At 44.9% G+C, this 57,671-nt stretch carries 33 protein-coding genes (1 of these 33 running past the window's edge); 21 read left to right on the top strand and 12 right to left on the bottom strand.

Going from position 1 to position 57,671, the window contains the following annotated elements:
• The 11 genes from AB9P05_RS00165 to AB9P05_RS00115 form a co-directional block, all read left to right on the top strand.
• Positions 1–10,893 carry the 3' portion of an amino acid adenylation domain-containing protein gene (locus AB9P05_RS00165; protein ID WP_371906794.1) on the top strand. It extends 204 nt beyond the left edge of the window, so only the last 10,893 of its 11,097 coding nucleotides appear in the window; its start codon lies off the left edge, out of view; it ends in the stop codon at positions 10,891–10,893.
• A complete protein-coding gene (locus tag AB9P05_RS00160) occupies positions 10,893–14,273 on the top strand; it encodes an amino acid adenylation domain-containing protein (protein WP_371906793.1) in 3,381 nt (1,126 codons plus the stop codon). Before AB9P05_RS00165 ends, AB9P05_RS00160 begins: the two co-directional genes overlap by 1 nt.
• 53 nt (positions 14,274–14,326) lie before the next feature.
• Positions 14,327–15,298 carry a TauD/TfdA family dioxygenase gene (locus AB9P05_RS00155; RefSeq protein ID WP_371906792.1) on the top strand — a complete coding sequence of 324 codons (972 nt, stop codon included), beginning with the start codon at positions 14,327–14,329 and terminating at the stop codon, positions 15,296–15,298.
• 60 nt (positions 15,299–15,358) lie between these two features.
• Positions 15,359–20,008, top strand: a complete 4,650-nt coding sequence (locus AB9P05_RS00150) for an amino acid adenylation domain-containing protein (RefSeq protein WP_371906791.1) — start codon at positions 15,359–15,361, stop codon at positions 20,006–20,008.
• Positions 20,009–20,012: 4 nt separating this feature from the next.
• Complete coding sequence (locus tag AB9P05_RS00145) at positions 20,013–21,140, top strand: ankyrin repeat domain-containing protein (protein ID WP_371906790.1); 1,128 nt, start codon at positions 20,013–20,015, stop codon at positions 21,138–21,140.
• 24 nt (positions 21,141–21,164) lie between these two features.
• Positions 21,165–21,734, top strand: a complete 570-nt coding sequence (locus AB9P05_RS00140; RefSeq protein WP_371906789.1) for an ankyrin repeat domain-containing protein — start codon at positions 21,165–21,167, stop codon at positions 21,732–21,734.
• Between the two features lie 226 nt (positions 21,735–21,960).
• Positions 21,961–24,435: an ABC transporter permease gene (locus tag AB9P05_RS00135; protein ID WP_371906788.1), complete on the top strand. Its 2,475-nt coding sequence runs from the start codon at positions 21,961–21,963 to the stop codon at positions 24,433–24,435.
• Between the two features lie 51 nt (positions 24,436–24,486).
• Positions 24,487–25,233, top strand: a complete 747-nt coding sequence (locus AB9P05_RS00130) for a thioesterase II family protein (RefSeq protein ID WP_371906787.1) — start codon at positions 24,487–24,489, stop codon at positions 25,231–25,233.
• 58 nt (positions 25,234–25,291) lie between these two features.
• Positions 25,292–26,926: a cyclic peptide export ABC transporter gene (locus tag AB9P05_RS00125; protein ID WP_371906786.1), complete on the top strand. Its 1,635-nt coding sequence runs from the start codon at positions 25,292–25,294 to the stop codon at positions 26,924–26,926.
• A gap of 52 nt (positions 26,927–26,978) precedes the next feature.
• Positions 26,979–31,412: an amino acid adenylation domain-containing protein gene (locus AB9P05_RS00120; protein WP_371906785.1), complete on the top strand. Its 4,434-nt coding sequence runs from the start codon at positions 26,979–26,981 to the stop codon at positions 31,410–31,412.
• A 34-nt stretch (positions 31,413–31,446) separates the two neighbouring features.
• Entirely contained in the window at positions 31,447–33,390 is a 1,944-nt protein-coding gene (locus AB9P05_RS00115; RefSeq protein ID WP_371906784.1) for an alpha/beta fold hydrolase, read from the top strand.
• A gap of 410 nt (positions 33,391–33,800) precedes the next feature.
• Here AB9P05_RS00115 and AB9P05_RS00110 read toward each other — a convergent pair whose 3' ends face one another.
• Complete coding sequence (locus tag AB9P05_RS00110) at positions 33,801–34,661, bottom strand: TM1802 family CRISPR-associated protein (RefSeq protein WP_371906783.1); 861 nt, start codon at positions 34,659–34,661, stop codon at positions 33,801–33,803.
• Positions 34,662–34,939: 278 nt separating this feature from the next.
• On the opposite strand from AB9P05_RS00110, the gene AB9P05_RS00105 reads away from it, so the two are divergent.
• Together AB9P05_RS00105 and AB9P05_RS00100 are read left to right on the top strand one after the other, a co-directional pair.
• Complete coding sequence (locus tag AB9P05_RS00105) at positions 34,940–36,838, top strand: ATP-binding protein (RefSeq protein ID WP_371906782.1); 1,899 nt, start codon at positions 34,940–34,942, stop codon at positions 36,836–36,838.
• Between the two features lie 114 nt (positions 36,839–36,952).
• A complete protein-coding gene (locus AB9P05_RS00100) occupies positions 36,953–37,195 on the top strand; it encodes a hypothetical protein (RefSeq protein WP_371906781.1) in 243 nt (80 codons plus the stop codon).
• Between the two features lie 1,099 nt (positions 37,196–38,294).
• Here the strand turns inward: AB9P05_RS00100 and AB9P05_RS00095 are convergent.
• Positions 38,295–39,068, bottom strand: coding sequence for a multiprotein-bridging factor 1 family protein (locus AB9P05_RS00095; RefSeq protein WP_371906780.1), 774 nt, complete (start codon positions 39,066–39,068; stop codon positions 38,295–38,297).
• A 391-nt stretch (positions 39,069–39,459) separates the two neighbouring features.
• Here AB9P05_RS00095 and AB9P05_RS00090 point away from each other — a divergent pair, with 391 nt between their 5' ends.
• Complete coding sequence (locus AB9P05_RS00090; protein ID WP_371906779.1) at positions 39,460–39,873, top strand: hypothetical protein; 414 nt, start codon at positions 39,460–39,462, stop codon at positions 39,871–39,873.
• 39 nt (positions 39,874–39,912) lie between these two features.
• On the opposite strand, the gene AB9P05_RS00085 is transcribed toward AB9P05_RS00090, so the two are convergent.
• A complete protein-coding gene (locus tag AB9P05_RS00085) occupies positions 39,913–40,869 on the bottom strand; it encodes a calcium/sodium antiporter (protein WP_371906778.1) in 957 nt (318 codons plus the stop codon).
• A 90-nt stretch (positions 40,870–40,959) separates the two neighbouring features.
• Between AB9P05_RS00085 and AB9P05_RS00080 the strand changes: the two genes are divergently transcribed.
• Both AB9P05_RS00080 and AB9P05_RS00075 read left to right on the top strand, forming a co-directional pair.
• The gene (locus tag AB9P05_RS00080; protein ID WP_371906777.1) at positions 40,960–41,193 is read left to right on the top strand and encodes a hypothetical protein; all 234 of its coding nucleotides are present in this window, start codon (positions 40,960–40,962) and stop codon (positions 41,191–41,193) included.
• Positions 41,194–41,216: 23 nt separating this feature from the next.
• A complete protein-coding gene (locus tag AB9P05_RS00075) occupies positions 41,217–42,368 on the top strand; it encodes a PQQ-dependent sugar dehydrogenase (RefSeq protein ID WP_371906776.1) in 1,152 nt (383 codons plus the stop codon).
• A gap of 172 nt (positions 42,369–42,540) precedes the next feature.
• Here AB9P05_RS00075 and AB9P05_RS00070 read toward each other — a convergent pair whose 3' ends face one another.
• On the bottom strand, positions 42,541–43,341 hold the full coding sequence (locus tag AB9P05_RS00070; protein WP_371906775.1) for an SDR family oxidoreductase: 801 nt from the start codon (positions 43,339–43,341) through the stop codon (positions 42,541–42,543).
• A gap of 86 nt (positions 43,342–43,427) precedes the next feature.
• Positions 43,428–44,312, bottom strand: coding sequence for a helix-turn-helix domain-containing protein (locus tag AB9P05_RS00065; RefSeq protein WP_371906774.1), 885 nt, complete (start codon positions 44,310–44,312; stop codon positions 43,428–43,430).
• A gap of 96 nt (positions 44,313–44,408) precedes the next feature.
• On the opposite strand from AB9P05_RS00065, the gene AB9P05_RS00060 reads away from it, so the two are divergent.
• The 3 genes from AB9P05_RS00060 to AB9P05_RS00050 all read left to right on the top strand — a co-directional run bounded on the left by AB9P05_RS00060 (position 44,409) and on the right by AB9P05_RS00050 (position 46,133).
• Positions 44,409–45,101, top strand: coding sequence for a hypothetical protein (locus tag AB9P05_RS00060; protein WP_371906773.1), 693 nt, complete (start codon positions 44,409–44,411; stop codon positions 45,099–45,101).
• Between the two features lie 46 nt (positions 45,102–45,147).
• Positions 45,148–45,477, top strand: coding sequence for a hypothetical protein (locus tag AB9P05_RS00055; RefSeq protein WP_371906772.1), 330 nt, complete (start codon positions 45,148–45,150; stop codon positions 45,475–45,477).
• A 62-nt stretch (positions 45,478–45,539) separates the two neighbouring features.
• On the top strand, positions 45,540–46,133 hold the full coding sequence (locus AB9P05_RS00050; RefSeq protein WP_371906771.1) for a hypothetical protein: 594 nt from the start codon (positions 45,540–45,542) through the stop codon (positions 46,131–46,133).
• Positions 46,134–46,169: 36 nt separating this feature from the next.
• Here the strand turns inward: AB9P05_RS00050 and AB9P05_RS00045 are convergent, their stop codons facing one another.
• Complete coding sequence (locus tag AB9P05_RS00045; protein WP_371906770.1) at positions 46,170–46,847, bottom strand: hypothetical protein; 678 nt, start codon at positions 46,845–46,847, stop codon at positions 46,170–46,172.
• A 565-nt stretch (positions 46,848–47,412) separates the two neighbouring features.
• On the opposite strand from AB9P05_RS00045, the gene AB9P05_RS00040 reads away from it, so the two are divergent.
• Positions 47,413–48,639, top strand: coding sequence for a M57 family metalloprotease (locus AB9P05_RS00040; RefSeq protein ID WP_371906769.1), 1,227 nt, complete (start codon positions 47,413–47,415; stop codon positions 48,637–48,639).
• A gap of 213 nt (positions 48,640–48,852) precedes the next feature.
• Here the strand turns inward: AB9P05_RS00040 and AB9P05_RS00035 are convergent, their stop codons facing one another.
• From AB9P05_RS00035 to AB9P05_RS00015, 5 genes are all read right to left on the bottom strand, one after another.
• Positions 48,853–50,814, bottom strand: a complete 1,962-nt coding sequence (locus tag AB9P05_RS00035; protein WP_371906768.1) for a T9SS type A sorting domain-containing protein — start codon at positions 50,812–50,814, stop codon at positions 48,853–48,855.
• Between the two features lie 1,098 nt (positions 50,815–51,912).
• Complete coding sequence (locus AB9P05_RS00030) at positions 51,913–52,485, bottom strand: hypothetical protein (RefSeq protein WP_371906767.1); 573 nt, start codon at positions 52,483–52,485, stop codon at positions 51,913–51,915.
• Between the two features lie 773 nt (positions 52,486–53,258).
• Positions 53,259–54,398 carry a carboxynorspermidine decarboxylase gene (gene nspC, locus AB9P05_RS00025; protein WP_371906766.1) on the bottom strand — a complete coding sequence of 380 codons (1,140 nt, stop codon included), beginning with the start codon at positions 54,396–54,398 and terminating at the stop codon, positions 53,259–53,261.
• 45 nt (positions 54,399–54,443) lie between these two features.
• Complete coding sequence (locus AB9P05_RS00020; RefSeq protein WP_371906765.1) at positions 54,444–55,649, bottom strand: saccharopine dehydrogenase family protein; 1,206 nt, start codon at positions 55,647–55,649, stop codon at positions 54,444–54,446.
• 298 nt (positions 55,650–55,947) lie between these two features.
• On the bottom strand, positions 55,948–56,487 hold the full coding sequence (locus AB9P05_RS00015) for a hypothetical protein (RefSeq protein ID WP_371906764.1): 540 nt from the start codon (positions 56,485–56,487) through the stop codon (positions 55,948–55,950).
• Positions 56,488–56,656: 169 nt separating this feature from the next.
• Between AB9P05_RS00015 and AB9P05_RS00010 the strand changes: the two genes are divergently transcribed.
• Positions 56,657–57,115 (top strand): hypothetical protein, encoded by a 459-nt coding sequence (locus AB9P05_RS00010; protein ID WP_371906763.1) that lies wholly within the window; start codon positions 56,657–56,659, stop codon positions 57,113–57,115.
• A gap of 374 nt (positions 57,116–57,489) precedes the next feature.
• Here AB9P05_RS00010 and AB9P05_RS00005 read toward each other — a convergent pair.
• Positions 57,490–57,671: hypothetical protein (locus AB9P05_RS00005; RefSeq protein WP_371906762.1), on the bottom strand; the 182-nt coding region annotated here is incomplete at its 5' end.

Below are 57,671 nucleotides of genomic sequence, written 5' to 3'. Positions count from 1 at the left end.
GCTGAAAAACAGGAAAGCTATGTGCTTTCAAATGCACAGTTGAGGCTTTGGCTCGCCAGTCAGTCAGAGGAGTCGTCTGCTGCCAATAATGTGCCTAACTCTATCGTGCTGGATGGAAGCTATGATGTAAATAGTTTTGTTAAAGCCGTGCATGCTGTTATCAAGCGCCATGAGATACTGCGTACTGTATTTAAGCAGAATAAAAAAAGTGAGATAAGACAACATATTCTATCACCCGAAGCCCTGAACTTTACCGTAGATTACGCCGACCTGAGAGAGGCTGAAAATGCTAAGGAGGAGGTAAACGGCTTCATCCGGACAGATTCGGTAAAGCCTTTTGACCTTGTAAACGGGCCTTTACTCAGGGCATGCCTTATGCAGGTTTCGGATGACCAATACGTCTTTTACTACAACATGCACCATATCATCAGCGATGGGTGGTCTATGGGTGTACTTACCAGGGACATCATGGCCTTCTACAATGCCTATATTGCTAAACAGGATCCGGATGTAGCCCCTCTGAGAATACAATATAAGGATTATGCCGTATGGCAGGTGAATCAGTTGGAAAGTGAAGCTTCTAATGAGCACAAAGCTTACTGGGAGAATAAATTAAGTGGTTCCATACCCAAACTGACCCTGCCTTCCACTATAAGCAGGCCCAGGTTAAAAACATTTAATGGTAAACGTATAGGAACGGGTATATCTTCAGAGACCGTTACCAGGTTAAAAAAGTTTACCACCAAAAGAGGGGGGAGCCTTTTTTCAGGACTACTCACCGCTATGAATGTCCTTTTGTACAGGTATACCCGTGAGAAAGACATCATCCTGGGTAATGCCGCAGCCGGTCGTGACCATGCCGACCTGGAAGACCAGATTGGTTTTTATATCAACACGCTTGCCCTGAGAAACAGCGTAGAGGAAGCACTGAGTTTTGAAAAATTATACGAGCAAACAAAGAAAGGCATAGCAGAAGCTTATGCTCATCAAATGTATCCCTTTGATAAGCTTCTGGAAGATTTGAATATCAAAAGAGACCCGGACAGAAGCCCCTTATTTGATATTTTACTGGACTATAACGGTACGTCAGAAAAGGGCATTACATATGAAAGTGATAGAAGCTTCCAGGACTTTGGTGAAGGTAACCTGAAGTTTGACCTCGAAATAGATTTTACTGAAGTTGCTGGTGGAGTAAACCTGAAGATCGGCTTCAATACAGACGTATATGAGCAGTCAGTTATAGAGCGCTTCATTCTGCACTATAAGCAACTGCTGGAGGCTGTGTTGCTTGAGCCTGGAAAGGCTGTGGGTATGGTAGACTTCCTGGCCGAAGATGAGCGTGAGAAGCTGCTGAACACCTTCAGCACCGGTGAAAGTGTGGCCACAGAACATCAGGACCTGGTGACCATGTTTGCCGCACAGGCCAAAGCCGTCCCTCAGTCTACGGCGATCATCTGCGAAGGCGAGGAGCTCACCTACCAGCAACTTGATGAGCGCAGCAACCGGCTGGCTCACCTGTTGGCAGAGCGCGGGGTAGAGACCGATACCCTGGTGCCCCTGTGTATGGATCGCTCCCTGGATATGTTTGTCGCCATCCTGGGTATACTCAAAGCCGGGGGCGCTTACGTACCCGTAGACCCCAGCTACCCGCAGCAGCGTCTGGACTTCATCTTCGAAGATACCGAATGCGCGTACATGCTCAGTGATAGTGATCTGTCTCACATCTATGAGGACTACGAGGATGAGATAGACGTGATCTGCCTGGATGAACTTGCAGAAGAACTGGAATCCTATCCGTCATCCGCTCCTGAGGTAAGCATCGATGGTGATCAGCTCGCCTACCTTATTTACACCTCCGGTACCACGGGTACTCCCAAGGGCGTGATGATCGAGCACCGCAGCATCGCCGGCTACCTGACCACTCAGAGTGCCTATTTTGGTGTAGACCGTGCCGATACCTTCATTCTGTTCGCCAACATAGCCTTTGATGCCTCGGTAGAGCAGGTATTCCTGGGCCTTGTGAACGGTGCCAGGCTGGTAGTGCCCAGGAAAGCGGATCTTCTGGACAGTCAGAAGTTTACCCGTCTGCTGGCCGACTACCGGGTGACCCACCTGCATGCGGTCCCCTCTTTCCTGCGTGCGCTGGTGATCGATTCCGCCTTCAGCCTGAAGCGGATTGTATCGGCCGGAGAGTCCTTTGACCGGGAGTTGTATAAAGAATGGGAAGGCAAAGTAGCCATCTATAACAAGTATGGTCCTACTGAAGCGACTGTGTCAGCCACTGAATATAAAGTAACGGCCGACAGCTACCTGCCTCTTTCCATAGGGAAGCCTATAGGGGACACAAGAGTGTACATTTTGAATGAGATGGATGCCCTGCAGCCGGAAGGAGCGATAGGGGAGATATGCATCGGTGGCCCCGGCCTGAGCAGGGGCTACCTGAACCGTGAAGAACTCACGGCCGATCGTTTTATCGACAATCCGTTTGCCGAAGGTAAGAAGCTGTACCGGTCAGGTGACCTGGGGAGCTGGCTGGCAGATGGTAGCATAGCCTTCCACGGGCGTAAGGACCACCAGGTAAAGGTACGGGGCTACCGCATAGAGCTGGAAGAGATCGAGTCGGTGCTAAATGAGTTATACAACATAGACCAGGCGGCGGTGCTGGCCGTAGATGACCACACGGGCTCCAGGCAACTGGTAGCCTATGTGGTATCAAACGAACTGGTGGATGCCAATAGCATTAAGGAAGGGCTTACGGTGGTACTGGAAGAGAATCTTCCGGAGTACATGATCCCGGACTTGTTCATCAAACTGGAAGAGATGCCGCTGACCGCCAGTGGCAAGATTGACCGCAAGGCGCTGCCGGTACCTCAGACCCTGTACCGGCAGAAGGACTACGTAGCCCCGTCTACCGAAACAGAAGAAAAACTCGCCGGTATATGGCAGGAATTACTGGGAGTAGATAAGATCGGCGTCAATGACAACTTCTTCGAACTGGGAGGAAATAGTCTTAATACGCTTAGGCTTATTGGCTTGTATAATAAGGCTTTTAACAAGGAAATTACTTTCCAGGATGTATTTGAAAATCCCGTACTTAGTCGTCATGTAAACTTACTGGAGGATTCCCGGGAAAAAGATTTTGTTGGGATTCCAGCTGTTGCAGAGGCTTTAAGCTACCCCTTGAGCAACTCACAAACCCGCCTGTGGCTGGCCAGCCAGATTGAAGAAGCTTCAGTAGCTTACAACATGCCTAAAACCATCACCCTGGATGGGCTGGAAGACCGGCAGAGCTTTGAAAAAGCCATTCATGCTACTATTGAGCGCCATGAAATACTGAGAACGGTATTTAGGTTGAATGAAAATGATGAAATCAGGCAACATATCCTTTCTCCTGAAGAGCTGAATATTGATATTCTCTATAAAGACCTGCGTGGCACGGAAGACCCGCGCACCAGCCAGGTGCAGTTTATTTCTGCAGATGCGGTAAAGTCGTTTGACCTTGCTGAAGGCCCACTTCTTCGTGCGGCCCTGCTTCAGGTAGATGAACAACGCTACGTCTTCTATTACAATATGCACCACATCATCAGTGACGGCTGGAGTATGGATATACTCGGCCGTGATGTAATGGAATACTACCAGGCATTTATTAGTGGAAGAGAGCCTAATCTGAATCCACTTTGTATCCAGTATAAGGATTACGCTGCCTGGCAACTGGAGCAAATTGAAAGCGGAAGTTATGAGGCTCATCGCGCCTATTGGGTAGAAAAATTCAATACGACTGCACCTGTGATAGACCTTCCTGCCTATCGTCAGCGTCCGGCTATGAAAACCTACAACGGCCATAGCCTTGGCTTCCATGTGCCTTCTGAGCTTACCACCGGTCTTCGAGGTTTTACTACAGAAAAAGGAGGAAGTCTCTTTACCGGATTATTGTCTGTATGGAACGTATTGCTCTATCGCTTCACTGGTACTACCGATATTACTATAGGCAACCCGGTAGCAGGGCGTGAGCATATAGACCTGGAAGACCAGATCGGTTTTTATGTTAACCCACTTCCACTTCGCCATACAATCAACCCTGAAGCAAGTTTTACAGAAGTATATGAGGCGATTAAATCTAATACCCTGAAGGCATACGAATACCAGGCCTATCCGTTTGACCGCCTGGTTGACGAGCTAAACCTGCAGCGTGATACCAGCCGAAGCCCCCTCTTCGATGTGCTCATTGACTTTCATGGGCATACTGCCGGGTCCGTAAGCTTCGGCAGCGATAGCGTAAGAGACCTCGGCCCTGTAAAAGTAAAGTTTGATCTCGAACTACATATGACCGAAGTGGAGGGGGGGCTGAATATCAGTGCGGTATATAATGCCGATTTGTACGAAAAGCACACCATTGAAAGCCTTCTGCTGCATTATAAAGAACTGCTCGGAAGCCTGCTTGCCGATCCTTCGCAAGCGGTAGGGGTGGCCGGTATCCTGCTGGCAGAAGAGAAACGGCAACTGGCTGAGTGGAATGCTACGGAAAAGCAATATCCGCAGAAAACGGTGCTCGACATGTTTGAAGAGCAGGCAGCCTTAACGCCTAATACTCCTGCCGTTACCTATGATGATCGGCAACTGAGCTACCTCGAGTTGAGTGTGCGATCCGGGCAGTTAGCTGATTGCCTGCAAAGGGAGCATAATATTGCAACCGGAGACCTTATCGGGGTTCACCTGAACAGGAATATAGATTACATAGTATCCGTATTAGGTATACTAAAAGCCGGCGCCAGTTACGTACCCATAGATGTAGCCTACCCTTCGGAACGGAAGCAATATATAAGCGAGGATAGTGGCATTAGCTTAATGGTTACCGATACGAACTACATGTTCGAAATGGACTACTACAAGGGGGGTATATTTGCCATAGATGTTGAGTTTGAGGCCGACCAGTATAATAGTGTAGTTTCACGGGCATCTATTCCTGATCTGGCTTATGTTATTTATACCTCCGGTTCTACCGGCAAGCCAAAAGGTGTACAGATCAGTCATAATAGCTTTGCTAACTATATAATGTGGGGTAAAGACCATTATCTGACTGAGGGGCTGTCAAATACCAGCTTCGGTCTGTTTACCTCACCATCTTTTGACCTGACCATTACCAGCATGTTTCTGCCTCTCATAAGTGGGGGTACACTGCAGATATTCGAAGAAGAGCAGGATACTTTTTACATTCTGGAACAGTATGTAAAAGAGGGTATGTCCTGTATCAAGTTGACACCTTCTCACATTACCCTATTAAAAGATGCAGATGTCAGCCAGGTAAGCCTGCAAATGGCCATAGTAGGAGGAGAAGAGCTTAAACCCTCACATGTTTCTATCCTGCGAAGTCTGAATCCCCACATGCGAATATACAACGAATACGGGCCTACCGAAGCTACTGTGGGATGCGTGGTATACGAAGTGGACCAGGCGGGAGAAAATATCTATATCGGAAAACCTATAGCGAATACAGCTATCCGGGTTCTGAGCAATGAAGGACAACAGGTGCCTTTAGAAGTTACGGGAGAAATATGCATAGGTGGCGCAGGTCTATCCAAAGGATATATTAATCGCCCTGAACTGACGGAAGAAAAATTCATAGAAAATGCTGTCAGCGAGCGGCTGTATAAAACCGGCGACATGGGGCGCTGGCTACCTGAGGGTGAACTGGACTACCAAGGTAGAAAAGATGCCCAGGTAAAAGTAAGAGGCTATAGGATAGAGCTTGGAGAGATAGAAACCGTACTATCTGCTATACCCGGGGTAGGTGATGCAGTAGTGGAAGCACCTGGCGATAGCAATGGTACCAGACAACTGGTCGCTTACATAGTTGCCGAAGGAGAAGCTGACGAAGAGCAGATTCAGCGAGACCTTGGCAGGCAACTTCCCGAATATATGGTGCCGAAACGCTACCTGTTTATGGACAAGCTGCCACTTACAACCAATGGTAAGGTGGATCGCAAAGCACTGCCACATCCTGACGAAGCAGCCATCAGCAACCATCAGTACGTGGAGCCTGAAACTGATGAAGAAAAAGCCCTTGTGGCCGCCTGGAAGGCTGTATTGAAGCAGGAAGTGATAGGAGCGGGCGATAACTTCTACAACCTAGGAGGCGATTCCATTAAATCTATTCAGATTGTCACAAAACTGAGGGAAAGCGGTTTCACCCTCAAAGTAGGGGATATCCTCTCAAACCCTGATTTGTCAAAAATGGCCCTTTTGATGAAGAAGGTGAGCAGAACCATCGATCAGGCTGAAGTTGAAGGAAACGTTCCCCTCACACCTATACAGCATTATTTCTTTCATAATGAAGGAATTAAAAATAAGAAGCACTACAACCAGTCTGTTCTGCTTAAGTCCAGCGGCAAACTTGATACGGAAATGCTGGATGAATGTATGGCAAAATTGGTACAGCACCATGACGCCCTGAGAATGCGATACAGGCAAGACGCTGATGGCTGGGAACAGTACAATGAGAAGTTTTTGGAAAACAGCTACCGGATTGACTTCCATGACATGACTGAGGAAACTCATGGGCTGAAGAAGATGAGTGAAATGGCCGGGGCTCTCCAGCAAGGATTTGACCTGGAAAATGGTCCTCTGATGGTGGCGGGACATTTCAGGTTGAAGGACGGAGACCGCCTTGCGCTTATATGCCATCATCTGGTAACAGACGGTGTATCGTGGAGGATACTTCTGGAAGACCTGTCTACACTATTCTCTCAGAAACTAAATAACGAGCCTCTTGCTCTGCCGCTGAAAACAGACTCTTTCAAGAAATGGTCAGAAGGATTATCCAGGTATGCCCAAACCGAAGCTTCTAGTCGTGAGCGGCACTACTGGACTACATTGCTGGCGAAAAAAGTACCGCCCTTCCCTACTGATAATATGGTAGAAGGGGGGTCTCTCAAACATGATAAGCAATCCTCATTTGTCCTGGATAAGACGCTTACCAAACTTATGCAGACAAAGACCTACGAGGTGTATCATACAGAGATCAATGACCTGCTGCTGACCGGCCTGGGGCTAGCCATAAAAGAGGTTTTTGGCATCACCAGATGTGTGCTGGAAATGGAGGGCCACGGGCGTGAGGATATCCTCAACAATATGGACATAAGCCGTACCGTAGGGTGGTTCACATCTTTATATCCTGTAGTACTGGAGGTATCTGAAAACGAGGATATAGCTCCTAGCCTTGTGGCTGTTAAGGACAACCTGCGTAAAATACCGAACAAAGGTATTGGCTATGGCATAACCAAGTATTTGTCCGATGACTTTACCTCAGACCTTAAGCCTGCCATACAGTTTAACTACCTCGGAGACATAGGAGGGGAGAGCCAGAACAGCGGAGACGGCCATGAAGCTTTGTTTAAACTGAGTTCAGAATACATCGGTAGTGCTACTTCCGAAGACATTTCAAGAAAAACCCCTCTCAGTATTAGTGGTATGTTGGTGGGGGGAGAGTTAAAAATGACCCTGGACTATAGTTCAGCATTATTTAGCGATGTAACGATTGAAAAGCTGAATGAGGCTTACAAAGAAAAACTCAGTGCCGTCATCTGTGAACTGGCCAGGGAGGAAGGTTCATTTAAAACCCCGTCGGACCTGACGTTTAAAGAGCTGACCTTTGAAGAAGTTCAGAAACTGGATGCTGATGGTAATTTGTCAGATGTATACGAGTTATCTCCTACTCAGCAGGGTATGTACTTCCATTGGCTTAGCTCCAATGAAGCCTATTTTGAGCAAATAGCCTACAGGATAAAAGGGGAAGGTATAAATATAGCTTCATTCCAAAAGGCTTACGGAAAACTCCTAGACCGGTACGGCATTCTTCGCACTTACTTTACCGATGAGTATAGCAACCGGATTCTCCAGGTTATTGAAAAGTCAGTAGAGCCAAAGTTTGAACACAAATTACTGCCTGCGGGGAGTACTGAGCAGGAACTTGAAGCATGGGTGGCTGAGCAAAAGCGACAGGATGTATCTGCAGGCTTTAATCTAAGTGATCCATCTCAGATGCGCCTGACCATTTTGGAATTAGGGGATCAGCGCTATGAATTTATATGGAGCCACCACCATATTCTTATGGACGGATGGTGTACCAGTATCCTGCTGAATGACTTCCATAGGATACTGCAGGCCGTGGATAACAATGTGTCCATATCGCTACCCGAGCCTGCGCCGTATGTAAACTACATTGAGTGGCTGCAAAATATCAATGAGCAGCAATCACTATTATATTGGAAGGAATTTCTGTCAGGCTATGATAGCGTAGCCAAAGTGCCATTTGCCAAAAGCAAACGAACAAACCAGGAGTACAATAATACCAAAGAGCATATACAGGTTACTGGTGAAGTGTTTGAAAAAGTAAATAAACTGTGTCACGACACCGCCGTCACCCTGAATACCTTTGTACAGGCAGCGTGGGGCGTGCTGATTGCTAAATACAATGACACCAAAGATGTAGTGTTTGGTTCTGTTGTTTCCGGCAGGCCTGCAGAACTGGAGGGCATTGAAGATATGGTAGGTCTGTTCCTGAATACCATACCCGTTAGAGTGCAGTATAATGAGAGCGACGCTGCTGAAGACCTGCTTAAAAAGTGTCAGGAAGATGCCATTGCCAGTCTTCCCCACCACTACACAAGCCTGGCTTCCGTACAGGGGCAAAGCGAACTGGGATCAGCTCTGCTGGATCACATCCTGATCTTTGAAAACTATCCGGTACAGGAGATGGTCGAGGAGCAACTGGATGAAAAAGAAAAAGGTAGTCCAATAGTGCTCGAGTCGGTAGATGTAAGAGAGCAAACGAACTATGGGTTCAATATATCCGTAGGGGCTTCTGATACTATTCTCAAAGTGCAGTTTGAGTATGATAAAAACCAGTATGATCAGGCTCTTATCCGCCATATGTTCGTCCACCTGGAGAATATTATTAAAGGATTTGTGAATGATCCTGCTCAGACCATCGATCAGATAGAGTACCTGACAGAAGGTGAAAAACTTCAGTTGACTGAATCTTTCAACCCTGTAGTAACAGACTTTTCGGCTGAAAACTCCGTCTTGGAGTTATTCGCCCGCCAGGCCCAGTCTACGCCTGAAAATATCGCATTGGTGTATGAGGAGAGCACCATGACCTACCGGGAACTGGAACGGCGGTCAAGCCAACTGGCCCGCTACCTGATAGGCAAAGAAGTAGGACAAGGTAAACTTGTAGCCATATGCATGGAGAAATCCATAGAGACTGTAGTCGCAATAGTGGCAGTGATGAAGACTGGCGCAGGGTACATACCTGTAGATATTCAGTCTCCTGAAAATCATATCCGACATATTATTCAGGATAGCGGCGCATTCTGTTGCCTTATCTCAGAGCGGATTAACAGCGAGGTTTTCCGCGACATGATCGGGGAAGATAAGACGCTGAAAATCGACGTCGGCCTTTCTATTGCCTCAGAAGAATCATATGAAGCTGTCGATGTTCAGGTTTCGCCTGTTGATACTGCTTATGTTATTTTCACCTCCGGGTCTACCGGCAAGCCTAAAGGTGTAGAAGTAACCCATGGCAACCTGCTGAACATCTCGCTTAGCTGGAAAGAGGATTACGGACTTAATAGTGAGGTCAGCCTGCTTCAGATGGCTAACATCAGCTTCGACGTATTTACAGGTGACCTTATGAGAGGGTTGCTCTTTGGGGGTAAAGTTATCTTATGCCCATTAGCCATCAGGCTGGATTTTATGAAGCTTTATGAACTTATAGCCAGGTGGAAAGTGAATATGCTCGAAACCACCCCCGCACTGGCCGTGGCACTCTTTGATTATATCTATGAAAATGAGTTGGACATTAGTTATATGGATCTCCTTATACTTGGTTCAGATATCTGTCCGGCTACCGATTACCAAAGACTAATAAGAAGGTACGGTACTATGATGCGGATTATCAATAGCTACGGTACTACCGAGACCACTATTGACTCATCCTACTTCGAAACAAAAGATGCTGAGGTGCTGGAAGAAATGGCCTATGTGCCTATCGGAAAGCCCATGCATAATACCACCTACTACGTACTGGACAATAACCGCCGGCTACTACCGGCAGGCGTGGCTGGTGAGTTGTACATAGGGGGAGCAGGTGTGGCAAAGCGATACCTCAACCGTCCCGAACTTACCGCCGAAAAGTTCGTTGCCCACCCGTTTAGCAATGGTGATATCCTCTACAAAACAGGAGACCTTGCCAAATGGCTTCCGGATGGAAACATGGACTTTATCGGACGGAAAGACTTCCAGGTAAAGATAAGAGGATACAGGGTAGAATTGGGAGAAGTGGAAGCTACTCTTGATGAAATAGCAGGTATACAGCAGGCTGTAGTAATTGCCCACAAAGACAATACGGGCAATATGCACCTGGTGGCCTACCTGGTAAACGAAGGAGTAGAAGACCAAAACTCTATTCAGAAGATACTTGAAAGTAAGCTGCCGGAGTATATGGTGCCCCGACTGTATATGTTCCTGGAAAAAATGCCTATATCGCTAAACGGTAAGATTGACCGCAAGGCACTTCCCGCGCCCGTCATAGAGTATTCTTCAGAGAAATATGTAGCGCCTACTACCGATACTGAAGCTAAAATGGCTTCAATTTGGAGTGAAATACTGGGTATCGAAAAGATCGGCATTCATGATGATTTCTTTACCCTGGGCGGAAATAGTCTCAATGCGATAAAAGTTATTCTCCGCATACGTAAAGAAATGAATATTGAGGTAGCTGTGCAAAATATGTTCAACATGAGAACCATCAGCGATATAGCTACCCATGTAGACTTTACCCTAAGACAAAAAGAGCTGAAGTCCAAGGGCAAAATCGTGAAGCAGATACTGTAATGAAAGAGCTACTTAATCGTATTACCCAAGCCGGCATCATCGTGGAGGTGAAGGAGGGCAATCTTCAGATGTTTGCCACAACAGACGAGGTGGATGCAGACCTGATAGGAGAGATTAAAGGCAGGAAAGATGAGATTCTGTCATACCTTCTTCAAAGCCAGCATATGGCAGTAGAAGAAAAGCAGTATGAGCCAATATCCTTGGCAGAGTCTGCTGAAAGCTATCCGCTCTCCAGGGCTCAATTAAGGCTTTGGCTAGCCAGCCAGACCGAAGAAGGGTCTGCGGCCTATAATATACCAAATTCCGTGACACTGAATGAAGGTATAGAGCTCGATAGTTTTAAAGAAGCTGTTCTGGACACCGTTGAGAGGCACGAAATCCTGCGTACCGTATTCAAAATGAATAAAGATGGCGAAGTGCGCCAGTATGTCCGTTCCCTGGAGGAAACCGGTCTGCTGGTAGGGTTTAAGGACTATAGAAATAAAGCCAACCCCAAAGAAGCTGCTGATGCTTATATTGCCGCCGATAGCTTTGCCCCTTTTGATCTGGAAAAAGGCCCGCTGATCAGGGCAGAATTACTGCAGTACGCTGAAAAAGGTTATATATTCTATTATAACCTTCATCATATCATTGCTGATGGCCGCTCTATGGACGTACTGGCTAATGATGTTGTGGCTTTGTATGCAGCCATTAAATCAAGTCAGTCGTCCAAGTTGGAACCTTTAGAATTTCAATACAAAGACTTTGCTGTCTGGCAGAATCAAAAGCTGGATGGCGACCAACTTGAGAAACATAAAAGCTATTGGCAAGAGCGATTGCAGGGAGATATACCCGTCATAGAATTTCCATTTGCAAAGAAGCGCCCCCAAATTAAAACCTATAATGGAAGAGGGCTTGGTTTCGTGCTTAATCCTGAGGTGGTCACTGCCCTCAAGGACTATACATCGCAAAAAGGTGGAAGTCTCATGATGAGCCTTATGGCCGCATGGAAGGTGCTTTTTCGTAACTACACCGGCGAGAGTGATATACTGGTGGGCAGTATGCTTACCGGTAGGGACCATGTGGAGCTTGAAAACCAAATAGGCTTTTATATTAATGTATTACCTGTAAGAAGCCATGTAGATACCTCAACCTCATTTGATGATTTTTACAACTCCTTTAAAAACGAACTGATTAAATCATACGAATACCAGGAGTATCCTTTCGATCAGATTATTACCGATGTAGGAGCAAAAGGTAGTCAGAGCAGAGGACCACTTATTGATATCTTCTTTAACTATTACGAAGCGCCCGACCTGGGAAACAGATTTGATAGCCGGAATTATAAAGATTTGGGTGACAGGCTGGTAAGGTCTGATATGGAGTTTCATATCACTACTGATGGAAACAATGTCAATATTATCATCAACTACAACCAGGACATTTACGAAAGTGCTTCCATAGAGAATATGGCGATTCACTATAATGCCATCGTCGGGGCACTGCTTTCTGACAGCAACCAGGTCATGGGTGAAGTAGACTTTATCTCAGGTGCAGAGAAATATGAACTGCTGAATTCTTACAATAGTCATACGGCCCCTATTCCTTCCGGCTCTACCCTTATCGGCCTGTTTGAAGAACAGACAAGTAAAACACCTGACCAAATCGCCCTTATAGGGGGCGAGGTGAGCTTATCCTATGGCGAACTCAATGAAAAAGCTAACCGGCTTGCAGCTTATATGTCATCCGAAAGCGGAGTTCAAAAAGGAGACTTTGTAGGGGTTCACCTGAACAGGAATACCAACTGTATAGTATCTATCCTGGCAATTATGAAGCTGGGAGCTGTTTACCTGCCAGTAGACCATACTTATCCTGCCGATAGAAAAAAACTTATAATAGAGGATGCCGGCGTACAGTTGCTTTTGCATGAAAACAGTACCGAAGAACTGAAAGACTTTTATTATGGAAAGGTTCTGGATCCCCGGGAGGCCGAAGGTTACACTGCTGATAAGGTATTTAATGCCCCGGTGGAGGGTGATCTCGCCTATGTCATCTATACCTCAGGCTCCACGGGTAAACCCAAGGGCGTACTTATACAGCATAAAGCCATTGTAAACACCATCATTTCCCAGATAGATATATTTAAAATGTCTGCCGAAAGCCGGGTGCTGCAGTTTGCCTCCTTTTCCTTCGATGCATCCGTATCTGAGATATTTACGGCTCTGGGCTCAGGTGCAAGGTTATATATTGCCGGAGATGATGTTCGGAATGATGCAAACCGGTTTAAAGATTATGTGATTCAGCATGATATAGACACCGTTACCCTGCCTCCGTCTTATTTCCAGACAATAGATAGTGCAGCTTTTGCAAAATTCAATATGCTGGTTACTGCAGGCGAGGCACCGGAGTATGCAAAAGTGGCGGAATACCTGACAGTAGGAAAGTATTACTGTAATGCATATGGCCCTACGGAAACCAGTATTTGTGGTTCTGCTTTTACAGTGTCATCCGCCGGCGAGCTCCCTTCACAAAATATTCCTATCGGCAAGCCTATACACAATGCAGAAATTTATATTCTGAATGAGTATAATAAACTGGTGCCCAAAGGAGCCATAGGTGAAATCTGCATCGGAGGTCCGGGGCTGGCCAAAGGCTACCATAACAGGCCGGAACTAACTGACGAAAAGTTTATGTCCCATCCTTTCAAAGCAGGGGAGAGGTTGTATAAAACCGGTGATCTGGGCAGGTGGCTGGATAGTGGAGACGTTGAATTTAAGGGGCGGATCGATCAACAGGTAAAAATCCGTGGCTATCGTATAGAGCCCGGCGAGGTCGAATATGCTATCGGCAGGATTAATGGAGTCGAACAGGCATCGGTCATTGCCCTAGAGGACTGCGAAGGGTTTAAAAACCTGGTAGCCTACATCGTGGCGGCTGATAAAGCTTTGAAGCCAGTACATATAAAAGATACCCTTAAAATGGCTCTGCCAGCCTACATGGTTCCAGGGGCCTATGTGTTTATAGATCAGATTCCTCTAACCCACAATGGAAAGATCGACCGGAACAAACTCCCCCTTCCTGATGATAGTGCCTTTACCAAACAGGAGTATGTAGCCCCCGGCACCGAAGTAGAGAAGCATCTTGCCAATGCCTGGAAGCAGATTCTTGGCCCTGAAAAAGTAGGTGTTAACGATAACTTCTTCGACCTCGGCGGACACTCACTGTTGGCAGCCAAGTTGGCATTTGCTGTTTCCAGAAGTTTGAAAATGGAGTTTAGCATGAACAACCTGTTCAAATACCCGACTATACGGTCACTGGGGCAATACATAGAACTTCTTATCTCTCAAAAGGATGATACGTCTGCCAGTGAGGTAGATGATGAAGAGGTCATGTTCTTATAACAGACTTATCTCCTTATAATCAAAACTTGGTTTAACCGCTAGTAAAAAATATTATGGATACTACTAATACAATATCTGCTGCGGCAGAACTGGAGGGGTTTTATTACCCCTCTCCCGGCACTCCTCCTGATTTTTTATTGATCAAAAAGCCTGAAGGTGAGAAAGACCTGGTAAAGTGGATCAATGATAATAAGGAAGAGTTTGACAATATGCTTCATACTAACGGAGCCATATTATTTCGTGGTTTTAGAGTAAATACCGTCTCCAAATTTGAAAAGGTGAGCGATATTTTCAAGTCTGAAACCCGTGAGTATAAATTCAGATCCTCACCCCGGTTCACCGTAGGTAAAAACGTATATACTAGTACCTCTTACCCAAAAGAATCGGTAATTAATATGCACAGCGAGGCGTCATATACACCTTACCGCGATGTGCAGTGTGTGATTTTCTGCTGTATTCAGCCCCCGTCAGTAGGTGGTGAAACGCCTATTGCTGATAATAGAATGATCTTACAGAACCTGAGCGAAGAAACCCGCAAAAAATTCCAGGAAAAGGGGGTCATGTACATGAGAAACCTGGATAAAAATGCAGGGTTACCCTGGCAGGAGGTATTTCAAACTACTGATCGTAAGGTAGTGGAGGCTGAATGTGAAGAAACCGGTATGACCTATACCTGGAAGGACGATGATAACCTTCAGATGACATGGGTAAAAAAAGCCATTTGGGAACATCCCTTCAAAAAGGAGCAGACCTGGTACAACCACGCCTTCTTCTACAACAAATATACCTTTGAGAGTGAGTTCGGGGCCACCGAATTATCGGATCGTCTTCCCTACAACTCCTATTTTGGTGACGGTAGTGAAATATCCAAAGAAGAAATGGAAGAGCTGACCATGGCCTATAAAAAAGCCACCATTCAGTTTACCTGGAAAAAAGGCGATGTTCTTTTTCTTGACAACCTACTCGTTTCACATGGACGGAATGCCTACGACGGTAAACGTAAAATACTCGCCTCACTTTTCTGAAAAGCGTTTCAGGTTCATTTAACCCACTATTGAAAAAGGTAAACCCTACTGAATAAAGAGATGCAGGATACTATTACGGTTTTAGATATTATTCAAAGTGCAAAGGCAAATGGGGTAAAACTGTTTGTAGAACAGGGAAAATTGGGAGTCAGGAAGGAAAAGAATGCGACTATTCCTGCTGACCTCATGAGCCTGATCAGGGACTACAAGGCAGAGCTTATTGATTTTATAGAAAACGACCTGAAAGCCGTTTCAGAGGCTGGTATAAGTGAAATCAGGCAGATTCCCTCAGCTTCCAGCTACCCCCTGAGTAATGCTCAGACCCGCCTCTACGTCGCAAGCCAGGTAGAAGAGGCCTCTGTCGCTTATAATATGCCTAAAACCATAACTATGGACGGGCTTGAAGACCGTGAAAGCTTCGAAAAAGCCGTTCATTACACTATTGCCCGGCATGAGATCCTGCGGACCGTCTTCAGGATAAATAATGAAGGGGAAATAAGACAGTACGTTCTTACCACTGAAGAACTTGGATTTACTATTACGTATGAAGATCTGCGGGGAAAAAGTGATAGTCAGGCAAGATTGTCTGCCTTTGTCTCAGCAGATGTAACCAGGCCTTTTAACCTCGCCGAAGGCCCACTGCTTCGTGCAGCCTTACTTCGTCTGGATGAACACCGCTATACGTTCTACTACAATATGCACCACATCATCAGTGATGGCTGGAGCATGGATATTCTTAGCCGTGACGTCATGCAGTGCTATCAGGCCTTTAGTAACGGTCAGGAGCCTGTACTCCAACCCCTTGCTATTCAATACAAAGATTACACTGCATGGCAGAGCAAGCAACTCGAAAGTGACCACTACAAACAGCACCGTGATTATTGGAATAACCAATTTAAAGAGCCTGGACCCACACTGGACCTTCCGGCCTATACTCAGCGCCCTGCCATAAAAACTTATAATGGCCGGAACCTGGGATATCATATACCTGCCGGGCTTATTTCAGGACTCCGTAGTATGACTTCTGAACATGGCGGTAGTCTGTTTACCGGCCTGCTGGCTGTATGGAACATATTGCTGTACCGGTATACCGGCCATACCGATATTACTATCGGAAATCCGGTAGCGGGACGCAATCACATAGACCTGGAAGACCAGATCGGCTTTTATATTAATCCGCTTCCCCTTCGCCATAATCTCAACCCGGCCGAAAGTTTTGCTGAAGTGTATAAAAGTGTGAAAGCATCTGCACTTCGAGCCTATGACCATCAGGTTTATCCTTTTGACCGCCTTGTAGAAGACTTGGACCTTCAGCGTGACAACAGCCGGAGTGCGCTATTTGATATTCTGATCGACTATCATGGAGTGTCCGGCGGTAACAAAAGGTTTGAATCAGACGAAGTGAGCGACCTCGGAACTGGCTATATCAAATTCGATATAGAGCTTCACCTGACCGAAGTGAGCGGGGGTGTGGATATATTGGCTGTTTATAATACCGATGTTTATGAGCTACATATAATAGAAGCATTCCTGCGACATTATAGGGAGCTACTCGACAGCCTTATGGCAGATACTTCTGCTCCGGTAGCCGAAGCAGATCTGTTGCTGGATGAAGAAAAAGAGCAGCTTACAGCATTAAACAAAACAGAAAAAGCTTATCCTGATAAAACAGTGATTGATCTGTTTGCAGAGCAGGCTGTTTTGCATCCCGATGCAGTGGCCGTTAGTTTTGATGGTAAGCAGCTTACTTATAAAGAACTGGAGCAACAGTCAGGTCAGTTGGCAAACTGCCTTCAGAAAGAACATAATATAGCGGCTGGACATTTTATAGGCATACACCTGAATCGCAGTCCTGATTATATCATTGCCGTATTAGGTATACTTAAAGCCGGAGCAGGATATGTGCCAGTAGATGTAGCGTACCCCGCCGACCGTAAGCAGTATATTTGTGAAGATGCCAACATAAGCCTGGTAATAACAGATACCAGCTTTATGTTTGAGATGGACTATTATAGCGGTACCATCTTTGCCATAGATGTCGAATTCGATGCCAGCCAGTATGAAACCCGGGTATCCTTACCCCACGCTCCGGATCTAGCTTATGTAATTTACACATCTGGCTCTACAGGTAAACCTAAAGGAGTACAGATCGGGCATACCTCATTTGCCAACTACATAGTATGGGCTCGGGACCACTATCTGACCCCTGATCTGGATAATACAAATTTTGGGATGTTTACCTCTCCCTCATTTGACCTCACTATCACCAGTATGTTCCTGCCACTGATAAGCGGTGGTACCCTGAAGGTGCTCGAAGAAAACAGTGATATCTATGCAACCCTAAGCCAGTACTTATCCGGAGGCCTAGCGTGTATAAAGTTGACCCCTTCTCATATCACCATGATGAAGGGTATGGATGGCGAAAATATCTATCTGCAAATAGCCATAGTAGGAGGGGAGGAACTCAAACCTTCGCATGTGAAGATACTCCGAAGCCTAAATCCGTTTATTAAAATATACAATGAGTACGGTCCTACCGAAGCCACCATAGGATGCGCCGTGTATGAAGTAGGGCAAAACGAAAAAGAGATTTATATCGGCAAACCTATTGCCAATACCCGCATTTATATTCTTAATGATGAGGACCGGCTGGCACCTTTCGGGGTCACCGGTGAAATCTGTATAGGCGGGGAGGGTCTGTCCAAAGGCTACTTGAACCGGGCCGATCTCACTGCTGAAAAATTTGTCAAAAGCCCTTGGGGCGAACGCCTTTACAAAACGGGTGATACAGGACGCTGGCTACCTTTAGGCCAACTAGACTACCAGGGCAGAGAAGACACCCAGGTCAAAGTGAGAGGCTATAGAATTGAACTTGGTGAGATAGAAACAGTGCTATCTGCGGAACCCGGTATAAATGACGTAGCTGTGGAAGCCCGGATCGATAAGCAAGGGGGCAGACAACTTGTGGCATATCTTGTGACCAGTAATGAAACTGATATAGAGCTACTTCAGCAATCAATCGCGAGGAAGCTACCGGAATACATGATGCCCAGGGTCTATGTAGTGATGGAAAAGCTCCCACTAACCCCTAACGGTAAAATAGACCGCAAAGCATTACCCGATCCGGAAAAAGCTGGTAGTAATAGACCGGGATACGTAGCTCCTGAAAGCCAAGAAGAAAAAGTGCTGGTTGCGGCATGGGAAACTATTTTAGGTAAGGACCCCATTGGCATAATGGACAATTTCTATAACCTGGGGGGCGACTCTCTAAAGTCTATACAGGTTATTCATAAAGTGAAGCAGGCGGGATTTAGTATGTCGGTGACCGATATTGTAGAACATCCGGTACTCCAGGATCTTGCCTTAAAAATTACGATTGATGAAAAGGTAAATATTGAGCAGTCCGAGGATATACCGGCAAAATTTGATTTGGAAGAAGGTAAGCTATACCCTGTCTCCTATAATCAGCTTTATTTTATCAACCGTCCGTGGGATCTCATCCTTTCCCATCTTATTTATATAGATTGGACCTCTGCCGAAGCATTTGAAAAAGCACTGAGAGCGAAGCTCGCAACCTATAGGTCATTTCTTGTTTCTTTTCTAAAGGATGATCAGGGGATCCAACAGAAATACCTGGGAAAGAACCGGTTAAATGTTGATATACATGTTGAGAACTTGACAGACTTTAATCCAGATAAGTTTCATGCTCAGTCAGATAGCTACCTGAGAGAAAGTTATAACTATTTTGATAATAGTGCTCTGATAAGAGCCTACGTAGCCCCAGATTCACAAAATCGTGACAAAGCTTATTTTAAGTTTTCTATTGCTCATGGTATTACTGATATTGAAACATATAAGACCCTTGTTCACTCACTTGAGTATGAGCTATATGCACAGGAAACTGACCGCACTAGTCCTTCTAACTTTGAATTTGCCCTCAGACAGGAGGCTTTTCTACAGTCTGTTAAGGGGATAAAGCAAAGAGAATGGTGGAAGCGATACTTAAGTAATGTTTCTCCTAAAGCTGCCTCCGAGCAAACTGAAGACAAGGTAGAATATGTATCTCAGAAAATAACCCTTGGACAGGATCGGTTAAGTGATATTATCGAGAGTGTTAAGGCGATGAACTTACCAGTATCATCTGTATTCCTCGCGGCATACCAGTTATTTATGCATAAGCTTGATCTGGATGGAAAGTCAGTTCATATGGTCACCGTTAACGGGAGAGAAGAAAATTCAGAAGGTTCTTTGCCGGAAGATGTGTCAGGCGTTACGACTAATTTTTTACCAGTCATCTACAATGGTAAAAAAATCCGTAGCGGAGAAGAGTACGTTCGCAGCATTTATAAAAAATACCTGGATTTAAGATTACATCAGCGAATACCATATGAAGTCATTCGACAAGACTACAGGGAGGCTACCAGATATGATCTAAGTACAGTCATAAATGGTTTTTTTAATTTCCGAACTGTAGAAAATATTCTTCTTAATCATGAGGACGATAGAAAGGGAGCAGCCCAAAGTATTGAACTGCTTAATAGGACCGATGTATACGGGGTAGTTATTATATGTGATCTTTATAAGGATGGTCTAAAAGTTAACCTATTATGCCCCAAGTCTATATACGATACGATGCTTGATCGTAATCTTGTTAGTTTTTATATAAATAATTGCCTTAATGATTTGTTTGAGACAACACTAAATAACTGAAATTATGAAATTACATACAATGAATAATCATTATTCCCATTATTACTTTTCAATTAGCCTAAATATAATTATGCTAATTGCCATTTTGCTAACACCTGTTTTTGCTTTTGCCGCAGACTCTAATTCAGGCTGTAAAGAGTTATTGACTGCCATTGACAGAAACGATCTGGTTTTAGTAAAGAGCTTTATAAATAATACAGACCTGAATTGCCATTGCCTGGATAAGGAGGGTAAGCGCATCACTATTGAAAAACCGACGCGTAACCCTGTTTTAGCAGCGGCGCGGAAAGGCTACTTACAAATTGGAGAGGTTTTATTGGAAAATGGGGCGAATGTAAATTTAAACCCTCCGGGTGCAGAGACTCCTCTGATGGCGGCCTCACAGTATGGTCATATTGAGTTTGTCAAATTACTGATAAAGCATGGCGCTACGGTAGATCTGGAGCTGGATGGCAGAGGTACAGCTTTAGTTTACGCCTCTTCGGGTGGGCATATTGACATAATGAAGTTCCTATTAGACAAAGGAGCTGATATAAATGCTTATGCAGATGGTAAAGGGACTCCTTTGATTGTAGCTTCTGAAAATAACAGACGGCAATCTGTCGAGTACCTTTTAGAAAAAGGTGCGGCTATTGATAAAAGTGTAGATGGTGTAGGTACACCGCTTTCAGTATCAGCAATGATAGGCCATATAGAAATGACTAAAATGCTTTTAAATAAAGGAGCCGATATAAACACAAAAATAGATGGTGTCGGCACAGCCTTGATTGAAGCTGCTAAAAACAATCATTTGCAAGTCGCCGATTACCTGATTAAAAATGGTGCAGATGTAAATGCGCAGGTGAATGGAATTGGCACCCCGCTTTCCGTCTCGGCCGTGGAGGGGAATATAGATGTCGTACGCTATCTTATCAATGAAGGAGCTGATGTAAATGCATCTGCAGATGGTACTAGTTCTGCTCTTATTAGGGCAATAAAAAGCAACGAAGAATCCGTTGTAAGGTTATTACTGGAAAATGGTGCTGATATTCGTCTTGTTTCCATGGATGGTGACACTCCTGCCGAAATTGCCAAAAAGTTTTCAAATACCACTATCCAAACACTTATATATGAATATGCAGGTATAGAGTAAGAGAATCCTTAAATTGCAAGATCTATGAAAAAGACTAAAGACCATACTTCCACATCTCTGGTATCAGATTTTAAGTACGCTATAAGATTCGTATTAGTACTATGTTGCCTTAGTGCTTTTACCTTCGCCGAACATTCTGAAAGCGATGAGACGACATGCCACCAATTACTTGAAGCCGTCTTAAAAGAAGATATTCAATCGGTTAATGCCTTGCTAAGCATTGAAGCAGACCCTAACTGCTCAGAGTATTTAGTGGTAAGTTACCCACTTCCGAAGGGAGGAAAAGTCCGTGTTGGGGGAATCCTCTCTCCTTTAACCCTCGCAGCTCAGACTGGTAATCTTCCTATAGGAAGACTACTGCTCGAGAAAGGCGCAGAAGTTAATCACCATTCAGAAGAAGAGCAGACTCCATTGATGGCAGCTTCTGCCAGAGGGCATCTGGATTTCGTAAAGTTTTTAGTAAAACATGGGGCAGATATAAATATAACCGTTACAGATGTCGGAAATGCACTTTCCCTTGCGTCAAGTAACGAACAAAAGCATGTTGTAGCATTTCTTCTTAAACAGAAAGAAATTTCCAAAGGTAATTACTAATAGTTTGTGGCATGAAACAGAGCCAGGACTCTAATGCTGGCCACTAATTCCATGTCCGACTGAGAGCCATTTTATGAATCTAACCTGTCTTAACTTTTTTTAACAAGTTATCATAGTAATTAATGAGGTTTACAGCCTTATTAGTGTAGTTTTGTATGTGACTGTTAGTAAAAAAAAGACAATACATCATTCAAGCCATTAAATTTGTCCTTAAACTTAATTCAAAATGATTAGAAATTATTTTAGGTCAGCCATTCGTAATCTGGGCAAAAACAAATTTTATTCATTAATCAATATTTTTGGTCTTGCCGTGGGAATAGCAGGCTTTCTTCTGATCGCCCAATATGTTTACTTTGAACTAAGTTACGATCGGTTTCATGAAAATGCAGAACAGATATACAGAGTGCAATTAAACCAGTATCGTAATGGTGAATTAAGTCTTGCGAGTGCTGAAAATTATCCGGGCGCAGGTCCTGCCCTTAAAGAAGAAATACCTGAAGTACTGAATTATACACGATTGTATAACATGGGCTTCAAAAACAATATCATTATCTCTAATGAAGACGCTCCAAATGGGCCGATTAAGTTTAAGATGGATAAATTTCTATATGCAGATTCATCCTTTTTCAATGTCTTTTCCTTCCCTCTTATTAAAGGAGATCCAGAAGCTGCACTGGCTAAACCTAAAACAGCTGTAGTGTCTGAAAGCTATGCTAAAAAATTTTTCGGGGATGAAGATCCGATTGGTCAAGTGCTACGCCTGCGCGATGATGATTTTAACGATGAGTCATGCATGGTTACTGGCGTCTTTAAGGATATCCCTCAAAACTCTCATTTGAAGTTTGATGTGTTGTTCTCTTACCAGACATTGTATTCGAGGGGCGACTGGGCCCGTGAGCGTTATGACCTCACATGGGATCGTAAGGATTTTTACACTTATATATTGGTAGAAGAAGGTACTGACCCGGCTTATTTGGCTACTAAATTTTCCGATATCATTAATAAGTACAGCCCCGGCTTGGAAGAAAGGCAGCGTAGAGACGAATTTGTACTTCAGCCGTTAGAAGATATTCACTTATACTCCGACCTGGTAGAGGAGGCTGAAGCAAATGGTAATGCAAAAGTTGTCTATATATCTCTCCTTATCGGCATATTCATTCTTATAATAGCCTATATAAATTATATAAATCTTTCTACCGCCCGCGCGATGGAACGTAGCAGGGAAGTGGGTGTAAGAAAGGCTATAGGAGCGATTAAAACTCAGCTTGTCAAACAGTTTTTATTTGAATCACTGCTCATTAATTTCTTTGCCATAATAGTTTCTATAATACTGATGAATTTAGTTTTGCCTTTGTTTAATGAATTAACAGGGTTAGGGTTTTCGTATGGTGAATTTTGGGGCCAAGGATGGTTGTACCTGCTGATTTTCGGTCTGCTTTTGATAGGTACTATCCTATCCGGGCTATATCCTGCACTTGTACTTTCTTCATTCAAGCCAACTTCAGTACTTAAAGGAGCCTTAACAAAGTCCAAACATGGTATTCGACTTCGTCAAGGTCTGGTGGTCTTCCAGTTTGCAGCCGCCATTGTACTTGTGGCGGGTACGGCTATTGTATACCAACAAATGCAATTTGTTCTGGAAAAAGACCTGGGCTTTAATATGGAAAGGACCCTTGTACTTGAGCGCCCAAGTGTCAGACCACGCGACTGGGCAGCCCAGGAAAATAGTATGGATCAGTTTAAAACAGAGCTGCTGCGAAACTCAGCAATCGAGAACGTATCTGGGGTAAACTTTGTCATGGGTAATCCGAGAAACTTCAAGGTAAACCTAAGAAAGTATGGTGCTTCAGAGGACGAAATGCAACCAGTCAGAGTAAACGGAGTTGACTTTAACTATTTCGAAATGTTTGAAATAGATGTACTGGCAGGGCGTACGTTTTCTGAAAAGTACTCTAATGACATGGATACTTCTCTTATACTGAATGAGTCTGCCGCCAAGCTACTTGGTTTTGAATCAGCCAAGGCTGCTGCCGGTGAAACGATAGTACTGTCAGCCGGCGGACAAAATTATCCTATGATTGTGGTCGGAGTAGTAAATGACTTCCATCAATCTTCATTAAAAGAATCTGTCGAACCTCTTGTATTCAGTGTATCATCCTTCCTGTCGGAATATTACACGCTAAAAGTAAAGGAAGAAAACCTGCCCCAGACGCTGGCTTATGTAGAAGATACCTGGAGAAAAGTATTTCCTGGCAATCCCTTTTCCTACTTCTTTCTGGACGACTATTTTAATCGTCAATACCAGAATGATAAACGTTTTAGTAAGATAGTTCAGGTATTTGCTGTTCTAGCCTTCTTTATTGGTGGTCTCGGTTTATTAGGGCTTTCGGCTTTTACAGCCCAGCAGAGAACAAAAGAGATAGGTATCCGAAAAGTGCTGGGTGCTTCAGTTACCAGTATAGTATTATTATTATCCCGTGACTTTATAAAGCTTATACTGCTTTCTATTGCGCTGGCAATACCGGTTGCCTATTTCCTGATGGATGATTGGTTGAACTCTTATGCTAATAGGATTCAGATAGGAGCGGGTATCTTTATTATTGCCGGCTTCTTTTCTCTCGGCATAGCCTGGCTTACTGTGAGCTGGCAGTCCGTCAAGGCAGCTGTAGCAGACCCTGTAGACAGCGTAAAAAGCGAGTAGACCGGCAATTTCTTCATAAATAACGTAACCTCTAAAGAAAGCTAAACTTAAATGACTACCCAACCAGGCCTGGAGCATGACGAAAAGGTAAGCCGATATAAATTTATAGGAAAAGGGTGTCAGCTATTCCTATTGCATTTTGCCGGAGGAAGTTGTTTTTCTTTTGAGTTTCTTAAGAAGTACATATATAATGATATTAGCTTTCATGCCCTGGAAATCCCGGGAAGAGGCAGAAGACTACATGAAAAGCTCATAAAGGATAAACCGCTGGTAATAGCTGACTATGTAAACCAGATCAAGGCCAAAAGAAACGGTAAACCCTATGTCATATACGGACATAGCATGGGAGCTACACTGGGACTAAACGTAACCAGGCAAATGGAGCTCTCGGGTGATGCCCCAGTTCACTTGGTAGTTTCCGGCAATCCCGGCCCCGGTGTAAAGAAAAAACTTCCGAAACCGAGGTACCTTTTGGACGATATCGATTTTAAGGATGAGCTTAGAAGGCTTGGTGGGGTTCCGGAAGAGGTGTTGAAAGACGAGGAACTGTTCAGTTTCTTTAGCCCCATCATGCGCGCTGATTTTGAATTACTTGAAAAAGATGAAACCGTACCGGAATTCAAAATCAATACTCCGATACTAGCCTTGATGGGTTCCGAAGAAACCTATAGTAGTGAGATATCAAACTGGTTAAACTTCACTACACAGCCGCTTAAAGAAGATATACTTTCCGGTAAACACTTCTTCATTCAGGATCACCCGGAAAAAATGGCGCGGTACATCATGAACTGCTTCTAAACGTACTGTCGTTTGTATATCTAGATAATAGCCTATTAACGTTTAATAATAATTCATTATGTTTCGTATTAAACTTAAGGAAATTGTTGTTTTACTATTATATGCAATTCCGAATACTTTTTTAAGTTTTGGAATTATACATATAATAAATAATACACTTGCCGGTAACGATAATTTCCTGCATGATTACATGATAATCGTGTTTTTATCTTTGGTAATCTATGCCTACCTGCTGAATATTACCTTTCAGAAGAAGCTTAATGAATATGCCTACAGGATTCTGTATAAAAATGAGAAAAGCCTCTTTAACCAGATACTGAACTCCCCGCTCGAAGTTTTGGAAAGATTTGGTAACCAACGCTTTTATACGGCTATGGAAGACCTTAGGTTATTTTCGCAACTTCCGTATACGGTAACTCATACTGTGAGCTCGGTCCTTATGCTGGTGCTTGGTATCGTCTATATGTTTACCCTGTCCTCTGCTGCAGCTGGTATCGTGATTTTACTTATTGTCCTGGTGGCAGGCTGCTATTTATTGGTCATGCGTTCCATGGCCGGACAAGTGGCCATACTCAGAAAGTATAACGAAAAGTACTATAAGTATGTAAATGACCTCCTCGGAGGATTTAAAGAACTAAAACTGAGCTTATCCCGCCGTAACAATATTATGAGCCGGTACCTGGGGCCTAACCGCGACGCCTCGGAAAAGCTGGATTTCAGGGTCAATTATGTCTTCCTCTCCATCAATATGATCAGCCAGTATGGACTGTATTTTGTTATTGCCGCCATTTTGTTCGGCATGCCTGCTATAGGCTTTCTAGATAGAGAAGGGGTAATAGCCTACGTGGTGGTAATACTGTTTATATCCGGACCTATAAATAACCTAATCAATCTCCAACAGGTATATACTCGGTTTTTTGTAGCCAACAAAAGACTGAAAGTCTTTAGGAAGGATTTCAGGATTAAGATTAAGGAATATACGGAGACCGAAAAGAAGGAGGTCGATTTTCAGTCTTTGAAGTTTGACAATGTTCGCTTTTCCTATACTCCCGATAAGGCAGAAAAAACTTTTGCACTCGGCCCTGTAAATCTTGAGGTTAAGCGTGGTGAAGTAGTATTTGTGGTAGGGGGTAACGGGTCTGGAAAAAGTACATTTGTTAATGTGCTGACTGGCCTTTATGAACCTACCGAAGGTGAGGTCTTGCTTAATAACCGAAAGATTACAGATATCAATGAGGATCTCCAGGATTCTATAGCTGCTATTTTTACTGATAATCATATATTTTCGCATAACTATGACGATTACCAGCTTGAGGGGAATGAAAAGTATAACAACCTGCTCAAAACTATGGAGCTGGATCATATAGTGACCGATGATAAGGAAGAGTCGGCCAGAAGGCGGTTTTCTAAGGGTCAGAGCAAGCGAATGTCAATGATATTTGCTCTCCTGGAAAAGAAACCTATTCTGATACTGGATGAATGGGCAGCAGACCAGGATCCTTATTTCAGAAAATATTTCTACGAAGAATTGATCCCCAGGTTAAAGGCAGAAGGAAAAACTATTATTGCCGTCACTCACGACGATGCCTACTTCCATCAGGCGGACCGTATCATCAAGTTTGATTACGGTAAGATCGTGAAAGATGTAAACGTAGATAACAGACACGAACTCACTGAAACGCTTTGGGCCTAATACTAAGGGTATAATTGAGTTTGATTTACCGGCCATATTACCTATTTGAGCTATGAAACTTACCCTTCCTCAGCAGGACGTTTATTTCGAGCAGTTACTATTTCCCGATGAACCTATTTATAATATCGGGGCTAAAATAGCGATAGAAGGTCCGGTAAATGTAGATCTGTTAGATCAGGCCTATCAAGTCCTTATCAGTCAGCATGATGCCTACAGAGGTATAGTAAAAGCTTACCTGGATAGCGTTCATTTTAACATTCATGAAGAAGGAATACCACCGCTTGAATTTTTAGACGTTTCTACACTGCCCGGCGCTGATGATGCTGCAAATACCAGGATGCGCGAAATGTTTAAAACACCCTTTGATCTAACTGACGACAAGCCGCTTTACCGGTTTGTATTGGTAAGGGTGAGGCCCGATTTTCACTACCTGTTCTCAGTTTACCACCATATCATCACCGATGGCTGGAGTACTTCCCTTATGTTTCAGAGATTGGTAAGCAACTATAATGAACTGATTGAGGAAGGGGCCGTAAGTTCAGAATATCCTTACACCTATCAAGCTTATGCTGAGGATGATGCGCAGTATTTATATTCTGATAGTTACCAAAGAAATAAAGACTATTGGCTGGAAAGATTCAGTACCCTGCCCGATCAGTTACTGCAAAAGGCAGAGCCTAATCGCCAGATAAATAGGAGTGCAAGAAAAGAGCTTGTCATAAAGCGCGAAGTGTACGATAAGCTGGCTGAAGTTGCCAAAGCGCATAAAAGCAATACGTTCCATGTGATACTAGCTTTAGTATATATCTATTTCGGACGTAAACATCAGAATAACGATTTTGCTGTTGGCCTGCCGGTATTAAACAGGAGCAATCACAGCTTTAAAAAGACAGTTGGGCTATTTATGGGGGTAAGCGCTCTGCGCATTTCACTTGATTTTGATATGACACTTGAGGAGTTATTATCACAGATCAAAAAGCAGCTTCTAAAAGACTACCGGCACCAGCGTTTTCCTATCGGAAAGCTAATACAGGAGTTAGGCAGCGGTAGTAACAGGCTCTTTGACATTACCCTATCCTATGAAAAGCAGGACTACGCCCATCACTTTACTCACACAAAAACTAGGGTTATCCCTCTGACCCACGAGTCTGAAAGGGTAGGCCTGGCGCTATATATCAGGGAGTTTGACGCTTCAGAGGATGTTAAGATAGACTTTGATTACAATACCAACTATTTTGATGAAGAAGCTATTAGTCAGGTGGTAACACACTTTCGACAGTTGCTCGATCAGGTATGTGCATGCGGTAGTAAAAAGCTCAGCGACTACGATTACATTACGGCCGAGGAAACTCACCAACTAATCCACACCTTCAATGCTACGTCATATGATTTTGGTATAAATGAAACTTTCCTTTCTGAAATAGAAAAAAACGCCAGCCTGTCCCCGCATAAATTAGCCGTAAGAGATGAAACCAATACGTACACCTATGAAGGCCTATTGACGTTATCTACCCAGGTTGCAAAGTACATTGCAGGTAAGCTAGAGGTCAAGGGTGCACCCATTGCTGTATTAATGCCACGCTCCGCACAACTTATTCCTATTCTTTTGGGTATACTAAGGTCCGGAAATGCATTCATACCACTGGATCCTGGCTTTCCCCGTGAACGTATCGATTATATACTGGACCATAGTCAGGCTAGCTGTGTGATTACTACCGAGGACCACTCTGAACGGGGCTCTGAATATACCTTTATAAGCCCCGGGCAGCTATTGACAGGAGATACATCTACTTATGGTAATATAGCATTCAGCCCTTCTGTAAATGATATAGCCTATATTATTTACACTTCAGGTTCTACCGGTAACCCAAAGGGGGTAGAAGTCGGGCACCGTTCCCTGCTTAATTTCCTCCTCAGTATGCAGAAGCGACCTGGCATAGTCGCTGAAGATTATTTGTTCTCCGTCACTACCCAGTCCTTTGATATTTCATTGCTGGAGTTCTTTACCCCCCTGATTGCCGGTGGAGCTGTTTATGTAGCTGATTCTAATCTCCTGTCCGATCCGGTGGCCGTGGCAGAAAAGATACAAAGCATTGGGGCTACCACCATGCAGGCCACCCCAAGTTTTTATCAGATGTTATTTAATTCCGGGTGGAATGGTGGTAAACACTTGAAAATATTGTGCGGTGGTGATTTGCTTAGCGAACCCCTGGTAAGGCTGCTTCTGGAAAACTGCGGGGAGGTATGGAATATGTATGGCCCCACCGAAACTACTATCTGGTCAAGCGTTAAACATATTACCTCTTCTGGCCACCATTCTAATATCGGTAAACCTATTCATAACACCACTTTTTATATACTCGACGGTAATATGCAGTTATTGCCAGCAGGTGTTGATGGTCATATCTATATAGGTGGGGAGGGATTGGCCAGAGGTTATTTCCGTAACCCCGGCCTTACTACGGAAAGGTTTTTACCTAATCCATTCCGGGAGGACTCCTTAGTTTATCATACCGGTGACGCAGGACAGTGGTCGGCTACTGGAGAACTGATCTTTAAAGGGCGAACCGATAACCAGGTAAAGATCAGAGGGTACCGTATTGAACTTGGTGAAGTGGAAGCTAGGTTATCTCAAATAGAGCACATTACCACAGCGGTGGTGGTAGCGAGGAAACAGCAGCAGCAAGAGGCTATCCTAGTGGCTTTTGTGCTTTCTGACCAGGAAGAAATAGACACAGATTCTATTAAATGCAATCTCAGCAAAACCCTCCCCGGGTACATGATTCCGGCGCACATCGTTCGGCTGGAAGCATACCCTCTTACCCCTAACCAGAAAGTAGACCGGAAGGCCCTTGCGAAGTATGAAGTGATAAGCGAGCGTCAAAAATCCCAAAAAAATAAGCCTGTTTCTACGCTGGAAATAAAGCTTTGCCGCTATTACAGTGACATTCTGGAAACAGAAGACAACATCGGTACGGAGGCTAACTTCTTCTCGCTGGGCGGCCATTCCCTGAATGCCTTAAGATTAGCAGGTGTAATAGAAAGGAACCTGGGCTACAAGTTGCCTCTAAAAGCACTATTCGACCATCCGACCGTTTCTTCCCTTGCCGCATTCCTGGACAGTGGTAAGGCCGGACATTCTGTTAAAATCACACCCGTAGAAGATAGGTCCCACTATTCCATCACTCCTTCCCAGTATGCCATTTGGCTTGCCAGCCTGAAGTCCGAAAGGTCTGTAGCTTATAATATGTTTATGGCTTATGAGATAACCGGCGACATTGATATAAGACTTCTGGAAAAGGCATTTCAAAAGATTATCGAAAAATTTGAAATCCTGCGTACCTCCTTTAAAGAGGTTGAAGGGGCTCCCCATCAGGTCATCCTTCCTGCAAATCAAGTAAAGTTCAGCATGGATGCGATACAGGTAGATGAGGCTAGGCTTGATGAAGCTCTCAAGGACTATTCAAACCAGGCATTTGACCTTAGTAAAGACCTCTTATTAAAAGTAGGCTGCTTTACCACACCTTCCGGCAGGCAAATTATGTTATTTGTTACGCACCATATCATTATGGATGCATGGTCTCTGGAGGTACTGAACAGGGCAATGGTCAATTATTACAGAAACCTGACCGAAAAGCAGGTTTGCAATAATGAGAAGCTCGCCTTCCAGTTCAGGGATTATACAGAATACCTCCTGAAGTATGCTAAAGCAGAGAAGACTTCCGCCCTTGCTTTTTGGCAGGAGTATCTGAAAGGTTATACTTGGACACCTTTGATAGCATTTGATAAGATAGATGGGACCACAGGCCATACAAATGCAACCTATTCGTTAGATTTAGGAGATAAATTACTCTCGAGCCTAAACCAGTATGCAATAAAGCACAACTATACCCTGCATACCCTGCTAGCCGCAGCTTTCAATATACTTATCCACAAAACTTCCGGTATGGAAGATATATGCTTTGGCACCATAAATTCGGGAAGAACTGTTTCTGGCCTTCATTCTCATATAGGAATGTTTGCTAAAACCCTTCCGTTGCGGACCAAGGTGAGGGCCGCTCAGTCCATACACAAGGTGCTTCAAAGCGTACAGGATGACCTGCTAACGATAGACAGGTACCAGGATATACCGCAGGAAGTGCTTAACATCCTAAGGATTGATGCGATTCTGGTACTTCAGAATCCGGCCTTTGACCATAATGATATTCTGATTAGTGACGGGTTACGCCTTACCTCTTATGAGGTTGGTGTTTTGTTCAGTCGCATACCTGTGTTAATTGAATTCACTATTACCCAGAAACGTCTGCGGTGTACTTTAAACTATGATACTACGAAGTATGACCATAGTACCATTGACGTATTGATGATCCGCTTTCAGACTATATTGGATCAGTTAGTTAATAGTAACGTTGAATTTGTCACAAATATTGATACTTCCTTAACTGTTAGTCAGGATGACTCAATTGAAATTGACTTTGGCTTTTAAAAAGGATTATAGCCAGAAAAATAATTTGCAAACAATGAAGTTTTCAAAGCTTATAAAATTACTCATGATATTAGCCCTCAGCTTTAACATGTTTGGAGCTGTTGCCCAAACCGTAAAGTACGAGGAGACTACCTCATTTTACCCTGAAAAGCCGGAACTCGACGAAAATGGTATACTATGGGGATACCTGACGGTTCCTGAAAATTGGAACGAACCAGAAGGTAACAGGATCAAAATAGCAGTCTCTATAATTAGAAATTGGGAAAAAAACCCTGATGCCAATGCGGTGGTGTATATACAGGGAGGCCCCGGTGCCAGTGCTATTGAGAACATAGAGGTTTGGAGGAGACATCCGCTAAGAGTAAAAAATAATGTTATACTGGTAGATATAAGGGGTACTGGATTTTCTGAGCCACGCCTTTGTCCCGAGCTTGGCAGGAAGTTTATGGAGATACTGGCCAAAGACCAGTCTGAGGAGGAAGACGAGTTGCAGAAGGCTTCTGCTGCTATGTCATGTAAACAAAGCCTGAGAGATCGCGATATTGATGTGGAGGCCTATCACAGCCTGTCGGTAGCTAAAGACCTCAATGCGCTGAAGCAGCAGCTCGGGTATGAAAACTGGAATGTATATGGAGCCTCATACGGCACATATATGGCGCAGGCCTATGCTTCTGTATTCCCTGAAGATATCAGGACCCTTACGCTAGATTCTTTTATAGATGACATTTCCCATTACTACACAGAAAATACGAGCAACTTTATGGATGGCCTCTCCCGCGTATTTTCAATGTGTGAGAATGATCCGGAGTGCAACCGGAATTTTCCGGAGCTGGAAAAGGTGTATTATGAAACCATTAGCGAACTGGAGAAAAGCCCTATTACTGTAGAGGTCAGCGAGGATGAAGTGTCATCCGGTGAGTTTACATTCAATACGGAGGATTTTAAAGTTTCCGTTCAGCAGGCTTTATACAATAAAAAACTGGTAGAGGTAATTCCTCTGCTAATATATGAGTTTAAGAACAGGAACGATGCACTTGGTAACCTGGTAAAATCTTTTTCTCAGCTACTGGCTATGGATTACGGGCTATACTATTCAGTAAGCTGTAATGAGACATTGCCCAACAATTCATATGAAGAGTATCTGAAAAATGCAGGTAAGTATGAAGGGCTGAACGGGCCTATTTCTTTTTACAAATCTGATTTTAGCGTTTGTGAAAAATGGAATACTAACCGACCAGATTCCACTTTTGTAAATATAGATATCACCCCGGTGCAAAATGCAGACTATCCGGTGCTTATACTGGCAGGAGAGTTTGATCCCATCACACCTCTCAGGAATGCTCGTAATGCGGTCAGGAAACTTAAAGACGGGCAATTGCTTACCGGGTATACGTATGGTCATACACCAGGCTTTTCCAGTGCAGGCTATGAGCAGACAGAGGCCTTTATTAATAACTATCCGGAACAGAAGCTGAACGTAGAAGCATTTAAAGAAGAAAAAGAGATACACTTCGCTACTAATGTAGCCAGAAATGCAGGTATCGCAAAGATGGGGAATAGTCTCAGGCAGCCCGACCCAATTTTTTTTCTACCTATATTAATTGCGGTGCTTATAATGGTGTTTTTTGTAGTCTTTTACACGGTCAAACTTATCCGAAAAAAGTATCCTACTAAGCAGGATAAGGTGATCAGAATACTCCTGGCTTTATGCTCTCTGGTAGGGCTTATTGGGATTATCCAGCTAGCCCTGGCTATTATTCAAGTTTTAGATCAAAACTATTTCATTCTGGCTTTTGGTTTACCTGTAGAGTTTAAGTTTATATTTACTTTATTTAATATATTTCTAGGGCTATTGGCACTGGCTGTTCTTTTTTTTATTATACAGCTCAAAAAGATCAATCAAAAGACTGTCGTATTTTCTGTGATATTTTCGAATATTATATTGTGTATTTATTTGGTGTATTGGGGTATTGTATAAGGCTATCCCAAAAAGTGGTCTCTTATTATTTTTTTTAAAAAAAAACTAAATCGGAGACAATATTTCTTCCGCATTCTAACGTGTGATACCTTGATTTCTATCGATTAGTGAAAAGCTGGTTTATATAGCCTAAAACTAAATCGTATTATGCTTTTACCTCCGAGCATGGAGGAGTTAATAGAGACAGATCATCTGCTTCGGGTTTTCAACGAAATGGTCGATCGCATTGATATAGCCTATCTATTAACTAATTAAAAGTATGAGTTGCATCAGTTTATCCTCTCATAATGCTACTTAAAGTATTTATCCAAGGTTATATGAACATTCTCTACTCCTCCTCTATCCGTGAGTTGGAGTAGCTATCCGTTAGAAATCATTTACTTTGGTTAGTAGGCATTATTAAGTCTGACCTAAACACTGTCGCGCGCCAGCACCGCCTTTGGTATCATATAAAAATTGCGATGGTGAAAACGCTTCTGCAGGGCATTTACCACATACGTTTTGCCTACTTCCAGTTCCAGCGCGCAGTCCTTCACCGGGTAGTTTGCCCAGTTGCGCCGCTGGTCAAAGTAGCCGCTCACAAAGCCCGGCTTGTCCACCGTGGCATACTTAAAGGGCGAAGCAAAGCCATACACCTCGGGCTTTTGCTCCCGGCACACACTGCACACCTTCTTTTTCGCCAGGGACTTCTTGCTGTACTTCTCATACTTGCCCGTAAGGCCGTGCCCCTCCAGTTGCTGCTGTATCGTTTTGTAGTGCGTCAGCGGCCTCAGTGTGCCGTCCGGTTCCACCATCCGCACGGTAAAGCCCGCCTTGTTCTGCTCCGTTTTATCCCCAAGGCTGTCATATTTCTCCTGCAAAGCCGCCAGTATTACCTCCTGCTGCTCCTCAAAGGCTTTTTTCAGGCTGCGAAATAGCCCCATTTCCTCAGGCGCATGTTTCTCCGCCACCGCCACCAGTGCCGGTAGCTGGTTTTGCACCAGCGTATTCATTTTTTTGGTAAAGTCCCCAAACTTCGTTGTCAGCGTAATGTCCCCACCCCGTGCCGAGCCCTTGCGGTAGCCATATTCCAGGTAGTTATTGTCGCTCGCCCTGTATATATCGTATGTCGCATACTCCACCGTCCCGTCCGGCTGCAGCGCAAAGTCCGCCGTTACCATCCAGTGGCTTTGCCCCGGCTTTATACTCTCCGCATAAAGCTGCCAGGGCTCCAGGTCCTGTTTCTGTTTCAGTTGCAGCCTGCCAATGGCCGCTATCGCTCGGTCTTGCATGTGGTGCGTGGTTTATATTGCCGCCTTTAAGATGCCCGCCGCCCGCTTTCCCCGGAAGTTTTCTTTCCGAAAGCAGGGTTTGGGTTTCCCAACGATAGAGAAAACAGTAAATTAATGAGGTAATTTTGGAGAAGAGGAGGAAGGGGGAGAAGATGGGTTTGGGCGTGTCCCGCCGACTGGCGGGCCGGGCTATCACTACTCGCCCCGGCTAAGGCCGTGGCTCAGACATGCCGTTCTATCCCTCACGCAGGAAATTTATTATTAAATTCAAAATTAATATGAAACTAAAGGCACTTAAACTAAGAAATTTCAGAAGTTACAATAAGGAAAGTGAAATTAATATCCAGGATTTAAATGTCTTAATTGGAAAAAATGACGTAGGGAAATCATCAATTTTAGAAGCCTTAGATATATTTTTCAATGGAAAACCAGATAAGAATGATTTATGCATAGCTAACGATAATTGCAGAATAGACATTACATGTATATTTGATGAACTTCCAGAGACAATAATTCTCGACGATTCAACGCCAACTAGTTTAAAAGATGAGTTTTTACTCAATTCGAATAAAGATTTAGAAATAAGGAAATCATATTCAGTATCAGATAAAGGAGCTGTTTCGGAAGAAGCAGTTATAGTTTGTGAATATCCTGATAATGAAAATCTTTCTGATTTACTCTCAATGAAAAGAACTCCACTGAAGACTATGCTAAATAGTTTGAATGTAGACACAAAAGGTGTTAATAAGACTAAGAATAAAGAAATAAGAGCAGCTATAAGGAATCATTATTATACCAATAACATATCCACTAAAACTACTGAAATTAAGATAGACGGTAGACTAGATAATGAAGATAATAGGAAAAAGATATGGACAAGCCTTAAAAAGTATCTTCCTATATATTCTTTATTTTTCGTAGATAAACCATTGAACGACCAAGATTCCGACATACAAGACCCTATGAAGGAAATTATTAAAGAGGTACTCAGTACTAATGAAATATTGCCTTTATTAGATCAATTAAAAGATGCAGTACAAAACGCCTCTACCACTTTAGCGGATAATACCATAAAAAAATTAAATGAGTTAGATCCGACTTTAGCTGAAACCCTACAATCCAATTTCCCTAAAGAACCTACTTGGAACTCAATCTTCAAGCTAACATTGGAAGATGAAAGAGGAATCCCCTTAAATAAAAGAGGTAGTGGTCTTAGAAGATTAGTGCTACTAAGTTTTTTCAGAGCTCAAGTAGAAAGCAGAAAAACAGCTAATGCCCCAAATGTGATTTATGCTCTGGAAGAACCAGAAACTTCGCAACATCCTGATTTTCAATTAATGATAGTAAATGCACTAAAAGAACTATCAGATACAAATAATGCACAAGTTCTCTTTACAACACATAATTCAAATTTAGCTAAAGAAATACCAAAAGAAGCACTACGATATATATATTCAGAAGGCAATACCATAAAAGTAGAAAATGGTCTTAATGATGATGGAACTGATAATGTAGAAATCATAGATAAAATAATCGAAACATTAGGAGCTTTACCTGACCCTAAAAATAAAGTAAAAGTCCTAATTTTTGTCGAAGGTGAAAATGACATTAATGGGCTGAAAAATTTTAGCGAAATAATGGCATTAAATGATAGTTCTACAATGAAATTAACGAATAATGAAGCTATTGCATTTATTCCAACAGGCGGATCACAATTAAAATATTATATAGAGAAAAAGTATTTGGATGGCCTTACGCAAGCTCAGTTCCATATATATGATTCGGATGTACCAGGTTATGTAAAAAGTGTAGAACAACTAAATAATGAAGGCGTTGAAACTAAAAAAGGCTTCAATACAACAAAAAGAGAGTTAGAAAACTATTTACATCATGAAGCTATCATTGAACAATATTCAAGTTTAGGTATAAATATTTCAATAGATGAAATTACAGATGAGGAAGATGTTCCAGAGAAAGTTGCCATCGCAATTAATCAGGCTATGGGTAAGTCGGAATGGGAAGCATTTGATCCTGAAAAACAGAAAAAGAAAATATCTAAAGTAAAACGACAGCTTAATGAAGGTGCCGTAAAAAGAATGACAATAGAAAGAATGATAGAACGAAACAGTTTTGAAGAAATTAAAATGTGGTTAAACACTATAAAGGCTTTGGTTTGAAAAGTTAATGAATCCTTGGGCGTATCTGACTTTTTTAAGTGAAATTTGACTAACCAGGTACTGAGGTATGCTGATCTGTTTTCTTCAAACATTTTTATAGATAAAGAATATTAAATGAATAAGACTAATGAGAACGCTTCTGGAGTTAGAGGGATAGTCAACGAGGCTAAAATACTAAATCCAGAAATAGGTGTATATAAAGAACATTTTATTAATGATAGATTTAGATATATCGTAAGGTTGTCTAATGGTAGAGTCGAAATGTCAAGAGAAATAGCTCAAGATTTTGAGCTTCAAAGGAGTAAGGTTACTAGAGATAGAATTAAAAAAGTTGCAGACTCTTATAGTAGCATATAGATAATAAGTAATCTAGCTAACCCCCAATGAATCAAGCATATACCCCATTTAGTTCACGCGTCATGCTTGGACTAAAACGTGCAGACTGCACTAGGTAGCATGAACATTGGTGGTGGCTGGGGCTGTCTGACATCCCTCGGCATTAACACTCGTACTCACCTGAACACCACTGCGCCGGTCCTTCAGACCGAGTACCCTGTCGAAGGGACACTTTCTTTAGTGCATAAATGTGCGTTTTTTAGATGCAGAATGTGAGTCCCCCTTTAGCCAGGAATGTGACTATGGAATTAAACTGATTCTTGATAAGGGGCAGGCGTAGTATGCTATGGAAAAATGAAGTCAGTTCCGTGCCGGGCTGGCGTTCCAGGATGTCAGAGCAAAAGGCTTGAACTAAAACCGCAGGCTGTAGCGTATTGCCATGCCATCTGTTGAAATATAAAAGTCAATTTTTCTAGCAAGGAGGGTATAGCCGTGATCTACCAGACGACGGGGACCCCGGCACGCGTTTCACTTGGCCGGGGATTAGTACTTACCTGATTTAGTCAATACTGAAAAGAAAAACACCACTCTGTCCATCCCACTGCGTGGCGCTCAAAATTCTTCATAATCCTGAGCTAAATACAGCAGGCTGTAGCGGTAGCAGGAAGGTTGGTTAAGTGGTACCCGCCCCGGACATTACTGTAGATTTTCAAATAACTTCACCGGCCGCCCGTCGTGTGCGTACTCGGTCTGAAGGACCCCGGCTCGAATGCCATAGCCGTCAAGTTAAGTACACAATTTACTGTAAATCAATTAATAAGAAGTTAGTCCCCTTTTGGGACTGGGGACGCACACGTCGGGCAGGCGCAGAAATTTATTTTGGAATGGCTATAGCTCACGCCGGGGTGGGTTCATTGTAGGAGGTAAAAGCCTTCAAATTCAGATAATACCAGCAGTCCGACCCACCCCGGAATGATCATCTGAGGTCTATTCAAACACCTTCGGCCGACCCTCCAAGTAGGGTAGTTTACATTAGAGCAATTCTTAGCTTGACGGCTATGGGCTCGAATGCGAGTCCAACCCAAGGGGGGATTTACATTGTGTATTTTGAGTAGCCTACCTACAAAACCTCCCTGTACACAGTCCGTGATACTGTCATCGCCACTACCTTGCCTTCGCCTTTAGCGGACAGCGGCTTCCTGTGGTGCAGCACGTTTTCCACCTGGCTCATGTGGCTTCTGTATAGGTCCGCTTTCAGGCGCATCTCGTCTATTTTCATTTGCTCAAGCACCAGTTTAGTAGCATGAAGAATGTTGATGCCATAGTAGCGCTGGGCAGTAAGCTCTGAGCTTGCTTTATCCAGGCGCTTTTGGGTGCTGGCTTGCAGGTTGGCGGGAGCATTGGTGCTTTGCAGGTGGGCATGGAGGTCGGCGGCCTCCTTGTGCTGTTGCTCCAGGGCATCCATATTCAGGCGATGCAGTTTGTGCTTCAGTTCTTTTTGCGTAAGCACATATGAAGCCCTGTTCGCTTTTCTGTCCAGCTCATACGCCCCTACGTAATATTTTGCTTTCAGGTATTCAAGCGCTTCCGTATCCATGGTGCGGTAGCGGGCGTTTAGCCTGATCACTTTAGTCTCTTTGGCAGCAGCCGACAGTTCAGGCTTTGGTGCAGGTGCCGACTTTCCCATCGCCAAACAGGCCAGGTGCTCGGCCGGCAAACGCATCAGCCGCTCCAGTTTGCGTATGGTACTCACCCGGGGCCGGTGCACGCCGCTTTCTATCTTACTGATACTGCTTTGGTTAACGCCCAAACGCATCGCCATACCCCGCTGGCCCAGGCCGAGCTGCTTGCGGGCATATACAAATAGCTTGGCCTCTATCGTCACTGCTTCCATGCTTCTTTCTTATTAGGTTCCTCACTAAGATAACGCAAAAGGCGATGCGTTTTGTATTTTTATTTGAAAAAGCGATGCGTTTTGGGGTGCTCCCACTTAGCGCAAGCATATCTGTTCCCCGCTTGGTGTAAGCAAAGCATGCAGGCTGCAGTGGGTATTAGTAACGATGGGGGTGGACTGGGGCTGTTGGCCATACGCCAGTAGTCATACACCTCCCCGGCGGCAGTGGCCACTTGACCTTCCCTCTCCATCCTAAAGTCTCTCATTGGGCGCGAGCCCAACCCTGTTAAAGGGACACTTCCATTAGTATTTAATTGACCTTTTCTTTGCCGGTAGAACGTAGATTCCTCACAGCCAGCTTATCTTCGCAGCTTTCGTCAGACTACCGGGTATGAACTTAAAATTAATATGGTTTTGGATCGGCCTTACGGTCGCCTTATGCTGCATTGCATATAGTTTTTTTCGTCATAACCATACATTAGCCCTGGTGTATGGGTGTGGTGGGGCATTGGGCCTGTTAATGATCGGGCTTACGCTACTTAAACACAAAAACTTTACCCTTGATAAAGAACGAAAAGAACTTACAGTAAAACAGATAGGAAGAGAAGCGAAAAGCTATAGCCTTTACAGGCTTATAAAGTGGGAAATGAAAACCTTTATATATAACAACAACCAAAGCAGATCATTAAACCTGTTTTTTGAAAAACAGCCTTACGTAACCGTAACAGATAAAGACGATTTAGGAGAGTTTGAAAACCTATACCACTACTTACGCACTCACTACAGGGAGTTGGGGCCATGGTGAGATCCTTCTCTGCCCTGGCTAACCACTCCACCGCTATCCTCAGGTCATTTCCGCCCACACCAGGTACACCATAAACAGGGCATATGAGCCGAACAGCACCCCCGCCTCCCAGCGATCCAGCCGTTTTCTTTTACCCGTCAGCATAAAGACCAGCAGTAAGGCCGTGCCGCCTGTCAGTATAGCCATGTCCAGGTTAAACGCAGGGTTATAGGCAATAGGCCTTATGATACTGCTTATCGCTAAGATCAGAAGGATATTGAAGATATTAGACCCGATCACGTTGCCTATCGCTATGTCGGCGTTTTTCCTGGCCGCCGCCACTACAGAGGTCACCAGCTCCGGCAGTGACGTACCCGCTGCCACTATCGTGAGGCCTATTATTTTTTCACTCACCCCCAGGCGCTCCGCAATGCTTACACTGTTCGCCACCACCAGTTGACCACCTATTACCATACCCCCTAATCCGGCCAGTATGAGCACCCATATTTTCAGGGCAGGTAGGGGCGTCCCCGCCGTTTCATCCGCCGGGTGATTTTTCATTTGCCTGAACACATAATAGAGAAACCCGAAGAACAACAGCAGCAAAATTATGCCATCCACCCTGCCAGACCAGCTTGGGCCAGATACCATAAAGTCATTTAGAAAAAGGAATAATAAGACTGAAATGAAGAGAGAAACCGGAATTTCCCGCCAGGCCGTAGAGGACTGCACCTGTATGGGCAGCATCAGGCCCGATAAGCCGAGTATGATGAACAGGTTGAAGTTATTACTGCCTATGATATTTCCCAGCACTATGTCCGAGTAGCCATTCACCGAGGCAATAATATTGACCACCAGTTCCGGTGCGGAAGTACCGAAAGCGACTATCGTGAGCCCTATAGCCAGGTCCGGTACCCTGTACTTCTTAGCCAGGGCCGAGGCCCCGTCTACCATCCAGTTTGCCCCCACCAGAAGGGAAGCAAAGCCCGCGATTACCAGGAGAAAAGCCAGTATCATACTTACAAAAGTAGATCAGAAATTCATCATTAAGTCCCGCCTCCCATCTATTTATTTCTAATAAAGCCCTCCTGCGCGTATGGCCCCTTTTTGTATGCCGGTGAGGCCCTGCCCCTGCCTGTAGTGCACAAGCGGGTAGTGGCGGCCGGCAGCACCATGTTGCCGGTAAATCCTCTATCTGTAGTCCTGCCCTGCCCACAGGTTTCTCATGCTATTATCCCCCTTGTGAGGCCTGCTCACATCCGCTCATGCCCGGCATTATTCGTACTTCTTCTTAACAATCGATGCCGGACTAAAAACATAGCCGCCCTGCTGCTGTTGTAGAAGTGTTTCCCAATCAACTTATTATGAAACTTCTCCCGATCACACACTACACCAATGTCCGGCTTAGTGCCATTGCACTGATGGCCCTGCTGGTATGCTTGACGCCTGCCTGTGCGCAGGAAGAGCAAAGCCTGCAGACAGATGAAGGAAGCTACCAGGTAGATGAGGTCACAGACGGTCTCGTACACCCCTGGGGCATGGCTTTTTTGCCGGATGGCCGCCTGCTCGTGACCGAACGGCCCGGCAGGCTCAGGATCATGGATACAGACCATACGCTCAGCGAGCCACTGCAAGGAGTCCCCGAGGTATTTGCCGAAGGGCAGGGGGGCATGCTGGATGTAGTCCTGGATCCCGGCTTTGAGAATAACCGCCTCGTCTACCTTTCTTTTGCAGAACCCGGAGAAGGAGGCAAGGCCTCTTCTGCCCTCGGACGGGGCAGGCTGGAAAACGACCGCATTGAAGACTTTACCGTCATATTCCGGCAGGAGCCTAAGTATGAAGGGCCCAATCACTTCGGCGGCCGTATCGTATTTAGCCCCGAAGGGCATATTTTCTTTACTATGGGCGAGCGGTTCCAGTTCGATCCCGCACAGGATCTGTCCAACCACCTCGGCACCATCGTGCGTATTAACCCTGATGGATCCGTACCGGAAGACAATCCCTTCCTAGACCAGGAATATGCCCTCGATGAGATATGGTCCTACGGACACCGGAATATAGAGAGTGCCGCCATTGACCCCAATACAGGCAACCTGTGGATAGCCGAAATGGGCCCCAAAGGCGGGGACGAACTTAACCAGCCCAAAGCCGATAGAAACTACGGCTGGCCGGTAGTGAGCTGGGGGAATAACTATGATGGCACCCAGATACCAGACCCACCCACACACCCTTCTTTCGCCGATGCCGTCATACACTGGACACCCGTTATCTCTCCCTCAGGCATGGTCTTTTACACCGGCTCCATGTTTCCCGGGTGGCAGGGCAGCGCCCTTATCGGCGGGCTCAGCAGCCAGGCCCTCATTCGCGTCGCTATCAATGGACAGGACGCACAGGAGGTAGAAAGACTCGATATGGGAGTCCGCATCCGTGACGTAGAGCAGGCCCCCGATGGCGCTATCTATCTGCTCACCGACCAGGATAACGGTAAAATCCTGCGGATCTCTCCGGGAGAGTAAGGCCTATACCATACAGTTATTCCTTTTAAGGCATATGGGCGCATGAACCTGCCTGCACGCTGTTCAGGCTGCCCGTATCCTCTTATAATATAGCATCCATTGCATGCAGGCAACTGGCTGCCGCGGGCAACAAACCACTTGACTACCCGGCGTAGGAAAGAGGCCTGAGAGCCTAGCCTTCCTGCTCCATCGCGTGCAAGCGTTCTCTTAAGCGCTGCGTGATAGCCCCTTTGGCTCTCGTCCCTATGGCTAGGCGAAGTGGCGGCTTTTGCATATCATGAGAAGCAATGATTTTATCGGCCACTTCCCCCGCATCATCCAGTTGGCCAAACCCTTCATTAATATAATCACGCATCTCCTGCACCCCCGTATGAGTATATGCTTCCATCGCCGTAGCCATACGTATGCTGGCGGCAAATTCAGTGCCTGTAGGTCCCGGTTCGGCTAGGGTAAAATGGATTTGAAACGGTGCCAGGTCTTGGCTTATAGACTCTACAAATCCCTCAATGCCCCATTTAGAAGTATGGTATAAACTGAATCCCGGGTAGGCAATTTGCCCTCCTTCCGAAGAGACCTGGATGATATGCCCCCCATTAGCTTGAGTGCGGAAATAGGGAATGACCTCCTTTATAAGCCTGATAGAACCAAGCAGATTCACATCCAATTGATGAACGATCATGTCATCAGTAAGCTCTTCCACTGCGCCAAAAACACCATATCCCGCATTACTTACCACCACGTCTATCCTGCCAAATGATTTAAAGGCTTCAGCCACCACTGATTGTATTTCATTTTTATCAGTTAGCTCCAGGTGAGCAGTTTTTAGCGTATCAGGATATTGTTGCTGTAACTCATTCAGCAACGCCACATTTCGTAAGGTAGCGAAAACCCTATCGCCTCTCTGCAGTAACTTCTTCATCATTATATTACCCAACCCCGAAGAAGTGCCTGTTATAAACCATGTTTTACTCATAGCAAATAATTTAATGTTATGTGCGACAAAAGTAATGGCAGAGCCTGCCGGGCTGTTAACATATTTGAAACAGGGATTTACGAAAATCAACCCTTTCTGTATTCTGTAGGATTGAGACCCTCCATCTTTTTGAAGAAATTTGAAAAATGGGTGATTTCCCGGAATCCCAACAGAAAGGCAATTTCCGAAACAGACAGGGTAGAGTGCTTTAGTAATACTTTCGCTTCACGGACTATCCGTTCTTGAATAAGTGCAGAGGTAGAGGCCCCCATCGTCTTTTTTAACGTACGGTTTAAATAATTTACGTGCAGGGACAAGGCATTCGCATAGTCAGAAGGGGTGGTTAATAAGAGCTTTTGTTCTGTAGTCTCTATGGGGAATTGACTTTCTAACAGAGCTAAGAAAGCTTCCGTAATCCTGCGGCTGGCACTGGAATTTAGTGTAGCCTTCTGACTGGTCGAGACTGTTTTTGACGCAAAATGCAATACTTCGAATACTAAATTCCGGAGCAAATCAAACTTATGTTCATAGTCCGTGCTAAACTCTTTGAGCATCTTCAGGAATACCCCTTCCATCTCATGAAACTGCTTATCATCCAGTTCGATAACATGTTGCCCCTCTGCCCGAAAGGCAGCATACGCCGTAATATCTCCAAAGTGATGAAAAAACTCCGGCGTAAACACACAATATATCGCCGTGTGAGACCCTTCCAGAGGCACCCAATTATAGGGAATCGAAGGGTTGGCAAATAGCAGGGCCTGATTTTCCACTTCGTATGTCTTGTCTGCAAAATGTACCCTGTACGTACCTTTCAGGATACTAACCTTGTAGAAATTTCGCCTGCTAAACGGAATAGGCTCTATACTACACCTGGACAGATTTCCTATAGTAGATACATAGAAATTCCCCAGGTCATTTGTTAATTCAAATTTTTGGGACTTATAAAAGCTCTCAATAGTTTCATTATCCATACACCGAAAATACAAAATTCAACCTTTTTCAAAGACCAAAACCAGCGCAAGTATCCACGGGTAGGTAATAGCGGCTAAGCCCCGTCGGCACCATCGTTGGCAGAAATAAACCGTTATAACAAATCCCGCCTGGAAGTAGAAGACCAGTGGGCTTCCCACCCTCCCCTCACGCAACGACTGCACCGCATAGAGCAAATGGCCGTTACCACCAGGGAACGAGACCAGAGGCCCGTTTCCCTGCTATTACGGCACGCAGAGAGGTATAAAAAAGAACTTACAGACTTGCTCTTTGCCCCCGTGCCCTATCAGGGAGAAGTTATCACGCAGAGCAGTGCAGATTTTTCTGCAGCCCTGGAAGAGGATTTCGGTAATTTTTCATTTTCGCCATTATATAATGGGTACTACGATGATTACCTGCCCCAGCCCTTTGCGCTTGAGAAGTCAGCCAAAAGTAAGCCAGCCAGTCCGGAGGTGTTATTTTCCGATGAGATGGAAAACCTCGTATATGAGGTGATCGGCCTGGAAAACGATATGGAAGGGCTTCAATATATAGTAAGTAAGGACGCTGGCGTGAAGACCTTCAACTATGATGGAAAAAAGTACAAACAGAAAGACTGTGCCCTTCTTCTTGTCCAATGCCGGAAAGAACTACTTAGAAAGAAAGCCATCCTTAAAGAAAACGACATAGCCATATACCACTACTTCCATAGCCTCACCATGACAGACATGGACAAGCAAAGGCTGGATATACGATACGAGGACCTGTTCAAAGCAGCGCAAGAGCTTTGACCGTGGCATAGAACTAACCGGACAGATTCATCAGGATCTCGCCTTTATGGAAGAAGTCACCCCATACCAGCAAATACATAAAAACTTCCAAGCCCTGGAACCCCTGGAGGCCGAACTAAAGGCCATGATAAACAGAGCCCTTTCGGAAGAAAATTTTGATGAGCTCTTCAGCAGGGAAGTGCAGCAGCAACTAAGGGACTATACCCGCCGGCCACTGAAATACTTTGCCAATGAAGTATACCTTGAGGCCAATCTGGAAAAACTTGGCAATGCCCTTGGCCTGTTACCTGAACTGCTTTCTGCTAACATTTTTATGAAAAAGAAGCGTCTGCTGGACTACCAGGCCCGGCTGGCTGAGAGCAGGGTAGAGGCTTGACAGCTCCTTTTGTGAGCAGGATGAGGCCGTTTCCCACTAAATCTTCTATCTTTATACCTGCTATGCAAAAAAGGCTTCTGTTGATTTTAATCCCCTTGTGTGCCCTGCTCACCGTAGCTCACGCGAAGAATGGCTACCAAAAGGGCTACCTCGTCACCCTGGAGAATGATACCCTGTATGGGGAGATAAAGGACCGCAGGCCGGGCACGTTTACAGAGATATACGACAGGATCAGGTTCAAAAAAGACGGTGCCCTTTTCAGGAAGAAATATGCTCCGGAAGAGATCAAAAGCTATAAGGCCGGCGACCGGCTATACGAAAGCGTGGGATTGGAAACCCGGAGCCGTTTTTTAAAAACCACATACCTCACCGGCCCCGCCCATGAAAAGGTATTTCTGCGGGTAATCGAGAAAGGCACACTCACCTATTACCAGTGGGAATACATTGACTATGATAACAACACTGTCTGGTACATCCCCCTGTTTCACAAAGAGAACAGCAGCGAAATGGTAAGAGTAACCCAGGGCCTGTTCGGGCTGAAAAAGAAGGTGCTTTCCACCTATCTGAGTGACTGTCCCAGCCTGCAGCAGAAGATGGAAAGCAAAGAGGTAACCACCCCCCTCGAGGTGTTGAACTACTATAAAAGGTGCGAGTAACACCACACCCTCCTGATCAGAAGCTCAGCCCCAGGGTTAGTCGTCACATTTGATAATGGTATAAGTTTCATAGTAAGAACTGGACCACGTCGCCCTGCCTCTGGCCATTGGGTAGTCTTCACAGTTGCTTAAAATGCCGCAATCAATTTTAAATGATATCAATTCATAATTACCTGGTTCATAAGGGCTCGTGGTTCCGACGTATCGTGTAATTCTTGCCAATGGCTGTAACCAGCGCCCATTTGCTCCATTGACGCGTGTGTGAGCTTGAAGCAGGAGGCTGGGATCTCCCCATTCTGAGTCAGATTTAATCTCAATTAGCGTTCCTCCGGAGCGGGTTTGACAGTTGTTATATATGGATCCGCCATCATATTCTGCCACACTGCTCGACACAAAGATATCCCCATATTTTGGAAAGCTGGAGCTTAAAAGGATAGCCGGAACCTCAATGAGGTCACCCTGCCGTTTATTTTCAGCATTACTGGTGGGATACTGTAATAACATATCATGGCCTTTATACCGGAAAGAGCGGCCATCATATTGCTTTAATTTGTCAAGGTTTTCCCCCGTGATGCTGTAGCTGATGCCATTAGGTCTTATTTCTGTGATGGTTATTAAATCAGTGACTTCGTCAGAGATGATCTCATCCTCTATTTTACTACATGAAGCGAATAAGGAAAGGCAGAGTAGGAGTGTAATGGCTTTCTGAAACATAGCGTGTTAATTGATTAAGTTATTGATAGGTATTATCAATTATAACCCTTTAATATGATATGCATGTGTTGGCAACTTTAAATCCGTATTACGTTTTAGTTATGTACTATGCGTTGTTTTAGGGCATGTCTGCTGCTGGTTTGGCACTACGTGCAAACGCTGGGTTTGATCCGGGTGGTTTGTTTAAAGGCTATTGGCATTCAGTGTGTTAAGAAATGTTTATTAATCCCGATAGGCATTAGTGGCCAGGTCATCTGCCTTGCTTACAACCAGGTTTATTTGAATTAATCCTCTACTATACCATAGGCCGGATAGTTAATTTATTTTCATTTTCACAGGGCCCTTTCTTTATTATATACCGGCCTTAGATACATCCCCCGGAATCTTGTATAGTCATAGCCGTTTTGCAGGATGGTAAAACCATATTAGTCTGCATTTCAAGTGTTAGAACTGAACGATGGGTAACAATAAATTAACACCCTCCCAGTGTATGTTCAAGGGGGTACCTCCGTGATTTTATATGCATGTTTTTGAATACATTCATATAAAACCAAAACTAACTTTTATGAAAATCAAATCACTATGCTACATTAGAGGCGCTATTATATTTTTAGCCCTCGTTACTGTTTTTCCCTGCCTCACAGGCTGCGAATCACCCGAAGAGGTCAGGGTGCCAGAGGTTGAATTGACACAGACTGCGGCATTGGACCATATCCTTTCTTTGGACTTTAGCCCGGACAGAATCGAAGAGTTTCCTGACTTTTACCTCGTCGAAGGTGATATCCTCTTTTACAAAGACGATTATGCGAAAGACGGACCCTCTACCGAGCAAGCAAGTACCAATGCACTTATTTCCAGGGGAAACCAGAACAATGTTACCGTACGGATAGACGGCTCTATGCCTTCAGGCGGTGCAGATAACTGGCGGCCTGAAATTCAACAGGCTATTAATGACTGGAACAGCGTAGGCTGCAGTAGGATAAGGCTCGTTCTCACCACTTCATCTACTGCAGATATCACTATTCGCAGTGACTTTGGTGCGTTAGGAAACAACGTGATAGCATCAGCCTCTTTTCCTTCCAATGGAAATCCAGGATCCTTTATTCAGGTTAATTTCGACTTTTTAAATAATACCAATGTTTCCTCCGGGCAAAAAAGGTATAACATGGTGCATGAATTCGGGCACTGCCTTGGGTTTCGTCATACTAACTGGGCTGGCAGAAATGAAGGAGTGGGTACAGTAGGAGCCAACTATATACCTCAAACCCCCGTAAATGACAGTAATTCCATAATGAATGGCGGCACGGCGCTCAACTCATGGGTGGGCTTTTCGTCATTTGATGTGAAGGCCCTGCAGAATATCTATCCTGCCTTAAATACCACCTGTCCCGCACCCTTTTATCGATATTTTGGAAATGGCAACCATTTCTATACCACCGATTGGTCAGTTTTTGGAAGCGGCAGGTCTGGCTATAATTTAGAGAGCATTCAGTGCAGAGTGTTTGGGGCACAGGCATCAGGTACCGTACCTTTGTACAGGTACTATAATGCCTCGGCTAATAACCACTTTTTCACCACCAACTTTAATGAGTTAGGAAGCGGGCGCGCAGGATATAATTATGAAGGTGTACAAGCCTATGTATATCCAAATGCCGGAACAGGTAGGGTACCCCTGTACAGGTATTTTCTCACCGGCTCAGTGGATCATTTTTATACCACCAATTTCAATGAATTGGGAAATGGCGGTAGCGGAGTGATTTATGAAGGGATTGCCTGCTACGTACTTCCTTAAAAGTATAAAGCTAAAGTGATCTTTAAACCAAGTTGAGAGGTGGATCGTATGTCAATAGCCTCTTCAATATAACATACCGGCTATTCCCTTGCTATGGAATAGCCGGTATTTAATCCTTAACTCCCTGCTGCATAAATCCTAAATGAGCCTTCAGCAATAGTACAGGCAGCAGGGATTCATTGCTATTCCCTGCCGCCTTCTCTTTCTGATAATTTATTGCTTAATAAAAAGGTGCTTCTGCTTTACTCCCGTATTATCGGTTACTATCAAATAATAGGTACCCGACGGCAGCGAGGTCATATCAACCTGACTTTTGGCTGCATCTAATGATAGTTCTTCATCCATTAATATGTTACCGCTCGTACTGTATACCTTAAAGGTCGCCTTACCCCTCATGTTTCCTGTTTCAATGTTGAGGAAATCCCGTACCGGGTTAGGATAGAATGCCGATGCGTCCGAAATACTTTCCACCTTATCATCCGTAAGGGCAGACCTGCCGTTTTTCTCTTCTAAGGCAGGTTCGGTTATATTCTCTTCTTTAATAACCTCTATAATCTGTTGGCCAGAGGAGCCTACCTTGACCTCGAAGGTAAAGCGATACATATTCACCTGGTTTCCACAATGCATCGCATTGCTGTGAGTAAGCTGATACGTGTGTCTTTCGGACAAAGTACCATAGCTAAAAGAAGCACCGGCTACAGGGGGAGTCTCAGCCACTAAGGTTTGATAAGGTGATACCGTAATATCCCGGAATGTCCACCAGTGCTTTGAGGCAGGGTATATGGCGGTGGCAGATATAGCCAGGCCTCCCGGGGTCGGATTTTGATTATATGAGAATGAAGCCGAAGGAGTAGACTGGTTAAAATCAGAAGGAACATTTATGAGCTTCAGATCTTCCGTCCATCCGCAGCTATTACTCGTATTCACCCACATGCCATGCTTTATGGCTATGCCCTGCCCCGGTTGGTAGGGGATGGTAAAGGATGTAGAGGGCCCGTAAAGCTGAATAATATTAGCAGAGTTATTAGGATCATTTATATCCTGTGCATTATTAGCGCCAACCAATATGTAAAATGATGAAGTAAGACCGTGATTATTGCTATAGGCTCCGTTATATGTCGAGTTAAGCGAAACGGTAAGAGTGCCACTCTGGCCATCTTCTGCACAACTAAATGTTGTAGAGAAATCTGCCTGCAGGTCGCAAACTTCCGTAAGGGTAATATTATCTATGATAACCCCAGCTTTTGAAGACGTAAGATTGCCCTGAACAAACTGTGGAAACTCTGCTACCACTTCAAAATCACGTTTGAAGTCAACAAGGCCAAGGAAACTTGTCGGCGTGATACCATGGTAGTCGGGTGAATAAACCGGATCATAAGCCCACTGCCAGTTAGTGTAAAAATCAATATCGTGCATATGGGCCCCGTTCGTGACAGTAAGTGGGGCAGTGGTACCCATACCCAAATCAGCCTGCATGAGTTCCGCTATTGAAAACTCTGCGGAATACGTGGCAAAATTTGCGGTGCCTGGGGGCAGAGAGGAAGGGTTCAGCGTTAGCTCGATATCCAGTTTACCATCACCAAAAAAGTCCCCTGTAGTAGATTGGCAGTCATAATCACAAACAGAAGTTCCGGGATCCGTTTCCGAATTTAATAATCGCAATATGATACGTGTAGAGGGATCTATCCCTATTTGGTCCGGGGCACCTGTCAGCGCAGGGTAAGCTACATCGATACTGATCTTGTAGCGCTGAAAAATACTTAGAGGCTGAGTAAACTGACTACGAATACCCGTAAAGCCCTTAGCAATACAGGTATCATTGTCAACATTCCCAACATTAATATAAAGGAGAGCGACATTATTACCTGCCTCGCTAAACGGCGGGTTAAGGTTTGGCCCGGCATACCAGCCGCCCGGAAAGGCATAGGCAGGATTAATGGTGTAATTTCGGTTAAGCAAATTACCTCTACCTACCACCCCAACTGTTTTATTCAAACAACCAGGTTGCCAACCCGTGACAATTCCTTCTCCGAATGCATCAAATGCCCAATCCTGATTAGTTGATGGCCCAACCTGCTCAAATCCGCCATTCGCAATGAGCTGCCCATAACTGTTGATGGCTAATGCCTGCAATAGCAAAATGATTACTAAACTGTGTTTAATACTAAGGTTCATAGTGTTATAATTTTAATTTTTGTAGTATTCATTTATACAATTTTGATTTGTAACCTTGTTATAGTTAATTTTTTAATTATAATTTTTATGTTATTAAATTAATAATGCCATCCGGCACCATATTTTTTAAGTCTTCAGCATGTAGCCTGTTGAAGATGAAGTGGGAAATGATTTTTATGCTGAAAATTATAAAATAGAACTATACGATGTGCAGGTATAATAACCCCTTTATTTAAGGGTTACCTGTTTACTGTCGTAACTCGCATAATATGATAGTATGTCGATCTTCAATCCCTTTCCTGGCAGATCATACCCCGGACGGTTTACCTATGAAGCTCATTCCGGACGAAGTGGATGCGAGAAATCTCTTCTTAATAAAAACAGGCCAGACATTCCCGGTAGGGGAGGCCCGGCCAGGGAGGCCCCGCCTGGTTGGCCCGGCCTGGCTGGCCCCGCCACCTTCCCTAAAACACGGAAGGAGTTTCTGCCCCCGACCCAGCCCCCATTGGTGCAAGGCACAAATAATTCCCCTCCTGGGCCCAGGAGGGGGGAAATAAAAACGCGAAGGCGTGTTTTATTTCGGGGAGGTCCGACTCTCGGTGGTCCGACTCTCGGTGGTCCGACTCTCGGTGGTCCGACTCTCGGTGGTCCGACTCTCGGTGGTCCGACTCTCGGTGGTCCGACTCTCGGTGGTCCGACTCTCGGTGGTCCGACTCTCGGTGGTCCGACTCTCGGTGGTCCGACTCTCGGTGGTCCGACTCTCGGTGGTCCGACTCTCGGAGGTCCGACTCTCGGTGGTCCGACTCTCGGTGGTCCGACTCTCGGAGGTCCGACTCTCGGTGGTCCGACTCTCGGTGGTCCGACTCTCGGTGGTCCGACTCTCGGTGGTCCGGCATTCCGGTGGTCCGGCATTCCGGTGGTACATGCAGTAAGTGGCAAGAGAGTAATCACTTCAGTGTACTCCCCTCTTAATTTGTCGGCTAGGCTCCCCGAGTGTGGAAAATTGCTAATATGCTATTTTTAAACTCTTTACCTCCTTAACTTGACGGCTATGCCCTGGGAGGGGATAGAAGAAAAAAGGTGACACACTTTTTCTCTTCAGGGGCGGGGTTTTCCTTTCATTGGGCCACTTGGGCTGGCCTTTTCCCCCGACCTACCCGCTGGACCACACTCACCCAAAAAAGCCTCCAAAACCCGTTTCACATCCCCGTCATCCATGCTTCCATAGATGAAATTACCTCCGTATAGGATAAAGCTGTTAGGCTTATTGGTCATGATCTGCTGCCAAAACTTCTCTTGCAGTTCCCGCATAGCCATATCCGCATTTCCACCCGTCAGACCAAAGGCCGAATAGTTGCAAAATGCATGGCTACTTTTCAGTTTGGTCAGTTTGTCAAAAAGGTACCACTCGTCATATCCGTTAGCAAATATATTCTCTGAAAGCTCCTTTTCGTTCAGATAGGGGAAGTAAGCCACTTCATTCGAATCATATGTCCATCCACCTCTGTATTCCTCAGCCGCAGGCTTCAAAGGACCAGAATCGAAACTCACTACAGCCACTGCTTTTCCAACCAACACCTCCGGAACCTGTTCTACTAGCCTAAAAAAGTCTACGTCATCAGTGGCAGTTTGAAGAAAATGGTAGCCGCATGTTAATCCGGTATAGATCATCGTGTATGATACGAAATTAGTAGGTTACAATGGAAATTGGTGGCGGAGAACATGCCTCTGTGTCAGCATACATACTTACTTAAACATTTTCTGCCTGGTATACGAATGCGGGCCTAGCTTCAATAGGACAATATCATTGGGGCCTTTAAGCCCCCTTTATCAACAGCCATACAAAGCACCGAAATAAGTCCCCCTTCCGGCCCATAGCCGTCAAGTTAAGCACATAAATTACTGTAAATCAATTAATAAGAAGTTAGTCCCCTTTTGGGACTGGGGACGCACACGTCGGGCAGGCGCAGAAATTTACTTTGGAATGGCAATAGCCCAGGCCGGGGTGGGTATAAAGCTGGAGCAATAATCCATTATTTCAGCTTATATCTACAGTCTAACCCAGTCGCCTGCGTACTCGGTCTGAAAGACCCCGGCTCCGGAATCTTTATTTGAGTTCTAAATGGCCATTTGAGGCCGAGTCGGTCCCGACCCCGGCTCCCGGGAGGGTAATTTACATTGGATCAACTCTAAGCTTGACGGCTATCCCTTCCGGCCCACTATAGCCATAATAAAGTACAAACGTTCAGACGAAAGGGGAGGGCCCGACTTTCGCTGGGCCCGCATCCTGGCAGGCCTGCAATAACGCTTATGAAACACCACCATCCCGTCCGGGGGATATAACGAGGCAGCACGCTAAGTACTAACCTCACCCAATATACCTCCATAGCAACAAAAAAAACCGGCCCTTTTACAAAGGCCGGCTTCTATAATATCATAGTCCGTTATGAAAGCTTATTCCGGTAGTCCTCATAGCCAAACTTCCGGACCAGCTCAAAGGTATCGTCCTCGTGCCAGATGCCGATAGACGGGTGGCGCACCCCGTTAAAGAACGTCGTCTTTACCATCGTGTAGTGCATCATGTCGTCAAACACCACCCGGTCACCAATTTGCAGGGGTGCGTCAAATGCGTAGTCCCCTACATAGTCACCCGCCAGGCAGGTAAGTCCCCCCAGGCGATAGCCCGGTTCACCCGGCTCCGCATCGCGTGCGCCCAGCACCCGCGGCTTGTACGGCATCTCGATGCAGTCCGGCATATGAGCAGAGACGCTCACATCCAGCACCACCGCGCCAATGCCATGGTTATCGATGATGTCCTCTACCGTACTCGTCAGGTAGCCCGTTTCCCAGGCCACCGCTGAGCCCGGCTCCATCGTTACCTCCACCTCATACGTCTCCCGCAGGTGGCGTATAAGTTCGATGAGATGCTCCAGGTCATAGCCCTTGCGCGTCATCAGGTGGCCCCCGCCCAGGTTAAGCCACTTCGCCTGGTGCAACAGCGGACCAAAGCGGTCCTCTATCACCCGCAGCGTGCGCTCCAGCGCATACGAGTCGTTTTCGCACAGCGTATGAAAGTGCAGCCCCTCTATACCTTCCGGCAAGGTGCTGCCTAGCTGATCCGCCGTCACCCCCAGGCGCGTACCAATCGCGCAGGGATTGTACAGATCAGTCTCCACTTCCGAGTACTCCGGGTTGATCCGGATACCGCAGGACACTTTTTTATTACTGCTCTGCACCTTACCCCGGAATCGCTCCCACTGCGCCGGCGAGTTGAAGGTAATATGATTGCAGTAGCCCAGCAGTTCGTCAAACTCATTGTCAAAGTAAGCCGGCGTGTAGGCGTGTACCTCATTGCCGAACTCCTCATAGCCCAGCCGCGCCTCGTGTAGCGACGAGGCCGTGGTACCATGCAGGTATTCCTTAATGAGGCCGAAAGCACTGAACATCGCGAAGCCCTTCAGCGCCAGGATAATCCGGGCGCCTGATTGCTCCTGCACATACCGCATGGTTTCCAGGTTGCGACGTAGTTTGGCTTCATCCAGCACAAAACACGCCGTAGGAACACGATCAAAGTTAATGGGCATCTACCTATGTCTCTTTTTGACGTATACTAATAAGACAAGTCGCTGTTAAAACGCCAGCTCCTCATTGATCTTTTCGTGCCAGGGCAGGCCGTACTTGTTCAGTTCCTCCATGAACGGATCCGGATTGAACTCCTCCACATTATAGACGCCCGGTTTCATCCATTTGCCTTCCATCATCAGCTTGGCGCCGATCATAGCCGGTACCCCCGTTGTGTAAGAGATCGCCTGTGCACCCACTTCGCGGTACGTTTCCGCGTGGTCGCAGTTGTTGTACACGTAGTACGTCTTCTCCTCTCCGTCTTTCAGTCCGCGGATCTGGCACCCGATAGACGTTTGCCCTTCATATCCTTCGCCCAGACTCGATGGCTCGGGTAGTACCGCTTTCAGGAATTCCAGCGGAATAATGTCCTGTCCTTTGAACTTGATAGGGTGGATACCCGTCATGCCCACATTTTCCAGCACCCGTAGGTGAGTGATGTACTGCTGCCCAAACGTCATCCAGAAGCGCGCACGCTTCAGGTGCGGGATATTTTTAGTCAGTGACTCAAGCTCCTCGTGGTAGAGCAGGTACGATTCCTTAGGCCCGATGTTAGGGTAATCTACCGGCTGGTGAATTTCCAGCGGCTCCGTTTCCTTCCACTCGCCGTTTTCCCAGTAGCGGCCATTCTGCGTAATCTCACGGATGTTGATCTCCGGGTTAAAGTTCGTCGCAAAGGCCTGTCCGTGATCCCCTGCATTGCAGTCCACGATGTCCAGGTAATGGATTTCGTCAAAGTGATGCTTCTGTGCGTAAGCCGTGAAGATGCCCGTCACACCCGGGTCAAACCCACAACCCAGCAGCGCCATAATACCCGCTTCCTCAAAACGCTCGCGGTAAGCCCACTGCCAGTGGTATTCGAATTTAGCCACATCGCGCGGCTCATAGTTAGCCGTATCCAGGTAGTGCACCTTCGTCTCCAGGCAGGCATCCATGATCGTAAGGTCCTGGTAAGGCAGCGCCACGTTGATCACCATCGCAGGCTTAAACTCCTTGATAAGCTTCACCAGTTCAGGCACATTATCCGCATCTACCTGGGCCGTTTGCAGCTTTGCCTCCGGAAACCGGCCGCGTACCTCCTTAGCGATCGCCTCGCATTTACTAACCGTACGACTGGCAAGCATGATCTCTGAAAAAACTTCCGGTACAGCCGCCACCTTGTGCGTTACCACATGGCCGACTCCTCCGGCTCCTATTATTAGTACTCTGTTCATAGTTGCTGTTTTGGGGCGGGAATATACAAACTCACACGGAATTTAGGCAGTCCAGGATTCAGAAATTGGCTTTTTTGGGGTTTTTGAGGGGGGACACAGTAAGGGAACGGCCCTGTTGATTCCTCACCTGGTGCTAAGGGAAGCGCGCAAGTCCAGACAGCATAGCCTGTAGCCCGTACAAAAACACTTTGAGCCAGCCAGTAGTAATTTTTCGTAGTTTTAGTCTAATCCTCCCCCGGACAACCTTTAGCACATAACCAAAGTAATGTCAGGTTTCCACAGCTATAAGTGAGAGACGTTAGCGAAATTTGCGGATCACCGGGATATAAGGCTCATTTAATACACTGTAACCGCTATCACTAAGCCTGCGGAGGTGAAATGATACGTATGCCTGTTGTTCAGAATCCTCTAATAGAAAATTAATCTCTACAACCACAACATCTTTTCTAACTAAAGAAATTGAGTTTTCACCACCATTGGTGACTGATTCCCCCAGGTTTTCGTTGGGTAAAAATATATTGAGGGCATGTATTTTGGTGTCCTTCGTTAGCTTATGCTGCTTACCATGGGCGTATATACAATCATCTTTAAACTGTAATTCGCCATCAAATTTATAGATCATTTCTACGGGCCATAAGTTGAAATTGATGGTTAATAATATCAATCCCGAAAGAATGCCTATTATAAAAAAAGTTAATAAAGAGCTGTATATAGGTTCTGATACGGTAACACCCGCTATATGTAAGCCCATAAATAGGAAGGGAACAAGAAATCTAATTGATAAAATACCGCATATAATAGCAAAGCGGCTGGCACGCTGAATGGTTTTTATTTTCATCTATACTAAAGTAGGGATTACTGATACTACTTAGCCAATACCACGGAAAGCTTTTATTTGTATCTCACAAAGACCCACTGCCAGTTGGCTGAAAACCTATTAGAACTTGCATATACAGCCAATATGCCCTTATTTATCCGGGTATTAGTATCAGTTAAATTAGCCTTTCATGAACCTGATCAAATTAAGCTTTTTACTCATAACCCTTTTGGGCTCTGTTACAGCCTATAGTCAAAGTATTTTTCCTGAAAAATTCGATGGGTGTAATACAGACCGGTTTACCCTCGAAAGCGATTCAATAACTGCTAAAGTAAGTGAGGAAAAGCTTTTTAAGGTTTTAAAAGAATCGTTTGGCGAAAAGATATTCCTTAACATTCGTGGTACCTTGTCCCTTCAGATAATTGTAGATAAAGGGGGTAATTCATGCTTATTAAGCCTGAACAATGATACGAATGTCAGATCAAAAAAATTAAACCTGAAGCAAACCATCGATGGGGATTTAGAGTGGGATAAACCAAACAAAAAAGTTGCAGCAATCATCGTCTTCAGTTTTGAAGACACGGGCATCAAATTTAAAAGGCTTGGTATGAATGGGCGTAAAGGTGTCCACGAACTGCCTCTTGAATAACTACCTGCCCGGTAGCCCAACCATTGTATCACTATCAATTTAAAAAGCCTCTAGGTGGCTTTTTACTGCCTTATCTCTGCCTTCATCACCCGTATATATGAAAACAGCCACCCCTAAGATGGGGCGGCTCTCTCTATTTCCAAGGCATCAATGCCCGTTTAAAACTTATAATCTGCCCAGTGTTTTCCTTAGCTCATTGATAATTAGCACAAACAAGAATTCTGCTCAGTATAGAAACAAGGCCTACAGTAGGAGTTTGATCCACCACCGATAAGCTGCCTGGTTCTATCGTTATCTAAATCGTTATTAGTAACAAAGCTTTTTACCGTCAGGGATGCTAAAGATACTTTCCTTTTTTTCATAGCTCGAAATTTTTAGTTAAAAACTCGTAAGCGGACAGCATACTCAGCAATGGCTGAGCTTCTCAATTGCCCACTTATCCTTAATAAGGTATCAGAATTTTTGCTTACTAAAAAGCAGTAGCTACTAATAATCAGGGCTATTAGACCTTCCGGGCCATAAAACCAATCGGATAGACCAAAATTCCTTCCCTGTT

Origin of the sequence: Roseivirga sp. BDSF3-8, from assembly GCF_041449215.1 — a bacterium.
Taxonomy (GTDB): domain Bacteria; phylum Bacteroidota; class Bacteroidia; order Cytophagales; family Cyclobacteriaceae; genus JBGNFV01.
Note: the sequence above shows the minus strand (reverse complement) of the source record. Positions and strands in the feature narration are given on the sequence as shown.

What these genes read in the sequence shown, in the direction of transcription:
- AB9P05_RS00015 (WP_371906764.1), bottom strand. Translation starts at nt 56,487, where the DNA reads ATGAAAATAAAAACCATTCAGCGTGCCAGCCGCTTTGCTATTATATGC.
- AB9P05_RS00035 (WP_371906768.1), bottom strand. Translation starts at nt 50,814, where the DNA reads ATGAACCTTAGTATTAAACACAGTTTAGTAATCATTTTGCTATTGCAG.
- AB9P05_RS00100 (WP_371906781.1), top strand. Translation starts at nt 36,953, where the DNA reads ATGAATAAGACTAATGAGAACGCTTCTGGAGTTAGAGGGATAGTCAAC.
- AB9P05_RS00145 (WP_371906790.1), top strand. Translation starts at nt 20,013, where the DNA reads ATGAAATTACATACAATGAATAATCATTATTCCCATTATTACTTTTCA.
- AB9P05_RS00030 (WP_371906767.1), bottom strand. Translation starts at nt 52,485, where the DNA reads ATGATCTATACCGGATTAACATGCGGCTACCATTTTCTTCAAACTGCC.
- AB9P05_RS00020 (WP_371906765.1), bottom strand. Translation starts at nt 55,649, where the DNA reads ATGAACAGAGTACTAATAATAGGAGCCGGAGGAGTCGGCCATGTGGTA.
- AB9P05_RS00095 (WP_371906780.1), bottom strand. Translation starts at nt 39,068, where the DNA reads ATGGAAGCAGTGACGATAGAGGCCAAGCTATTTGTATATGCCCGCAAG.
- AB9P05_RS00050 (WP_371906771.1), top strand. Translation starts at nt 45,540, where the DNA reads ATGCAAAAAAGGCTTCTGTTGATTTTAATCCCCTTGTGTGCCCTGCTC.
- AB9P05_RS00085 (WP_371906778.1), bottom strand. Translation starts at nt 40,869, where the DNA reads ATGATACTGGCTTTTCTCCTGGTAATCGCGGGCTTTGCTTCCCTTCTG.
- AB9P05_RS00140 (WP_371906789.1), top strand. Translation starts at nt 21,165, where the DNA reads ATGAAAAAGACTAAAGACCATACTTCCACATCTCTGGTATCAGATTTT.
- AB9P05_RS00160 (WP_371906793.1), top strand. Translation starts at nt 10,893, where the DNA reads ATGAAAGAGCTACTTAATCGTATTACCCAAGCCGGCATCATCGTGGAG.
- AB9P05_RS00105 (WP_371906782.1), top strand. Translation starts at nt 34,940, where the DNA reads ATGAAACTAAAGGCACTTAAACTAAGAAATTTCAGAAGTTACAATAAG.
- AB9P05_RS00125 (WP_371906786.1), top strand. Translation starts at nt 25,292, where the DNA reads ATGTTTCGTATTAAACTTAAGGAAATTGTTGTTTTACTATTATATGCA.
- AB9P05_RS00070 (WP_371906775.1), bottom strand. Translation starts at nt 43,341, where the DNA reads ATGAGTAAAACATGGTTTATAACAGGCACTTCTTCGGGGTTGGGTAAT.
- AB9P05_RS00130 (WP_371906787.1), top strand. Translation starts at nt 24,487, where the DNA reads ATGACTACCCAACCAGGCCTGGAGCATGACGAAAAGGTAAGCCGATAT.
- AB9P05_RS00010 (WP_371906763.1), top strand. Translation starts at nt 56,657, where the DNA reads ATGAACCTGATCAAATTAAGCTTTTTACTCATAACCCTTTTGGGCTCT.
- AB9P05_RS00120 (WP_371906785.1), top strand. Translation starts at nt 26,979, where the DNA reads ATGAAACTTACCCTTCCTCAGCAGGACGTTTATTTCGAGCAGTTACTA.
- AB9P05_RS00045 (WP_371906770.1), bottom strand. Translation starts at nt 46,847, where the DNA reads ATGTTTCAGAAAGCCATTACACTCCTACTCTGCCTTTCCTTATTCGCT.
- AB9P05_RS00055 (WP_371906772.1), top strand. Translation starts at nt 45,148, where the DNA reads ATGGAAGAAGTCACCCCATACCAGCAAATACATAAAAACTTCCAAGCC.
- AB9P05_RS00040 (WP_371906769.1), top strand. Translation starts at nt 47,413, where the DNA reads ATGAAAATCAAATCACTATGCTACATTAGAGGCGCTATTATATTTTTA.
- AB9P05_RS00115 (WP_371906784.1), top strand. Translation starts at nt 31,447, where the DNA reads ATGAAGTTTTCAAAGCTTATAAAATTACTCATGATATTAGCCCTCAGC.
- AB9P05_RS00075 (WP_371906776.1), top strand. Translation starts at nt 41,217, where the DNA reads ATGAAACTTCTCCCGATCACACACTACACCAATGTCCGGCTTAGTGCC.
- nspC (WP_371906766.1), bottom strand. Translation starts at nt 54,398, where the DNA reads ATGCCCATTAACTTTGATCGTGTTCCTACGGCGTGTTTTGTGCTGGAT.
- AB9P05_RS00090 (WP_371906779.1), top strand. Translation starts at nt 39,460, where the DNA reads ATGAACTTAAAATTAATATGGTTTTGGATCGGCCTTACGGTCGCCTTA.
- AB9P05_RS00065 (WP_371906774.1), bottom strand. Translation starts at nt 44,312, where the DNA reads ATGGATAATGAAACTATTGAGAGCTTTTATAAGTCCCAAAAATTTGAA.
- AB9P05_RS00110 (WP_371906783.1), bottom strand. Translation starts at nt 34,661, where the DNA reads ATGCAAGACCGAGCGATAGCGGCCATTGGCAGGCTGCAACTGAAACAG.
- AB9P05_RS00155 (WP_371906792.1), top strand. Translation starts at nt 14,327, where the DNA reads ATGGATACTACTAATACAATATCTGCTGCGGCAGAACTGGAGGGGTTT.
- AB9P05_RS00135 (WP_371906788.1), top strand. Translation starts at nt 21,961, where the DNA reads ATGATTAGAAATTATTTTAGGTCAGCCATTCGTAATCTGGGCAAAAAC.
- AB9P05_RS00150 (WP_371906791.1), top strand. Translation starts at nt 15,359, where the DNA reads ATGCAGGATACTATTACGGTTTTAGATATTATTCAAAGTGCAAAGGCA.